37 protein-coding genes, 1 tRNA gene and 1 pseudogene (1 of these 39 running past the window's edge) are annotated in these 46,466 nt (G+C 51.5%); 12 read left to right on the top strand and 27 right to left on the bottom strand.

Annotated features, from left to right (window positions below; translation table 11 throughout):
• Positions 1-37: 37 nt before the first annotated feature.
• Positions 38-1,239 (bottom strand): IS3 family transposase gene (locus ACG98I_RS04785; protein WP_394718078.1). Its coding sequence is split into 2 segments (ribosomal slippage): positions 38-945 and positions 945-1,239, totalling 1,203 coding nucleotides; the frame shifts between segments, so codons are not numbered across the junction.
• 67 nt (positions 1,240-1,306) lie between these two features.
• Here ACG98I_RS04785 and ACG98I_RS04780 point away from each other — a divergent pair.
• Positions 1,307-1,780: pseudogene (locus ACG98I_RS04780) on the top strand (transposase); the annotation flags it as partial.
• Between the two features lie 396 nt (positions 1,781-2,176).
• Here the strand turns inward: ACG98I_RS04780 and ACG98I_RS04775 are convergent.
• From ACG98I_RS04775 to ACG98I_RS04760, 4 genes are all read right to left on the bottom strand, one after another.
• Positions 2,177-2,806 (bottom strand): hypothetical protein, encoded by a 630-nt coding sequence (locus ACG98I_RS04775; RefSeq protein WP_394718813.1) that lies wholly within the window; start codon positions 2,804-2,806, stop codon positions 2,177-2,179.
• Positions 2,796-4,856 carry a glycosyltransferase gene (locus ACG98I_RS04770; RefSeq protein ID WP_394718812.1) on the bottom strand — a complete coding sequence of 687 codons (2,061 nt, stop codon included), beginning with the start codon at positions 4,854-4,856 and terminating at the stop codon, positions 2,796-2,798. The genes ACG98I_RS04775 and ACG98I_RS04770 overlap by 11 nt, the downstream gene beginning before the upstream one ends.
• Positions 4,849-5,235 carry a hypothetical protein gene (locus ACG98I_RS04765; protein ID WP_394718810.1) on the bottom strand — a complete coding sequence of 129 codons (387 nt, stop codon included), beginning with the start codon at positions 5,233-5,235 and terminating at the stop codon, positions 4,849-4,851. The genes ACG98I_RS04770 and ACG98I_RS04765 overlap by 8 nt, the downstream gene beginning before the upstream one ends.
• Before the next feature lie 115 nt (positions 5,236-5,350).
• Positions 5,351-9,763, bottom strand: a complete 4,413-nt coding sequence (locus tag ACG98I_RS04760; RefSeq protein WP_394718809.1) for a glycosyltransferase — start codon at positions 9,761-9,763, stop codon at positions 5,351-5,353.
• 1,599 nt (positions 9,764-11,362) lie between these two features.
• On the opposite strand from ACG98I_RS04760, the gene ACG98I_RS04755 reads away from it, so the two are divergent.
• The 5 genes from ACG98I_RS04755 to ACG98I_RS04735 all read left to right on the top strand — a co-directional run bounded on the left by ACG98I_RS04755 (position 11,363) and on the right by ACG98I_RS04735 (position 18,535).
• The gene (locus ACG98I_RS04755; RefSeq protein ID WP_394718807.1) at positions 11,363-12,262 is read left to right on the top strand and encodes a hypothetical protein; all 900 of its coding nucleotides are present in this window, start codon (positions 11,363-11,365) and stop codon (positions 12,260-12,262) included.
• Between the two features lie 26 nt (positions 12,263-12,288).
• A complete protein-coding gene (locus ACG98I_RS04750; RefSeq protein WP_394718805.1) occupies positions 12,289-14,445 on the top strand; it encodes a hypothetical protein in 2,157 nt (718 codons plus the stop codon).
• A gap of 81 nt (positions 14,446-14,526) precedes the next feature.
• Positions 14,527-15,468, top strand: coding sequence for an ABC transporter permease (locus ACG98I_RS04745; RefSeq protein ID WP_394718803.1), 942 nt, complete (start codon positions 14,527-14,529; stop codon positions 15,466-15,468).
• On the top strand, positions 15,455-16,327 hold the full coding sequence (locus tag ACG98I_RS04740) for an ABC transporter ATP-binding protein (protein ID WP_394718802.1): 873 nt from the start codon (positions 15,455-15,457) through the stop codon (positions 16,325-16,327). Before ACG98I_RS04745 ends, ACG98I_RS04740 begins: the two co-directional genes overlap by 14 nt.
• A 39-nt stretch (positions 16,328-16,366) precedes the next feature.
• On the top strand, positions 16,367-18,535 hold the full coding sequence (locus ACG98I_RS04735) for a hypothetical protein (RefSeq protein ID WP_394718800.1): 2,169 nt from the start codon (positions 16,367-16,369) through the stop codon (positions 18,533-18,535).
• Between the two features lie 11 nt (positions 18,536-18,546).
• Here the strand turns inward: ACG98I_RS04735 and ACG98I_RS04730 are convergent, their stop codons facing one another.
• Both ACG98I_RS04730 and ACG98I_RS04725 read right to left on the bottom strand, forming a co-directional pair.
• Positions 18,547-20,094, bottom strand: a complete 1,548-nt coding sequence (locus tag ACG98I_RS04730; RefSeq protein WP_394732533.1) for a glycosyltransferase family 4 protein — start codon at positions 20,092-20,094, stop codon at positions 18,547-18,549.
• A complete protein-coding gene (locus tag ACG98I_RS04725; protein ID WP_394718843.1) occupies positions 20,094-21,350 on the bottom strand; it encodes a glycosyltransferase family 4 protein in 1,257 nt (418 codons plus the stop codon). The genes ACG98I_RS04730 and ACG98I_RS04725 overlap by 1 nt, the downstream gene beginning before the upstream one ends.
• Before the next feature lie 308 nt (positions 21,351-21,658).
• Between ACG98I_RS04725 and ACG98I_RS04720 the strand changes: the two genes are divergently transcribed.
• Positions 21,659-21,731: transfer RNA gene (locus ACG98I_RS04720), tRNA-Asn, on the top strand.
• Positions 21,732-22,339: 608 nt separating this feature from the next.
• On the opposite strand, the gene wecB is transcribed toward ACG98I_RS04720, so the two are convergent.
• On the bottom strand, positions 22,340-23,545 hold the full coding sequence (gene wecB, locus ACG98I_RS04715; protein ID WP_394718796.1) for a non-hydrolyzing UDP-N-acetylglucosamine 2-epimerase: 1,206 nt from the start codon (positions 23,543-23,545) through the stop codon (positions 22,340-22,342).
• A gap of 591 nt (positions 23,546-24,136) precedes the next feature.
• Here wecB and ACG98I_RS04710 point away from each other — a divergent pair.
• Positions 24,137-24,406 carry a hypothetical protein gene (locus ACG98I_RS04710; RefSeq protein ID WP_394718794.1) on the top strand — a complete coding sequence of 90 codons (270 nt, stop codon included), beginning with the start codon at positions 24,137-24,139 and terminating at the stop codon, positions 24,404-24,406.
• On the opposite strand, the gene dnaG is transcribed toward ACG98I_RS04710, so the two are convergent.
• On the bottom strand, positions 24,403-26,322 hold the full coding sequence (gene dnaG, locus ACG98I_RS04705) for a DNA primase (RefSeq protein WP_394718792.1): 1,920 nt from the start codon (positions 26,320-26,322) through the stop codon (positions 24,403-24,405). The two genes, ACG98I_RS04710 and dnaG, sit on opposite strands and share 4 nt — an antisense overlap.
• An 89-nt stretch (positions 26,323-26,411) precedes the next feature.
• Here dnaG and ACG98I_RS04700 point away from each other — a divergent pair, with 89 nt between their 5' ends.
• Both ACG98I_RS04700 and ACG98I_RS04695 read left to right on the top strand, forming a co-directional pair.
• Positions 26,412-26,888, top strand: a complete 477-nt coding sequence (locus tag ACG98I_RS04700) for a ribonuclease domain-containing protein (protein ID WP_394718790.1) — start codon at positions 26,412-26,414, stop codon at positions 26,886-26,888.
• On the top strand, positions 26,878-27,123 hold the full coding sequence (locus tag ACG98I_RS04695) for a hypothetical protein (RefSeq protein WP_394718788.1): 246 nt from the start codon (positions 26,878-26,880) through the stop codon (positions 27,121-27,123). The genes ACG98I_RS04700 and ACG98I_RS04695 overlap by 11 nt, the downstream gene beginning before the upstream one ends.
• 63 nt (positions 27,124-27,186) lie before the next feature.
• Here ACG98I_RS04695 and ACG98I_RS04690 read toward each other — a convergent pair whose 3' ends face one another.
• The 4 genes from ACG98I_RS04690 to ACG98I_RS04675 form a co-directional block, all read right to left on the bottom strand.
• Positions 27,187-28,452: a deoxyguanosinetriphosphate triphosphohydrolase gene (locus ACG98I_RS04690; protein WP_394718786.1), complete on the bottom strand. Its 1,266-nt coding sequence runs from the start codon at positions 28,450-28,452 to the stop codon at positions 27,187-27,189.
• A 113-nt stretch (positions 28,453-28,565) separates the two neighbouring features.
• A complete protein-coding gene (locus ACG98I_RS04685) occupies positions 28,566-29,168 on the bottom strand; it encodes a YdcF family protein (RefSeq protein ID WP_394718784.1) in 603 nt (200 codons plus the stop codon).
• Between the two features lie 39 nt (positions 29,169-29,207).
• Complete coding sequence (locus ACG98I_RS04680; protein WP_394718782.1) at positions 29,208-29,375, bottom strand: hypothetical protein; 168 nt, start codon at positions 29,373-29,375, stop codon at positions 29,208-29,210.
• A 38-nt stretch (positions 29,376-29,413) separates the two neighbouring features.
• Positions 29,414-30,814 carry an SIR2 family protein gene (locus ACG98I_RS04675; protein ID WP_394718780.1) on the bottom strand — a complete coding sequence of 467 codons (1,401 nt, stop codon included), beginning with the start codon at positions 30,812-30,814 and terminating at the stop codon, positions 29,414-29,416.
• 111 nt (positions 30,815-30,925) lie between these two features.
• Between ACG98I_RS04675 and ACG98I_RS04670 the strand changes: the two genes are divergently transcribed.
• On the top strand, positions 30,926-32,905 hold the full coding sequence (locus ACG98I_RS04670) for a TPM domain-containing protein (RefSeq protein ID WP_394718778.1): 1,980 nt from the start codon (positions 30,926-30,928) through the stop codon (positions 32,903-32,905).
• Positions 32,906-33,340: 435 nt separating this feature from the next.
• Here ACG98I_RS04670 and ACG98I_RS04665 read toward each other — a convergent pair whose 3' ends face one another.
• From ACG98I_RS04665 to ACG98I_RS04650, 4 genes are all read right to left on the bottom strand, one after another.
• Positions 33,341-34,570, bottom strand: a complete 1,230-nt coding sequence (locus ACG98I_RS04665) for a hypothetical protein (RefSeq protein WP_394718776.1) — start codon at positions 34,568-34,570, stop codon at positions 33,341-33,343.
• A 463-nt stretch (positions 34,571-35,033) separates the two neighbouring features.
• Positions 35,034-35,525, bottom strand: a complete 492-nt coding sequence (locus ACG98I_RS04660; protein WP_394718774.1) for a hypothetical protein — start codon at positions 35,523-35,525, stop codon at positions 35,034-35,036.
• An 11-nt stretch (positions 35,526-35,536) separates the two neighbouring features.
• Complete coding sequence (locus ACG98I_RS04655) at positions 35,537-36,049, bottom strand: hypothetical protein (RefSeq protein WP_394718772.1); 513 nt, start codon at positions 36,047-36,049, stop codon at positions 35,537-35,539.
• 72 nt (positions 36,050-36,121) lie between these two features.
• Complete coding sequence (locus ACG98I_RS04650; protein ID WP_394718770.1) at positions 36,122-37,501, bottom strand: glycine--tRNA ligase; 1,380 nt, start codon at positions 37,499-37,501, stop codon at positions 36,122-36,124.
• 137 nt (positions 37,502-37,638) lie between these two features.
• On the opposite strand from ACG98I_RS04650, the gene ACG98I_RS04645 reads away from it, so the two are divergent.
• Positions 37,639-38,067: a Fur family transcriptional regulator gene (locus tag ACG98I_RS04645; protein WP_394718768.1), complete on the top strand. Its 429-nt coding sequence runs from the start codon at positions 37,639-37,641 to the stop codon at positions 38,065-38,067.
• Here the strand turns inward: ACG98I_RS04645 and ACG98I_RS04640 are convergent.
• From ACG98I_RS04640 to ybeY, 10 genes are all read right to left on the bottom strand, one after another.
• Positions 38,064-39,152 (bottom strand): VIT1/CCC1 transporter family protein, encoded by a 1,089-nt coding sequence (locus ACG98I_RS04640; protein ID WP_394718766.1) that lies wholly within the window; start codon positions 39,150-39,152, stop codon positions 38,064-38,066. The two genes, ACG98I_RS04645 and ACG98I_RS04640, sit on opposite strands and share 4 nt — an antisense overlap.
• A 75-nt stretch (positions 39,153-39,227) precedes the next feature.
• On the bottom strand, positions 39,228-39,980 hold the full coding sequence (locus ACG98I_RS04635) for an isoprenyl transferase (protein WP_394718765.1): 753 nt from the start codon (positions 39,978-39,980) through the stop codon (positions 39,228-39,230).
• A gap of 11 nt (positions 39,981-39,991) precedes the next feature.
• Positions 39,992-40,717: a DNA repair protein RecO gene (gene recO / locus ACG98I_RS04630; protein WP_394718764.1), complete on the bottom strand. Its 726-nt coding sequence runs from the start codon at positions 40,715-40,717 to the stop codon at positions 39,992-39,994.
• Entirely contained in the window at positions 40,707-41,705 is a 999-nt protein-coding gene (gene era / locus ACG98I_RS04625) for a GTPase Era (RefSeq protein WP_394718762.1), read from the bottom strand. Before era ends, recO begins: the two co-directional genes overlap by 11 nt.
• 43 nt (positions 41,706-41,748) lie before the next feature.
• On the bottom strand, positions 41,749-42,171 hold the full coding sequence (locus ACG98I_RS04620) for a hypothetical protein (RefSeq protein WP_394718760.1): 423 nt from the start codon (positions 42,169-42,171) through the stop codon (positions 41,749-41,751).
• 253 nt (positions 42,172-42,424) lie between these two features.
• On the bottom strand, positions 42,425-42,739 hold the full coding sequence (locus ACG98I_RS04615; protein ID WP_394718759.1) for a DUF2283 domain-containing protein: 315 nt from the start codon (positions 42,737-42,739) through the stop codon (positions 42,425-42,427).
• Positions 42,740-42,920: 181 nt separating this feature from the next.
• Entirely contained in the window at positions 42,921-44,363 is a 1,443-nt protein-coding gene (locus ACG98I_RS04610; protein ID WP_394718757.1) for an MFS transporter, read from the bottom strand.
• 314 nt (positions 44,364-44,677) lie between these two features.
• Positions 44,678-44,857: a hypothetical protein gene (locus tag ACG98I_RS04605; RefSeq protein ID WP_394732532.1), complete on the bottom strand. Its 180-nt coding sequence runs from the start codon at positions 44,855-44,857 to the stop codon at positions 44,678-44,680.
• 131 nt (positions 44,858-44,988) lie between these two features.
• On the bottom strand, positions 44,989-45,837 hold the full coding sequence (gene pdxY / locus ACG98I_RS04600) for a pyridoxal kinase PdxY (RefSeq protein WP_394718753.1): 849 nt from the start codon (positions 45,835-45,837) through the stop codon (positions 44,989-44,991).
• Positions 45,838-45,909: 72 nt separating this feature from the next.
• Positions 45,910-46,466 carry the 3' portion of an rRNA maturation RNase YbeY gene (gene ybeY / locus ACG98I_RS04595; RefSeq protein ID WP_394718751.1) on the bottom strand. It continues 22 nt past the right edge of the window, so the window shows 557 of its 579 coding nt (coding positions 23-579); the start codon falls outside the window, past its right edge; the stop codon is at positions 45,910-45,912.

Genomic DNA, 46,466 nt, shown 5'->3' with positions numbered 1-46,466 from the left:
GGGCCCGACCCCCGGGAAGTGGACACGGAGGATTTAATCAAGAAGCAGATCTTAGGATAGCAGGACAGCGCTCCTCAAACACCACAGGAGCCAGATATTTACACCAGGAATGTCGGCGCACCGTGTTGTAACGGGTACACCAGCGGAAAACATCCCGCCGGCAGATCAACTGGTTGGCAAAGGTCTTGGAATCTTGAAGGACTTCCCTCTTCAGGGCCGCGTTGAACGACTCCGCCAAAGCGTTGTCCGCACTGGTCCCAATTGATCCCATCGACTGCCTGATCCCCAACTGGGTGCAGGTGTCCTGGAACGCATTCGATGTGTACACACTGCCGTGGTCCGAGTGGAAAATTGCTTCCTTCATGCTCCCTCGCTGGCCTTTGGCCATCACCAGCGCATCCTGCACCAGTGATGTGCGCATGTGATCGGCGATCGCGAAGCCAACCAGCCGGCGGGAATAGCAATCAATGACCGTAGCCAAGTACATATTCGACCCATCTGCAATCGGCAGATAGGTAATGTCACCGACGTAGACCTGGTTCGGCTTGTCGGCAGTGAATTTACGGCCGACAAGGTCAGGGAACACTGGTTTCTTCTGATCTGACACGGTGGTGGTGACCTTGCGTTTCTTGGTGTAGCCAAACAGTTTGAGTTCACGCATGATCCGCGCAACCCGCTTGTGATTCACGGGCTCATGACCCGGCTGGTCTTTAAGTTCAGCCGTAATCCGCTTGGCCCCGTAGCAACCATTTTCGGCAGTGAATACAGTCTTGACCCGTGCACCGAGGATGGCGTCGGATATGAGTCGTTTCCTCCGGGCTGAGCTGCTGTTTTTCCATTTGTAATAGGAGGACCTGCTGAGTTTCAACACGTCACATAACCGCTTAACCGAATGGTTCTTCTGGGCGTCGTCAACGAACTGGAAGCGGATCACCAGTTCGTCTCTTCCGCGAAATATTTAGCAGCCTTTCGCAGGATATCGCGCTCTTCGCGTAAGCGGCTGACTTCCCGTTCCAGCTGGCGGATCCGCTCAGCCTCGGTCACCGACATCGACGAGGGCGACTCTGCGGTGCGGGTTTTGGTACGCGCACCTGTCCCGTACTTTTTCAACCAGTTATGCAGGGTGGCACGGTTGATTCCGAGGTCCACGGCGATGGTCTTGAGCGAGGCACCTGGGGAGTTCTCGTAGAGCGCAACAGCGTCGCGCTTGAACTCCTCTGTGTAGGTCTTGCGTGGCATGGTGGCAGATTACCTTTCCCAGCATCATGCTGGTTTCAAGGTGTCCACCAAACGGGGGTCAGGTCCCCTTCCGATTGCTGATGGGTCAAATATGTACTTAGCCACGGTCATTGATTACTATTCGCGCAGGCTGGTGGGATTTGCAATTGCGGACCATATGCGCACCTCATTGGTTCAGGATGCGTTGCTGATGGCTAAAGGCCAACGAGGCAGCCTAAAGGGCACGGTGTTCCATTCGGACCACGGCAGTGTGTACACCTCGCAGGCGTTCCAGGACACCTGCACACAGTCGGGGGTTCGTCAATCGATGGGTGCTGTTGGTACCAGTGCGGATAATTCGCTGGCGGAGTCGTTTAACGCCACACTCAAACGGGAAGTGATGCAAGATTCCAAAACGTTTTCCAATCAGTTGGTGTGCCGCCGGGAGGTATTTCGGTGGTGCACCAAGTACAACACCAAACGCAGGCATTCCTGGTGTGGCAATCTCGCACCTGCGGTATTTGAAACTCAGGGTCCTGCTATCCTAAAACGTGCTTCCTAATAAATCCCCTGTGTCCACTTTCCAGGGGCCGGCCCCCTTTCGCAACGTTTTCGAAATCCGCTTGCCGCTCATCTGCTCACCGCTCCAAGAGGATCTACAACAGCTTGGCACATCTGACCGAATTAAATCCTGGTTAATCCTGCACCAGAGCGTAATCACTCATCAGAACAGCGATACTGTCTCGAGCCCAATTGACCCCAGAGGGCTTCGTATCCGTGATAGTTTAAGTGTCCACAACCACTCAGCAACGTCAGCTGAAAATTGTACATACAAGTAAAAGCAACTAGCGTCGCCGTGCAACAGCCTTGATTGTGCAAGTTTCTTGCTTTGAAAACAAGACTGCTACCGTTCCAACACAGCGCCCGGTCACCCTCAGACTAATGCAACTTCGGTACGTCACCCCGACTTCGAACCTGTGATCTGGATTTGTGTTTCGGTGACTAAGTTGATTCGGACGGCGGATAGAAGCCTTCGAACTTCCTCAAAATTGATAATTGCATTCTGCGAAACGACGAACGTTTCTACTTCCAAGTCTTCCGCGAAAAGCATTGCTGAGGCGAGCGCTGGACGAATATCATCAGCATCCTGTTTAAGCACAAAGGAATTATTGGCTACAGCCATAGCTCTTTGGCTTTTGACAGCCCCATTGAATTGATCAGACCTCAATGAGATGAAAGCGCTTCCATCGGACTGAAAAGCATCCTCCTCTTTTACTAAGGTCTCCATGCCTCCCAGTGGGAGTGCTTTGGGGTAATACTCGATCGGAGAAATGAATCCGATCGTGGGTTCCAGATACCGCTGGATTGCCTTAGCGGTATTCGGGCCAACCTTATGTGCAAATTCCATCTCACCTCCCGAGAAACGACCAAACAGCAGTGTTAAAGCCGCAGCTTCAACCTCAGGATTAAGTTTTAATGGGGTTGCCTCGTACGCGACATTTAGTACGGGAGGTACTGCATCATATTCACTCAGTTCGGCATGAATACCCCAGCGCCCGTAAAGATTTGATTTGATGCTAAACCGCATGCTGGCCTCCAAATACCTTAGTTCCGCGTACAAACGCGCCTGCATAAGCATTTACAAAGTTTTGAATTGCATCAGTGCTATCTGACCCAAGTACAAACCATGATTCAACTTTGCCATCGTTATTCACACGCACGGAGTGAGTGCCGTCCAGTGCGTCACTGCCTGACTGGTTAGGTGCGTATGCAAACCAGCTTTGACTCCCAGCCTCGGTATGGTCGATGAGCCAATCTTCAATTGATGCCATCCAATTAGTGGCTTCTAAAGCAAGCTCCTTAGAACCATCAGATACCACAGCTTCAAAGGACACCCCCTGACTTCGCAGGTTCGCCATGTCAGAATAGCTAGCGCCTAATACTACGGCTCGCGAAGCAATAGTTACACCATCGATAGAAATCATCGAGCCATCCATCAGGCCGTCGGCGTCAAATTCCGCAACAAAAGACTTCGATTCTTGCAAGAGCAAATCCCTCACAATTAGTGAATCAGGAAGATATGGTGTTAATTCTGTCTTAAATGCTTCACGATCCATCCCTTTAGGGAAAGCACCAATACGATCCAGTTCCTCTTTCAATTTCTTCAAGCTATAGCCAGTAGTACCAGATTGAAGGAACCGGGTAGAGAACGATGCCGCACCACGTTGATTGCCTCTGTCAACAACAGAAACTTGGCGTGGGTGCATTCTTCTCAAAGTGACAGGTTTCCCGGTATGAGCCAAGCTGATGCCAGACCGCAGCATCCTGATATAAATGTTGTGATCTACGCCGCTCGTAATACTTTCATCGTATCGGAAGGATCGCAAGACATCTGTTTTGATAAACCAAGTCCCGTGTCCAGGAGACGTTCCATTCTCTATGGCAGTCTCGATTATCGGCTTCTTAGACATCATGAGCGCAAGCTCACCGGTTTCGTTATCGAAATTAGCAAAAGATCCGACATTTCCGGACAAACCTGGTTCCATGGAATCTAAATGCCATTCCAATCGCTTAGGGTGCATTAGGTCGTCGTCATCAATGACAGCCGTAAAATATCCCAAGCTCTTTTCGAGAGCAAAGTTGCGAGCTGCTGAAATCCCCTGCGCCTCTTGCCAGAAATAGCGGATGCGCGGATCATTAAAACCATCCAAAACGTCGCGTAGATTATCTTCTCCGCCATCATCTATTACGACAATTTCAAAGTCTTGCACTGTTTGCGCAAGAATTGAATAAATGGTATCGGAAATCATGTCTGCACGATTCTGAGTCGCGATTGCCACTGTAACCAACACTGGCGCATCAGAGGGACGATGAGCCCAGTGAAGATAGTTCCGTACGTAAGTCTTATCTTTATAAACAATTTCACGATTTGCTTCAACAGCCGCAGACTGCTCAGGATCCTTCGCAACAGCTGCGGATGTTGGAGGATGCCAAACATGGAACATCCTAATATCGTCATCATCGAGCCACTGGGTCTTATAACCCGCCCGGCGCGCCCTCTGAGCAAAGTCGAGATCTTCGCCACCATAGGTGTGGAGCCGTTCGTCAAACCCCCGGATAATCATAAAACCTTCACGAGGGATTGCCATCATGCCACCCATTCCCCAGCGAGGACGTAGCTGCGACTTGGACTCAAATAAGTCCCATGCCTCAGGGTGTTCTGCGACGAAGTTCTCGTCCATTTCACTTGGCAAGTCACGGCACTGCAAAAACAGCGCTGAATTGCGATTGATCAATGAAAAATCGATGATGCGCTCAAACGACTGCGGACTGAAAATCATGTCTGCGTCAGTTGAGACCAACAGCTTTCCCGTTGAGATCGCAAAGCCCGCATTTAGCGCTCGAGACCGCGACCATGGCCCCGTGCGGGGAGTGAATACGTATCCGATTCCAAGCTCATCAGCGAGTTCCCGATTGCTCTTTGGATCAGCTGAGCCATAGTCGGAAATGATGATTTCGACATCATACCTTCCGACCGAGTTCTTGATACTCTCTACAGCCAATTTTAGGCGCAGTAGACCCCAGTCCCTGAAGCCAATGACAATCGATGCATCCTTTAATTTAACATTCTCAGTCATTTAACCCGCCCATAAAAGTCGTGTATTTATCGTCATTGGAACTCGGCTTTGAAATCAAAGTAAAGTCCGCGACTTTGGAGTCAACTTCTTGTCCACCCCATGAAACAATCTCAATTTCCACGCTAGAAGTTGGGAAATCAATATCAAAGTTCTTGGAGATCAAAGACTTTGCCGTGGGAACTGCGGGACTGTAAGCAAAAAATCCCTTTGCAGCTTTCGACCACGATAGAGAGCATTTCGGCTCCCGATCATAATCACTTCCGTCATCAATTGGACGGATTACAAAAATAGCGCCTTTGGCAGGAAGTGCACTATTAAATTCAATTAAGAAGCAGAAATTCCCTTTCGCTTGGGGAAGCTTAAATTGTTTCTTCAGCATGTTCTTATCCTTCTGTTTGCGCATGCCCATGGCGATAACGGGCTGCTGGCAGCTTTGATATTATCTCATGAAAATGGCTCTTGCTCAGTGTTGATGATGCATTATAAATTCAGCGTCAGACAATGTCCGATATTGTTTCACCAAGTATCGAGATAAGTTCGTCCTTAACTTTCTTCTTATCGAAGTTGTCCGAAATAAAATTCTTGGCGTCAGCCTTTTCCACCTGGTTGTTCAGGATTGATTTCACCATTCCGCCGACTGCCCCAGACAACCAATTTCGGGGGTAGATAAGGTCTGCTCCTGGCCAGTTGAGGCTGACTGGAAGCGCTCCTGATGCAGCACCGTCTGCAAGTGTTAGGTGAAAAGACTCAAAGTCACTCGTAGACAGGACCACGCCCACCTGTCGGTACCATTCCTCCATATCGGGCCCGAAACCATCGAATGCAACAGCACCCGGATACTTCTCGTTGATGGAATCAATCCTTCTATTCTGCTCAGAATAGAATTCCATCTCCTCAGGACGATTCTTCATCCATGGGTAATCCTCGGGTGCCTTACCTTTGATCCGGAGCTTGTACTCAGAATCATGTTCCAAGAGACCTTCAAGAATATCGAGTGCTCGGTCCAAACGCTTGGACTTTGGAACGATACCAACGATACCAAGGGTTTTCTCTGCGCCCTCCGCCTTTGGCCTGTCTAGGCTTGCGGAGTCGACAAAGTTTGGAATGACGACAGTTTTATTGGCAGGAACTCCATGTGAAGTAATCGCAGCCTTACGGATCAATTCACCTACGAAGATGAACTTTCCAACTTTGGCTTTGTTTATCTGGCGTAGGAATGGAAGGAACAACTCCTGTGAGTGAACTCGTACGACCATCGACTGCCGGGGCAGCAGATTGTTGGAGTACCACACAGCATTTCCCAGACCCCACTCGCAAATTACGATGTCCGCTTGGTTCAAAAGCTCCTTTGATTTTTCAGGATCGTGCTTGTTGTGGCCATCCCACTTATCAATAAGCACCTCGCAGCCGATTGCCTGGAGCTCATCGAGAATTGCTCCCGCAAACTTCAAGTCATGCCCAGCAACCAAGACAGTCTTGCCTGAGAAATCGTAAGCGTCATCATCAATCATTTCCTGCTCGGACTCGATAGCGCGGGAAATTGGAAGGGTGACAGCAATTCGGTTGTTCTCGTCGTTGACTCGAGATTTCATCGCGAGAGAGAGTCCGTCTGTCTCACCAGACTCGAGAGGTTCGGTGACGTAATCGCTCAAGGCGAAGGAACGCGAATCTTTAATGAAGACCTTGCCATAGTCACCGAATCGCAGTGGCAAGAGTACGTCTTCAGCAAAGGTTCGGGAGAATTCCTGAGGGAAATAGATTTCGATGTCATTGTCGGTGGCCGAATCAAAGTCGGAGAAAGAAGTGATGCCTTGCGCATCAAGGTAGTCTGCTTCGCTCTGGGTGAGTTCCGGAACAACTACGGCGCTTGGGCGCACAGACTGGGCTACTACACGCTCAATGAATGTAAGACGCTCGGATTCGGAGCGATTCCCCAAATCGGTCAGAATTGCCGTGTACTTCGACGGCTTCAAGCCTTGAACCGAAATACCTGCTGTACGAGCCAAGATAGACAGGGCGGATTCCGTGGTGTGAGCTCGGTAGACCGTACGCATCTGGCGCCAGATTTCATCAAGCCGGCCTGTAGGATTCGTCGACCAATCATAAAGCCATGCTCGATGATCCTTCGTATTATTGGAATGCGCAATATTGGAACCCAGAGTTTCAGCAATGCCGCGACCATAGGCACTCATTACAATGCCGCCACAAGCTGGAATCTCCACCACACGCCGGGAGAACATAGTTGGAGAATTCAATACCGAGTTCACATTCAGGTGTGCAGTATGCGATTTATACGACTCGACTACTTCCTTGTATGGGAGCCCTCCCCTGACTGCTCCACGGTAAGCCTCTGGGAACTTGTACGGTGAGTCTGGATTCTTAGCCTGACGGTCGTATATATCCATGTCATACTTTGCGGACGCTTCAAGCAAACGCTCCAAACCTTTTGAGCGTTCCTTATAGCGGTCACCATAATATGAGCCTGCATAGGCAATTGACTTCTTAAACTCTCGGGTGCTTGGAAGTGGATTATGCAACTTGGGCTGCGCGTAGAAAGGTAGCGCGCTGACAGTCTGGTTCAAGCAACCAGTGGCATTCAGGTATCGTGGAATCATTTTCGCATCAGTCGTAAACACGTGGTCGAACAACGCTGCATTCGGCGCGAAACGAGAAATATGGATTGGGTCTTCTTTATTCCAAAAAACTGTTGGAATGCCGCGTTCACGAGCTAAGGAAAGGATTCCGCGAAGATCGGCGCTCTCTTCATCCGAGTAGTGCCCGACTCCACGGTGCCAGTCTGCTTCATTACCTTCCCAGGCAGACTCGACAAAGATCAGATCCAGCTTAGGTTCTGCGGACAATTGCTCACGCCAGGAAGTACGGTTTAGGAGTTGGACGTCAAATGCGTCTTCAAGAGTCGAGCGAGTGAATTCATCACCAATAACTCCGACGCGAAGGGAGCTAAGCGGCTTAGACTCCGGAGTTTGCTGCTCGCACTGCTTAGCAGCCTCAGTATAGGAACTGAGAATTTTTTCCCCAAGGCTCGTCCATGATCTCTCCGAGACTGCCCACAGACGTGCAGTCCGACCTAGATCGGCACGAAGGTCTGCATCCAAAATCAGCTTTTCCAGTTGGGCTGCGAGGGACTCCACGTTATCGGCATCGGAAAGCAGTGCTCTTTCCTGCTTGTCCCCAGCCAGATCCCTATTCGGTGCAACATTTGAAATCAAAGTCGCCTTGCCTGCGGCGAAAGACTCAAGCGGTTTAAGAGGAGAGACTAGCTCTGTTACTAGATTGGACTTCCTTGGACACGCAACGATGTCAAAGGTGCTTTGCAACCTAGGCATCTCATTCTGTGGCAAACGACCTAAGAATGTCACTTGCTCTTCCAGCCCTAAGCTAGATACTTGCTCTTTGAGTCCGTTCTCCGCAGCACCTGATCCGGCAATAACAATTTGATGGTCGACTCCCTTGTCCTTCAATACAGCCGATGCATCAACCAGATTATCGAGTCCCTCATATCCCACAATGCTGCCAGCAAATCCAACTACGGGGACATCAACACGAATCTTCTTAGCCTTGGCATAATTCGTGTCCTTTGGCAGCGGGACAAAGAGCTCTGAATCGACGGAATTAGGTGCGACCGTGATGTTCTCTGGGTTAGCGCCCCTAGCAACTAGTTCGCCTTTCACCTGCGTAGTAATTGCGAGCACACGGTCAGCATTCTGAGCCACTAAATTCTCCAGGTGACGCATGGCTGCGAAGCGCTCGGAGTTCTCGAATCCTGGCTTGGAGGAAGCCTCAGTAAACTCCCAAAGGCCACGAACCTCATATACGAATGGGATTCCTAATCGGCGTGCAGCGATCAAAGCTGGCAATGCCGTTCGGTGGTTCGATGCTGCTTGAATAATGCTTGGACGAACCATCCGTGCCTCACGTACGAAAGCATCTGCGCATTGAAGAACGTAATGGTCGATTGGTTCCCGGTTTAGATTGCCTCCAGGAATATGCACATACTGAATGCCATCAAGCTTTGATTCTGAGCGAATTGGCTTAGGCTTTTCAACGTCAGCCTTCGAATCCCAGGGGTAGCCGGACCGACCTACGACAACAACGTCACCACCAGAGTTCTTAATTCCGTTCGCCACGCCACGAGTGCGCGTGGAGTATCCATTGGAGTTATACACCGGCGTTTGATGGACGCAGTACATAACGCGACCTGGCTCAGCAATATAAGCAGGATACTGGCTCCGCTCGGGGACGAGGTCTAGATTCTGAATTCTCACTTCGCCCAACGCTCTGGCGCTCAAAGACTTCGGTACGTCCCCGAGCTTCTCGACCAGTTTAGGGTTCGCCTCAATAAGTGCTTTTGCTTTGTGAATCTCTCCCAACTCAAACCAGAGGTAGTTGAGGGCCTTTTCGAGGTTGCGAACAGTAGACTTCTTCTCAAACTGCTCTAAGGGATTGGTTTGAGTCCCCGATGCCTGCGCCGGCACAGACTTATTGCCATCGGCTGCAGCTTTGGTCGCTGCAGTAGCAGAACTGGTGTCCGGGACCGTGGCATCTTGGTTGAACTGTCCGTTAGCTGCGGGATCTGCTGCTTGAGTCGCCTTAGCCGCCACCGCCTTTGAAGGTTCAGATGCTTGTCGCTTTTTCTGCTCATCGATAAGCCTATTGCGCGTCTTTTGGAGGTTTGATTTCAGCTTCCCAGCCATGCTGACGAAACTCGATTTCGGATTGCTAATCGCTGACTTGGCATTCTGCGCAGGTCCGACGATCGACTTTCCTACCCGAAATGTGGTCGATTCACGAACAGACGAGAGCCTGCGTTCTGCGAGTTCCCGCTCATTGACCAGCACCGCATTTTCAGCCTTGAGATCATCCAGTGATGCCTGTGCTGCACGCACCCGACGCCTCAAATCCTCTCTCTCAGCTTCTAAACGCTTGACGTACGAGTCCCTGCCCGAGTCCGATAGAGACTCGAGACGATTATAGACGTGCTCTGGGTCGCTCAAAGTTTCAGCGATCCTTAGCTCCCGAATTGATTGGTAGTCTCTGAACTCGTCAGCATGCATGCTCTACGTCCTTGAATCGCTCGAGGTATTGGGGTGGGTTCGACCGATAATAGTACCTAAGTTCGCAAAATATGCAGCCGGTAGCCGCAGATTTTCCACAATTGGCATAGATCTTTTCCCAATTCAGGAACTCCAAGAATACGAGTGTCCAAACTTTGAATCTAACCTACGGTTGATGCCCTCTTCTTACTAGTGATGCCTTCAAGCTGCGAAGACCGCCCCGCAATGCTGTAACCTTTCGGCTCTAATCTGCGCGTGATTCTATAAACTTTTCAATCTCGGATCCCCACCAGCGATATGCATCATCAACAAAGTGGTTAATGCCCATACCCCATGCGTGGTCTGGAGTTGATACTGCCATCTCCTCTGGTAGATCTGGCAGAAAATGAAATCCATGTCTATCAAATACCTCATAGTATGGAACGTAAGATTCTCGAATCTCACCTGGACTCTACTCACCTCCGAGATTAATTTTCTCGCTATTTACAGCCTTCTCGTAAAAGGAATCCTCAGAACAGTAGCTTTTTGAAAACCCACTTCTTCGTGTTTTACGTACGAGTGAGACCCCTGCCAAGAGGCAATGACTTGAAGCATAAGCAACTCGCATCTCGACCGCGTTACTCGCGCTCTTCTCGGAAGTGACCTTCATTGCCAGTATCCAAGTTTGATGCCGATGTTGTACACAACAGTAGTAGAGTCACTAGACCAGCGCACAATAACCATCGGGGCAACGCCAGCCTTCTACGGCGCCACCATCTCAGCCTTCATCGACTCTGGCTTTCGCTTGTTATGCTTAACGGTAGTTGGGATGTCCGCAAAAAAGATTTCTTTGCTGGTTCCAGAGGCCACAGCTAAACCCAGCAATCCATTCGATTCAATCTCCGCTGACAATCTCTTAAGCAGAAATCCAGTGAGATTAATTCTCTCAAATGACCTCTATTCGAGGCTGAGGGCACTGACCTAGCTCTCGCGCGCCAAACATTACTTGCTCTAAGACTGATCCATAGTGACACGAATAATGTCACGAGAAACGCACAAGTCAAAGATTAAATTGGGAATGATGGGGTTGCCCGCAAATCGTGGACACGTAGTTAAGCCGCTTAGAGATTAAGCAGCGATTTTCTCCTTATCCTTTTGATCAGCAATCCGAGATTCGAAATCGACGGGACTGATCATCCCGATGGCTGAATGTCGGCGGCGCCGGTTGTAGACAATCTCAATCAAGCGAGCCACCGCCTTCCGAGCCTCATCACGGGTTGGTCAAGTCTGGTACAGAACCATCACCACACCGCTACGATCCGCTCGTTCCAAACACATACGGCGAGAGTACAGGTCTTTCAGAACACTTTAATTCCCACACCAATCAACGAAAGCGATTTCTTCACGCGAAGAAAAGCGAAAGGACACCGCTCACTGATAAGCTTTCCCTTTATGACATTCGATCGCGACTTCTCCCGCTACGATTTTGAACGGTTTACACACTCGTCAATCGAAGACTTCAAAGTAGCTGCCGAACAGTCTGGTATCCATAGCATTAAGTATGGAAAAGGAAATCTCGACCTCTACGTCGAGAACAAGGAAAAAAAGACAACCCTAGTCGTTTTCCATGCTGCGGTTCCGCCGAGAGTAAAAACCTACCCCGTTTTCCAGGGACTATCAATTACTCGGACGCTTGATTGCAATCTTATCTTCGTGTCGGATCCCGTACTAGAACTAGACACTAATCTTGGTTGGTATGGAGGAGACGCAACACGGAAGCTTCAAGATGATTTGCCCAATGTTCTTCGAAGCACTCTCAAAGCGTTTGATGCCCACGAGCACTTAGCTTTCTTTGGGCCATCTGGCGGCGGCTACGCATCAATGTTCTATTCTCTGCAATTCCCAGGCTCATGGGCTATTCCAATGAATCCACAAACAGATATATCTAAATATAGCGAGCAGGCCGTGAACGCGTATTTGGATGCTGCATGGGATAGCATGCCAATCGAAAAAGCCGACTTCGAGCATAATTTAATTAACCTCTACCAGAAGAACTTTCCCAATAAGATTCTCTATATACAGAATCTCGGCGACCGCACTCATGTACCCAAGTACCTTGTACCGTTCCTAAACGCCACGCTTGAAAACAGAACTGATACTGCCGTTTTCGCCGGGGAGTGGGGCCTCGGGCATAAACCAGCTCCTGGCAAGGTTCTCACGAAAATTTTCCGCGACGTAGTTTCAAGTGGCGGAGACTGGGACTACATTCTTAAACTTCAAGATGCCGATAGTACGAGTAGCGCCACAGAAATTTCTACCCGTTCCCTCGAGTACATCCAGTCCTTTCAATAACTAGCTACACCAAGGAAGTTTCAATAATGCAGGAGCTATTTAGGTCAGCGGATTTCGTTAGCATCCAGGTACACGGGAAATCCCCCGCCATGTCGCAAGCATCAGACCTACACGATCTGCAAAATTTTCGTGTCTCGAGAGTCTCTGGGCTCGCGGTCGGAGAAGGATTTGCGATCGAGTCCACAATTGCACTCCCCATTTCCTACCCCCTAACACTAGGTGAGTTTCAGGATGCGCTTGGCGAGTGGATGGCGATCGGTGAAGCGAATGCAGCCGATGAAAAGACATTTGTGGTCTTTGGCGATTCTTCTGGGTACTGCCCTATCTTCTACGCTGAGTCGGGAGACAACGTTATCGTTGCAGATACGTTCTTAGGGGTAGTGCATGGACTCAGGCAATTCGGCGCAACCCCCGAACTAGACGTGGCCCACTACACCGCAACTCTCTTTCCTGCGCATCCGCATTTCGACAATCCAAGTGTCCGCCGCACTATGTCCGCAAGCATTCGCATCCTAGGTATTGAAGAAGCGCTATTGATTCGGGACAGTGGACTACAAATTATTAGTCGGTCTGTCCTCTCACCTACGGTCAACTATTCTTATGAGAGTCTACTGGAGCGCGGGTCTCAACTTGTTCACAGCTCCATAAAGCAGCTGTCCGGGGTTGAAGGACTACAAAAGGTACTTTCTCTCTCAGGCGGCGTGGATTCGCGGCTCGTCCTATCTCTAATTTCGTCCTCAGGACAGACTGACGAGTTTCAACTTTCATCGGTAGATCCCCGAACTTGGAAGAACAAGAACACGCGCAAAGTCGTCGAACGAGATATTGCAATTGCTGACACCATCCGTACCAACCTTGGCCTGGATTGGGCTACTGTTGGCGACAGAGAATTCCTGCAGTTCGATTTTCAGGATTCGCTCAACTTTCACCAATCGTACAAGTCAAACTTTGCGCATTCATTCTCAGCTCCTCCGGGCCACACTATACAGTCTGATCTCAAGATTACTTTTAGAGGCGGTGGTGGAGAATTACTCCGGACCACGCTCACCGGCGAGAGAATCGCTGAACAGATACGAAACAGAGCTTGGAAGCCAAATGAACATTTGGGCTTCATAGACTGGTATATGTCTCGATTCCCCATGCTAAATCAAGAACGCCCTCTGGTTCAGGAATACATGGCTGAAACTTTCAGCAGAGTTTCTGGGGCATCCTTAACAGAAAAGCTTAACGAACTCTACCGGAACATCAGAAACCGTACGCATTTTGGGCATGTAAGGCAATCAGGAAGTTCAAATAATTACGCATTCCATCCACTTTCGAACCAACACTTTATCCGAGCTAGTCAAATGCTGGGATTCGAGGAAAGAGCGAATGGCAAAATCGTACGAGATCTGTACCACCTTAATGACCCTTCCCTCTTGGACCTCCCTTTTGAAAACTCTGACTCCACACAAGCAATAGCAAATCCTAAAGCACATGATGTTCAAATTTCGGACACCGCTTGGCAGAAACAAGTGGATCGTATAAAAGCGAATCGCAGTTCCTCAATTGCTCGCACTGGCTGGGCAAAGGATGAACGACTGATATGCGCTCCTTACGATAAAATCCTGTCCAGTCGTTCCTATACAGCACAAAGCATGAAGTTAATTGAAGATTTCGTGGAGCCCGATCTGAAACAAACTATACGGCGAATCAATACGCGGGCATTTGAACAGACGCAAATAGTTGCTTCACGTTTCCTGCCGTTAAGCACTAAGATTGCTTCAGCACTGGATGTTTTCCTTCCGTCACAAGCTAAAGGAAACCATGTACGGTTATTCACTTCTGAGCAAACCATTGATCAGAGTACTTCTATCTCCAAGGTCCGCGTTGACTTCCCAGTGAAAATACAAGACGGCTGGCATAATCATCCAACGCCTGAGTTCTCCCCAAACCTGGCAATTGACTCGGAAACCGTGACTGTATCTTTCGGAGGTTCCGACAAAAACGACATCGCTCCTGAGTTCGCTGTGTACCTTTACAAAAACAACCGACGGATTAATAAGGCTTGGTATAAAAAGGATACTGAAGTTTCGTTCCCTCTTGATGGTCCAGGAAACTACCACGCTCAGGTGTTCTATCGGATAAATTCTGCGCATCGTACGAGTCTTGGCATTAAGACAAATGAAGTCTTGATTGACTAATATGAGGCAAGAATCGCTAGACTTAACTGTCCCTATATCCTTAAAGTATAAGAGTCTGGCTATTAGCTAAGGATGCCGTATATGTGTAAAACAAACGAACTACCGCGGTCCCCAAAAGAAAGTTCTGCTGTTCAGCGACCAAGATCAGCAGCTCACAGTTCAGTCACCACGGTAAATGTCGTTCTGGTTGATGATCAACCCCTTAAGCAATTGCATGCCAGGGAAAATCTCGTCAACTACATAAACTCACTGTGGCAGCGACGCCATTTCATTTGGGCAGAAACCAAATCGAAATCTCTCTCCTCAGGAAACGGCACCTATCTCGGCTTAGCTTGGGTCCTGCTGGAGCCAATATTCCAAGTCGCTGTATATGCGATCGTGTTCGGACTGATTTTAAAAGTAAGCCGGGGCATGGACAACTTCATCGGGTTTTTGATGATTGGTGTCATCTTTTTCGGGTTCTTCACCGCAGGGATTACTTCTGGAGGAAATCTCATTCAAAGATCCAGAAACCTCATAAGTTCGTTCAATTTCCCAAAAGTATCGCTAGCCGTATCCTTGATACTTAGGCAGTTCATTGACCACATTATTCCGGCAATCGTAGCGATCATCGGAGCTCTCGCTTTTCAGTGGGAAAAGGGAATCAGCATATCGATTTTAGGAATCGTCCCAATCTACATCCTTGCTCACGTATTTGCGTTCGGTTGCATCTGTTTCGCTGCCCGTGCCAGTGCCTTCTTCCCCGATATCACGAAGATTCTTAGCCTCTTAAACCGTGCTCTGTTCTTTACTTCCGGGGTCTTCTTTACGATTGATCGATTCGAGACTCACCCCCTGCTCTCTACTTTTGTTGAGATAAACCCCATTTACCAGTTCCTTATGGCTGCGAGGACCTGCGTCATGGAAGGAGTATTCCCCAGTCTTGACGTGTGGGTCTATATTTCGGCCTGGTCTTTCGGCCTAGCGCTAGTAGGCTTCAGCTATTTCTGGCAAGCAGAGGAGCGATACATTGCCATCCGATAAGGTTGTAGTAGTAGCTCGAAACATCTCAAAAACCTACAAGGTCTATGGTAAAAATAAATCAATTTTTTCTGGGCGACGCAAACCAGTAAAGGCCCTTAAGGATGTTTCATTCGTCGCATATTCCGGGGAATGCATCGGAATCCTCGGTAAAAATGGTTCTGGGAAGAGTACCTTGCTAAGCATTATCGCGGGAAATGAAACTGCGACTAGTGGCTTAGTTCGCGTGTCAGCGGAGCCAACATTACTCGGAGTTTCTGCTGCCCTTCAGCCCAAATTGACTGGCCGAGAAAACGCCAAAATTGGCTTGCTTGCAATGGGATTAGAAGCAAAAGAAGTTGAAGGATTGATCGGCCCGGTGATTGAATGGGCTGAGCTTTCAGACGCCGCTGACAGACCTATGGAGACCTACTCCGCAGGTATGAAATCGCGATTAAAATTTGCGATCGCCACCGCAGTTAAACGGGAGATCCTAATGGTCGATGAAGCCCTCTCAACAGGCGACGCCACATTCGCTGAGAAAGCCCGTAAGCGAATGAATAGTTTCCTAGATGATGCCGGAACTGTATTTATTGTTTCGCACTCCGCCAGTACGATTCAAAAGCACTGCACCCGCGTGATCTGGTTATATGAAGGCACAGTGATTGCCGATGGACCTCCTAAAAAGATTCTTCGCAGTTATAAGCTTTGGACAAAAAGGCTTGCGTTGGGAAACACTGCGGACGCTCAACATGTCATCGATTATACGTCGCGTCGATATTCTAAGCCGCAGATTTACTTTGAGTCAGAATATCAAGATTTCAAGTATTCGATGAACCAGGGAAAAGGCGAAAACGCAAATCACGCGGAAAACATCGCATAAGCTAGACAAGAACAAAAGCACCTAAAAGGAGTCAGTTAGATGTCTCAAGTTGGACTTTCTGCGCATTCAATCGCAATCGAATCGTGCGCTTCAACCATTGATTTCGATCGGGATAAATCCATTGAGCCGGCTAGGTATACCGTCAAGAATATTTCTGGCATCGCTGCTTCCCCGGGTTTTAACCTCGATACCGATTTTACTCGTCGAGTCCCCCGGACAATTACCATCTCAGAATTTGCCGCAGCGTTAGGAGAATGGACTGCGGTAGCAGAACGCTCTGATGCGGATCACTCGGAGACTTCTGAGTTCCTTGTATTCAACGATGAGTTCGGATATTCTCCGCTCTTTTACGCACTTATTCCAGGTCAAAAGTTTATCGTTTCAGACTCATTTCAGGGTATTACCTACGAACTAATGAGAAACGGCGTCAATCCGACATTAGACCTTAATGCGTACATCACCACAATAATTACGAAGGATTCCAGATTCTCAAATCCTCTTGCTTGGCAGACTTCTGCCGTCGAGATTCGTCTACTTCCTCCGCACCTTGCAGTCCATGTGGCAGAACATTCAGTTACTATTATTGACAGGAAATCCCTGCTGAATAGCGACTCTTCTGACTCGACCGCACTGATTGACCAGGGAATTGAGTTTGTAACAGGAACGCTCAACCGTCTCGCTTTGAATGAAGACCACTCTCACTCACTTCTCCTTTCCGGGGGAGTTGATTCACGCGTCGTTCTCGCGCTCGTATTGGCGGCTGGGGTCGATGACACGTTCGCGATTCGTTCGAATGACCCACGACTCTATAAAAACAAATACAGCTATAAGGTATTCGAAGATGACTTTTTCATCAGCTACGCCATAGGAAAGCATTTTGGCCTCAACTGGCTTCCCCCTCGTTCTACTTCCAATTTGAAGACTAGCTTAGAAGAGGGTCTCTGGATTTCGAATACTACATCGTCAAACTTTTCTAATGCGTATCCAGCTACTGCGCACCACACCATTTATGCAACTCCAGAGATCTCATTGCGAGGCGGCGGTGGAGAACCAATAAAGGGTGCTGGTTTCTTAAGCTTGGCACAACAAGTTCAATCCTATAGCTCCAAAACCGGAGTTAGCAGTGAAGCTCCTTTCGCGCAGTTCCGAAAGTGGTTTGTCGATAATGCAATCATTGATTCCTCATTTGGCAGCACAGCGAATGAGTCTCTGAGTTCGGTTCAGCAATGGCTCCGCTCAGAAAGCTTCGATGACCTAATGCCTAGTTACTATCAGCATTGTAGGAATCGCACTCATTTTGGACATGCAAAATTCTCGGCGAGTACGAATCTATTCTCATTTCAGCCGCTATCAAATTCCTATTTTTATGCAGCTTCGGAAAAGTATCCGAATCCAGAACTCCGTAGCTATCAGATTGCCCGCCAAATTTTCGCCGCCACAGAGCCATCATTATTGGATTTCCCATTCGAAGATCCCGAGGCAACAGAGCTTTTAACAAATGGTGCGGGTAAGAATATCCCTAAAGATACCGATATCCTAGAATCCCATTTCAGCTCTGTTTCTAAACAAAAGCCAACTATCGAAGAAATTAATTTCTCCGGAACGACCCAGGAAACGATTCCTGCCGACAAAACTGCGGCATTAATTAGTATGTCTCGAACAATTGCGTATGAGATTGAAGAAGCATTTCCCGAGCACCGATCAAGCCTTAAATCCGTCCACAAGTCCGTATTTGAAGCGCTCGAGAAAGGGACTCTCAGCCCAAGTCTCACCGTTGCACGCATGATGTCCGCTCGTGACGTTTTCAACCCGTCATCTGAGCCTGGCGCTTCAATCAGCTATGAGTGCACGAAGAATCCCAGCTCTGGCTTAACTATCAGGGGAATTCGTGCATCGGATGCACTACCTAACCTGAAGGTGCCGGCTCTCCTGGCCAAACCTCCAGTTAATCTGAACCCCAAGGTCCAAATTAAGGATAACAAGCTCACTGTTGAAGCTAATCCCGCTACCTCACGTCCCGCTTCTCTCGAGTTTGCGTTCTATCTGCTAGAAGGAGGCAAGGCAGTGCAACGCACCTCGTATATGAATGAGCAATCCATGATTTTCGAAATTCCATCGGGTGGAACGCATTCCGCCTTCTCAGTTAAATGCTTCGCAAGACACCGTGGGGCGGTAGCACCATGTGCCATCACAACTGCGACAACGTAGAGACGGCTTGTTTATCCCCCATTCAAACTGCTTTGCGTATACAGAGTTTTAAGGCGCTGCGCATTCGCACGCCATGTCCTTGTGCTTACCCAATTCCTAGCTTTTTCACGCAAGTTATCTAGTTGTTGGTTCTCCGCCAAGAAGAGTTGAGCTATCGCATTTGCAAGCTCTTTTGGATTCTCAGCTGGAGCATACGCTGCATGGTCTCCAGTTACTTCCCTCAGTGCGGGGAGGTCTGAAGCAACGACTGGAACTCCATTCGCCTGCGCTAGCAATGTCTTAATTGGAGTAACTGTCCGGCAAACCTCTTGATCCTTACGAGGAACGGCAAAGACGTCGAGCGCGGCATACCACTTCCAAATCGTATCCGAAGGCTTTTTTCCTACGAAGTGCACTCTGTCGGTCAGCTCTAGGTGCTTGGTTAGAGCCTCCAGCTCAGGTCGCGCTTCTCCGTCGCCCACCATCAGGCAATGAACTTCGGGAAGCAACGCAACTGCTCTAATTAAGTCATCCAGACCTTCATACTGAACTAGAGAAGTTACTGAACCGACAATTTTCCAGTGTTTATCTAGTCCTAATTCATCCCTAATATCGAACTTTGAATATTCTCGACCGAGTTCCCTCGTAGACACAGCATTCGGGACAACTGCTATCTTGTTCTCATCTATCCCTTGCGCAATAGATTGTTTCTTCGACACTTGGCTCAGCTGGACAACTGCCGCTGCGTTCTCCATCGCTTCAAGCTCTTTTCGTTCGGCCGCGCGGTAAAATTCAGAGTGCTTGGCTTGGCTCTGTAAATTGTCTGGTCGCTTCGATAACCACGTCTTATGCAGCTCTCCTCGAGTTTCATAAATCCATGGAATTCCGAGAATCTCGGCGGCTCTAGATACCACAATCGCGTTTTTGAAGTCAGTTGTTGTATGCAAAATCGTCGCACTAAAATCGCGAGCTTCGCGAACCAACATTTCTACTGCCAGATCAGTCTGTTCCGACTTAAGTTTTGGATACTTGGTAGGAAGCAGTCGACTGTATTCGATACCATCAACTACGGTCTTTTCTTCAAGCGGGAAGGCGCCAATGACAACCGGATACCCTAAACGGGTCACCCCGCGAACATTTATGCCCTCGTTCTTTAATGAAGTCAAGAGTTGATGAGTTCGCTCTGTATAGCCTGATTGAGTGAAAGGCTTTGAGTTCGTTAGATAGAAAAGAACGTTTACGTCGCTCAGTTCCATCCTTCTTTCGAGCTGAGTGCTCTTCCTGATAGGCATTGCGAGCTCTTCAATTTGACGCCTTATTTTGCGTGCGCGAGATCTTCCGTGAATCCCACTCCTAGCGAAAAGGGCGGCGCTTTCTAATAGTTCACCGACTTCAAAAAGCTGTTCCGCTTTTCGGTTCGGCGTTGGAGATTTTATGGCGGGTACTGGTAGACCCTTACTCCTCATTTTCTGGCTAATCTTGATAAAGAGGTCATTGGGATCTTCCAAAAGGTGAACACCGAAAAGGCTTGTTGCCAAAGAGATTCGGCGGTACCCGCTTTTTAGTCGCGATCTGGTCATTAATTGCTTTCGAAGGTCTGAATAATTCGTTGCAATTCTTGAGGCGCGACTTCAGTACGCTCGACTTCAACCCAATTCGCTGCTTCAGCAGAAATATCCAAAAGCATTGGATCGTCAACCAATCTCATCCAGAGCTCTGCAAGCTCTCGTGGAGATTCAGGCGGAACCACATGTCCTGCCCGAAGCTCCTCCACAAGTTCCTTGGTCTCCCCTGCTGCAACTGTGCTGATATGAATCCCACAGGTCATCAGCTCATAAGTTTTCGATGGAACTGCTTGCTCCAATGGTGGCCAATCGGTCAAATGTACCAGCGCAGTATCCGCCCAAGCATAATGCTCAGTCAGATCCTCAGCTGCAATTCGGGAACTGAATTCTACTTTGATATCCAGCTTCTTTGCTACCCGGACGAGCTCCTGGCGTGCCGCTCCAGCACCCACAAAACGAAGGTTAACCACATAGCCTTCCTTCTCGGCGATAGCAGCAGCATGAATAGCATTAGTAAGATTCTGCGCGCGACCTAAAGTGCCCGCGTAAAGCACATTGAGCTCTTTTAACGAACTCTTACCACCCTTAGGGATATTCCGTTCCACCTCTTCGGGAAACACATTCCGAACAACTGAAATCGGCTTTGACTCACGCGACCCCTTCTCGGCAAACTGCTTACTGAGCGATTCCCCTAACTTGGAAGAAGTTACCATTAACGCGTCGGATTCTCGAAGGCTGAAGTTGATTGCACGCTTCGTTATGATCCCCAAAATTTGGACAGGTCCTCTCGACAGCAACTTTTCCCGTAACGAGGGCTCGCCCAACCCAGAATTCCACCGATCATGTTCACTGATCAAATCTGGCCAGGCGTCCCGAAGATCGATCACATAGGGGGCCTTGAAGCGCCTTGAAGCAACATACGTAACGACAGCTGTCGGCAAGGCAGGGACTGATCCAATAATAAGATCTGGCTTATATCCCTGTAAGATGCCAGGCTTTTTGAGAATGACCCATAGCGCAGCCGATGCGACAGCTGCTTGATTGAGAATCCGCTGAGTCAACGAACGTCCGGCCGGGAAAAAACCCGTCCGAACCACGGTCTGAGCATGATTAATCTCTTGATGTTCGGTACGGGCTCTAAAGGAGCCGGATTTCCACCACTCCGACAAACTAGGACTGCGGTTGTAGTGAGGAGGAGGCGCGATTACAGTCACGGAATGCCCTTCAGCCTCAAGAATGCTTGTCAGCCAAGACCAACGCCTCTGAGGCACTCCATTCTCTGGGGCCCAATACTGAGAAATAATCAAAATTTTCAACTCACGAGCCCCCTTCCTCTCTCATCCGCGCACTCCAATATCCATTAACGATATCATCATGAAAGTTTAAAGGATTCTTCAACCCCTGACTGCAACTACCAAAACTTGGCACAATTAGTACCGTACGTTCGACGCCAGTAACCGCCTTCGCAAGATTCGAAGGAAACAGCCCCTCAACTGGCGATTTGCCTTAATCCGACTAGATCTTATATAGTTATGTCTCGTTGCACAGAGAGGCCGCAAGGCTCCGGCGCAACCAATATTCCTCCATAGCTCAGTTGGCAGAGCATTCGACTGTTAATCGAAGGGTCACTGGTTCGAGCCCAGTTGGAGGAGCAAATTAACACCCCATTACCAGCATTAATAGTAATGGGGTGTTTCGTTTATGGTCCACGCCCATACACGGGTAAGGAGTATGTAAACAGATGTGTTTACTTAGGGCTATGGGGCTATGGGGCTATGTGACAATAGTGGTGTCTGGCGGCGTGTCGGGGCCTGGTCTTGGCGAAGGCGGGGAAGTTTCGGTTTAACTGCTAATTTGAAGAATTCCGAGCGAATCGCACACAAATCCACTTGGTACATATTGGTGAGAGAGCGGCCTCCGAATTGGCAGTGAGATGCTGCCGTCAATATGCGCAATGCCTGGATTCTTGCGGTTATACAGGGGCTACAGCGTCCAGGAGGAGTATTTTCGCTTACTTCAACGGTCGTAGCATCAGGAACGAAATTCAGCGGCATTAAACGCAACTAGACGATTTATAACCCGGCGAACACTATAAATCGCGAGTTTATACACTCCTACCAGGGAGAAGGGCAGAAACCATCCACAGATCTGTTTACTCACCCCTGATATAAGCCTTCTCTTGGTTTCAATTCCTATTTAAGGCTTTAAAACAAATAGCAGCGGCCCGAACCCGGCCACTGCTATCTAGTGCCTCTAGAAATTAGTCTGTGCTGCTTACAACCTCTTCGAACCGAGGAATCCGCTCTTCATTCTCCTCAGTTCTAGGCGAAAAATTTTCCGCGCGCTCCCCCAGTCCCAGAAGGGCGCCAATGGCTGCGACAGAGCGCTCAGCGCCTTTGCCATCACCGTATGGGTTTACAGCATTCGCCATAGCCTCAAATGCAGCCTTATCATCGAGAAGCAGTTTCGCTTCCGCCACGATCAGGGAGCGGTTCGTTCCGACAAGCTTGACGGTGCCGGCAACAACAGCCTCAGGACGCTCGGTGTTCTGTCGCATAACCAATACTGGCTTGCCCAGTGAAGGAGCTTCTTCCTGGACTCCGCCCGAGTCTGTAAGGATGATGGTTGCACGGCCTTGCAGCTTAGTAAACTGATCATATGGGAGTGGATCCGTGATGATGACGTTTTCTAAGCTCTCTACCTCTGGAAGGACCGCCTGACGTACGGCGGGATTCAGATGCAGTGGAAGCGCAAAGTAAATGTCAGGGTATGCAGTCGCAAGGTCTTGAACTGCACCGCCAATCTCCTTCATTGCATCCAGATTCTCACGTCGGTGGGTAGTAACAACCACCATGCGCTTATCGGATGCAGCGGCTTCCTGAAGCTTTGGATCCGCAAAAGTGGTATCCCAGCTGGCGGCTTCAAGCAAAGCATCGATCACCGTATTGCCCGTGACCACGATGTCTTTGGAACGGAAGTTCTCAATCCGAAGATTCTCCAGCGATCCCTCAGTTGGCGCGAGATGCAAGGAAGCTACCTGACCGATGATCTTGCGGTTTGCTTCCTCAGGGAATGGGGAGAAGATGTCACCAGTGCGCAAACCAGCTTCAAGGTGGACAACCTTGACACCGCGATGGAAGCCAGCCATCGCTGCAGCCATCGCAGTCGAAGTATCACCCTGAGAGATGATGGCATCTGGTTCCACCTCAGTAATGATTTCATCGAGGCCGGCAAGTGCACGGGAGACAATCTCATTAAGGCCCTGACCTGGCTTCATGAGTCCAAGATTATATGCTGGCTTAATACCGAACATCGTATTAACCTGCTCAAGCATTTCCTTATGCTGACCAGTAGACACCGCGATTGATTCGAAACGATCATCAGCTTCAAGCGCCTTGATGACTGGAGCCACCTTAATCGCTTCTGGGCGGGTGCCGTAGACCGTCATAACCTTTGGCTTGCTCATAATTCTCCTAACTAATCAGTTTAAAACTCATTACCATTCAACCATGCGATTCTGGCAGCGAATCAACAGTGACGTTTAAGCTTCAACAAATATGGCAGGTATGATGGCAATCCTACAATGTCGAGCGCCATTACACATGACCAGGAGTTACCAGTCGGGAGAATCGTGAGGTTATCGACTCACTGGATATTGCACTAATTGCGTTCGAGATTATTCTTGTCCCGGTTTGGATATGACGCCCGCAAAATCTGTCTGCGCGGTTGTCCTTTGAGTTTGATCCATGGCATGACTAGCCACAAAAAGTGCGGCTGAAGCTATTGCGGCTGAAGTTGCCTGAGGCAACAGAGATTCAAACTCCACGAAATTAAAACTATCGGAACAAACACCATCCTGGGAAGAATCTGGAATCAAATCGTTATAATTTACCCCTGTTCGGGAGAAGAACTGTCCGATCAGTTAAGTATTGAGCCTGGTACATTTCCGTGTGAGCGGGTATTCCTTTTGTTGCGTACCAATGTTCCGTGAAGGAACTTTTCGGTAGGCTTGGACAGTATCGTTTCGCATTAAATAAAAGGGAGTAAACGGAATACTATGTTTCAATTCGTAGTCGGTGCCGCTGCAGGTTACGTGCTAGGCACGAAGGCGGGCCGCAAGCGTTTTCACCAAATCAAGAATGCTTACGAAAAGACCATCAACTCCCCCGTCACCAAGAATGCACTCAATGCGACGCGCAAGACTATCGCGAATCGGCTGGATCCGGATCCCCGTATGAAGGAAATCAAGGATCTAAATCGAGGCAAGAAAAACAAGAACGACCAGACTAATGAGCCTGATCGTATCTATGAAGTCGACGAAGACTAGTAATCCGAACCCCCGCGGAAAGCGCGATTATTCAGCTCGCGGCGGGCTTGTTCCAGTGCGATGAGGTCTGCAAACAGGGAGTTATAAGTCGCTTCATCCTCTGATGGACGCATGCGACCTAGGCGAGCTTTCAGCTCCGCGATATGGTTGCCTACCTGAGTCTCCTGCAGGCGCGAGAGGACCATATCTGCGTAGTCCTCCATCGAGGTACCGGTTGGGAGAATCTCCTCCACTGCTAATTCAGAGACAAAGTTGCGGCCGGTTAGGTCGAGCATCTCACCGGCAACATTGGCAATCCATTCCACCGTTGGCTGCTGCGCGCCCTGGGCGGCGCCGCCGGCGGAGCTGATGGCTTTACGGACAATGCGGTAGGCATCATTAGAAAAAGCGTCCTCATCCACACCATCGAAGTAGGTGCCGGCAACATTGGGGTATTGCAAAGCCAACTTGAGAGCCTCACGCTGCGGCCACAGGTGTGTCTCTCGCGGTGATGGAGGATGAATCATCGGAGCAGGAGTTGCTGCTGCCTGCTCCTTATTGGACTCCGACAGAATGGTGCGGCGCGGTTCTTCCTTCTTCGGCTTCTTGGCCTCCGCTTTGACTTGTTGAAGGACTTCATCAGGGTCGGGCCAGCCGACCCAGCCCGCCAGGCGGCGGGCGTATTCGCGTTGCAGGGGTTCATCACGAATCTGAGCTACTACTGGGACCGCACGGCGTAGTGCTTGCAGGCGACCCTCCACGGTGTCCACGCGGTGCTCGGAGAGCACTGATTGGATGACGAACTCAAACATCGGAATGCGGTCAGCAATGAGGTCACGGACAGCGGCATCACCATTTTGTAGGCGAAGATCGCAGGGGTCCATGCCCTCAGGCGCAACGGCCACAAAGGACTGGCCGGTGAACTTCTGCTCACCTTCAAAGGCGCGCATGGCAGCCTTCTGTCCTGCTTCATCACCATCGAAGGTATAGATGAGCTCACCATGAAAGTAGGAGTCATCCAACATAAGGCGACGCAGCACCTGAAGGTGCTGACCGCCAAAGGCTGTGCCACAGGATGCGACGGCAGTGGTGACGCCGGCGGCATACATGGCCATGACATCGGTGTACCCCTCCACCACCACTGCTTGGTGCTGGGCGGCGATTTCACGCTTGGCCAAGTCAAGCCCGAAAAGGACCTTCGACTTGTTGTAGAGCATGGTCTCAGGGGTGTTCATGTACTTGCCCAGCTTGTCGTCATCGAAAAGCTTGCGGGCGCCGAAACCAATGACGTTGCCACTGAGGTCCTTGATAGGCCACAGTAGACGGCGGTGGAAACGGTCGATGGGACCACGCTTGCCCATCTTGGAAATACCGGCTGCTTCTAGCTCCTCAAAGCTAAAACCCTTGCGCAGCAGATGCTTCGTGGCAGTATCCCAACCTGCGGGCGCGTAGCCGCATTCGAATTTATAAATAATTTCCTGGCTAAATCCGCGGTCCAGTAGGAAGTTGCGCGCGGTAGCCGCCTCGGGGGTCTCTAACTGCTGACGATAGAACTCATGTGCAGCCTTGTTTGCTGCGACGAGGCGCTGCCGGGTGCCGGGCTTTTCATCGCGAGCGCCAGTGCTACCGCCCTGATAATTGATGTGGTAGCCAATTTTCTGCGCCACAGATTCCACTGCCTCAGGAAAAGAAACCTGTTCCATTTCCATGAGGAACTTAAAAACATCGCCGCCATTGCCCGTGGAGAAACAGTGATAATAGCCACGTTGCGGGCGCACGTGGAAAGACGGGGTCTTTTCTTCCTTGAAAGGCGACAGGCCCTTCAGGCTGTCGTAGCCAGCGGGCTTGAGCTGGACGTATTCACCAACGATTTCCTCGATGGGCGCGCGTTCACGGATCGCTTGGATATCGCTCTCCGGAATTCTGCCTCTTGCCATACCTAGAACCTTACCGTGTGGCACCAAATCGAGACTTTTAAGCGCTGACCGATTTCATTCTTAGTGCCCATGACTGCAACAATAAGGCCATGGCACAATCATCTGAGGATTCCACATCAGGTAATTCGGCATCACGCAAGAAGTCCCTTCCTGCAATTATTGGTGGCGCTGTTGTTGTTTTGGTCGCCGGTTACTTCGGCATTGACCTCTCCTCTTCTGACTCAGGAAATTCTAGTTCCGCGGAGACTTCTGCCGTCTCTGCTGATTCTGAAACCTGCGCGATGGACTCTTTGCCCCAGCAGGCAATTGAGACCCGCGATGACATTGTTGCCGGTGGTCCATATGACTATCCCGAAAATGACAACCGCCGTTTTGGAAATTACGAAGGCGTTCTGCCCGATGAGTCTTCTGATTTCTATCGCGAATACACCGTGGAAACCCCTGGCTTAGACCACCGTGGTGCGCGTCGTATCGTGACCGGCGGTGGCTCCGAAACTGACCCTGAAGTGTGGTACTACACCGATGACCATTATGAATCCTTCTGCGAGATCCCTGATGCCGAATAGACGCCGCATGCTCATTACGGACTGCATCACTACCCGCGAGGATTTCTACACAGCCCTTGATGGAGTTCGCTGCGACAATAATGTCCCGAGTCCACGCAACTTGGATGCGCTGGCAGACTTCCTCGTTGATGCGAAGATTGACCGCATCACGTGCGCTAACTGGGCAATGAATGATGCGGATGCCGCTGCTATTAGGCGCGTGCTCGATGACTTAGGCGTCAAGCTGTACCGCTAGCCCAGTCACCCTATTTTTCGTCTTCTTGTTTTACGTCTGCGGAGTTTTCTGGCGGATTGGGTGTTAACCCAAGTAACCAGAAAACGCTGCGGACGCTCGGGCAACGCGCTCGAGCCGCGACTCGGTCATGGACGCGATTTGGTCGATGATGACGCGTTGGCGTTGGGCGGGGGTCTCGGCTTGCTCCCACCACATGCGGAACATCGCGTCTAAGGTGCCCGGCGCGCCGGCGGTGAGGTAGTCGAATACTCGGTAGACGCGTTCGCGTTGGCGGTCTTGGCGGCGCAGATGCGCCGGGGTGTCCATGACGTAAAGCACCGCGATGGTTTTTAGCAGTCGGACTTCGGCTTCGGCGGCGTGTGGGACAATGAGCTGGCCGTGTTGGCGGCCGAGGGTCTCCCCCGATGCTTTAGTGGCGGCGACGGTGGCGCCGACATAACGGCCGACTAGTTCGGAGGTCATCTTCTTAAGCCCCACGTAGCTGGTCAGTGTGTAGTCAAAGCGCTGATTGGAGACAATCGGGAGCTGGCGCAGCGAATCGGCTGCGTCGAGGAGCTCTTCGGCGGTGCCGCCGAAGGCTTTCGCGCCTTTATCGGCCAGGTTGGCTAGTTCAACCAGATCCCACAGAACGTTGAGTGAGATACGCCCGGAGACGATTCCGTCTTCCACGTCGTGGACGGAATAGGCGATGTCATCGGACCAGTCCATCGCTTGGGCTTCCATGGAGGGGCGCTCATCATCGTGGCCCTCACGCAGCCAAGTGAGGATGTGGGAGTCCTCGTCGTAGGCGCCGTATTTGCGGTTTATGGAGCCATCTGGGTTGGTCTTTGCACGCGGGTATTTGCAGGCTGCGTCCAACGCGGCGCGGGTGAGATTGAGCCCCACCGAATCGCCGTTGTCATCGATGATTTTAGGTTCCAGGCGGGTAAGAATGCGAAGGGTCTGCGCGTTGCCTTCAAAGCCGCCGCAGTCAGCAGCCACGTCGTTGAGGGCGTTCTCCCCATTGTGACCGTAGGGCGGGTGGCCAATATCGTGGGTCAGCCCAGCCATCTCACACAGGTCGGGGTCGAGGCCTAAGCCGGCACCAATGCCGCGGGCAATTTGGGCGACTTCCAAGGAGTGCGTCAGGCGAGTACGTGGGGTATCTCCATCTTGAGGGCCAACTACTTGGGTTTTATCCGCCAGGCGGCGCAAGGCAGCTGAGTGCAGCACGCGGGCACGGTCGCGGGAGAAGGCACCGCGGTCATCGGAATCAGACGAGACAAAGGTGGAGCCTTTGGGCGTCTCATCAAAGATCCGGGTGGTATCACTTGAGGTATAGGAATACATTGGCTTCTATTCTAAGCCGTTCTCGCTGCTATGTGCGGGTTTACTCACTGCGTTTGTTGTCTCATGTTCTAATGCCTTCTGGCTTTTACTCATGATTTGCTGCGTATCTTCTCCTACTCATGGTTTGCTGAGTTTTGACGAAGCAAACCATGACGGGTCTTGAAGCGCGGCCGAATAAGCGCTTCGACGTTGTAGAGCAGTCCCCGGATCTTTAAGCCCACTTGTTTGCCAAAGATGGCACTTAGTGCCACGACCACTAGGCCGCCTGCTTCATGGGCCAGTCCTCCCCACCATTCTTTCTGGGGAAAGTAGTAGGGACATGTGCGTGCGCCTTTGACCTTTGGTGACCAGCCAAGCTGGTTCGCTATGGCTTTCGCGCGCAGCGTGTGGAGGGGATCGGTGATGAGGTATGAGGGGGCTTCGGAAAGCAATGGATGCTCTTTGAGCACTGCCTCGAGTGAGCCGACGGTGTCATTGCCTTTGGCAACCGCGTGGACTTTTTCTTCATCCACCTGGTGGTCAATGAGATAGGACTTGGCTACGCCAGCTTCAGTAAACCTATCCCCTGGCATATTCGCGCCCAGGGTAAAGAAGTGGATATCTTTGTCTGGGTGCTCGACTGCAATAGCTAATGCTTCATCTAGGCGCGCGGCAAGAACCTTTGATGCCCGGCCATCATATTGGGAGGCGCCTAAGACCACGATTGCTATATCCATGGAAGACAAGCTTATCTGAGCTGACCGGGCACGGTTTAATTACTGAACCGTGTTCTTCTTAGCATTATTGGCAAATTTACGATTGGAGTTTCGGACGGTTTTGGTGACGTAGCGGCCAGTCACTGGGCTGCGTCGAACATTTCCAGCTACGCGGTAAACGCCATTTCCAAGATCTTTAACTACTCGCGCTGAACCCTTCATAGTCATCGTTCCTCCTTCATAAATTACTTTAAGTCTACCCCCCATTAGCCGAGTCTGACGCTATCCTCCAACCTTTGTCCCCATTCATCGACCATTTCAAGAACTTTTTCTTCCCAAGTGAGCATTGTTTCCAGATAAACTTCTCTTTTGTCGGGCAGACCAATCGTCAATACGGCGCTTGAAACAAGATGGTGTCTGGGCACGGCCACCCGGACAGGAACAGCAAGTACAGAACGCCAGCGTCGCGTTGGACTTTCAGGAAGTTCTTCAAATAGCTGGGAGTCCTCCCCTAACGCCATTCCCGCTATCCAATCGCTGTCATGTCCCGTCGAAATTCTGCGAAGTGTTGCCAGATCCCGATAGATCCTGTCTTGAGAGGCCCATCTGACAAGTTCACCTTGTCCATTTGACATCCACAGCGTCAGATCGATGTTTTCCACTCCAATTTCGCGCTTGAGCATAGCTGCGTCGCTAGATAATAAGTTCACATAATTCGCCTGCAATTCATGGAACTGCATTTGATGCTCGTCCCAAATCATTTGGCACCTCTCCTGAGGAGCGAGATAACCATCATTATTGATATGGCGAAGCTCGCGAATGATTTGAGCTGCATCGGAATGGTCCTGCAATAGTACCGGTTGTAATCCAATTGCTTTCCACTGATCACTAAGCGGGCGCTTCAACTGGTCAAAGTCCTCTTTGGAAACTTCAAAGCCTTCTCTAGCCAATAGCACGAAGGCCTTGTGCCCCTCCGGCTTCTCCAGTAACGCCTTGTGAAGCCACTGGCGAAGATCAGGATCTCTATAGGACGTTCCCGCAATGATCAGTGCTCCACGCTTGACAGCTTTCTCTAGGTAACTCACCTGCCACGAGTTGCGCCGTTCTATTAGCGTTGTGAAATCCCTAATGGTTAGTACTACGTCTTGAATCTCTTTAGGCGTAATTATCCCATGTAAATGATGCACAGATGGGCTTGAATTATTCTCCCATCTGTCGGTGATAGAGGATACCGTTTCGCCCGTAGCATCTTGGAGCACTTGCTCAATGAGCGTGTCGAAATTCAGTGTAATCAGGCTAGTCTTTTCTGGTTGCTCCAAATAGTGCCCGACAGTCTCCTCATGCAATGGAGAGGGAACTAGTGATTCGCCCACAGAAATCCCCGAGTATAGAGCTCGGCGCAAAAGTCGTTCCCATTCAGAATCACATTCAGCCGCATCCCGTGCAGCCTCGACGACAATCATTGGGTCTTGGCGGGATAGAAGCGTTCTTGCAGTTTGTTCGTCCGCAGAGCCGCTTGAAGTTAAAAGGCGAATTGCAAAGTCATCCCAGCTAGGTAGTCCGGAGAGCACCGATGCTCCCGCTCCCAGCAAGATGGTCGAATGATTTTCGACTCCAGAATTGCGAAATTGATTCATCGTCGAAGCATCTAAGTCAGAGGCACTCATAGTTGTAATTTTGCCATGGAATCCAAAGCCATAGGAGTCAGTTCCACGTCAGCAGGCTTTCCGCCGCCAGGACCCCACCGGTCTACTAGAACACCGGTAGGATTGGCGATTATGAACAAGCGAGCGCGTATTGGCCATATCTTGTGCACGGGACTTTTTGCTACGGCGATTGGCGGTGTCAGTGCGGCACCGGCACTAGCGGTGAGCACCGATATTGTGGCGCAGGCGGTGACGGAGATTTCTGACCGCGTCACGGATACCGCGGACGTGTTGAGCTCTTCTGAGGAAGCGGAGTTAAGCGATAAGATTACGCAGCTGCAGCAAGAAGAGCAGCTCATGCTGCACGTGGTGCTCACCAATGACATGGATGGCATGAGCGCTGAGGAGTACGCGGGCGCGCTGGTATCTGAGAAGGGCCCGAATTCCGCGGCGTATGTCGTGGATGTGGAAGGCCGCCAGATGGGCGTACAGACTGGTGAGCAGTGGCCGCAGGGTCGTTTGGATTCGATGTATGACGCCGCCTATCCGCACCTAGCGTCTGATGATTGGGGCGCATCAGCGCTAGCGCTTACCGATGCCGCCTTGGGTTCCAGTGGCAACAGCGGCGCATGGTTGGCGGGCGCCGGCGGTGTCGCGGTGGTAGCTGGTGGCGGTATCTGGGCGTATACGCGTAAGCGCTCGAAGAAGGAATCCGCGGAAGTACTGTCTTCTGCTCGTGAGATTGAGCCGACCGATATACGCCGTCTTAACTCCTTGGACTTGGAAACGTTGGATGCGCTGGCGCATGAGGAACTGGTCAGCACCGATGAGTCCATCCGCCGCGGCAAGGAAGAACTGGACATCGCCATGGCTGAGTTCGGTCCGGAGCGCACCCGTTCCTTTACCCGCGCGATGAACCACTCCACCACTACCCTGCAGAAGGCATTCAACATCCGCCAGCGTCTGGATGATTCCATTCCAGAGTCTCCAGAGCAACGCCGCGCGATGCTGGTGGAGATTATCTCCACCTGTGGACAGGCCGATGATGCGTTGGACGCACAGGCCGCTGAGTTCGCTGAAATGCGCAACCTTCTGGTCAACGCAGACTCTAAGTTAGATGAGCTGACTCAGCGTACGGTGGATGTGCGTGCACGTCTGCCACATGCTGAGGAGACCCTGCGTGAGCTACAAGCAGAATTCAGTGAAGAGATGCTGCAGTCAATCGAAGATAATGCTGAGCTCGCGTCCGCATCTTTAGACGAGGCAGAGAAGGACTTGTCTGCAGCACGTGAGATTCAGGCTCGTCCAGCCGGCGAGCAAGGTGGCTTGGTTACGTACATCCGCGATGCTGAGCATGCCTTGGAGGTCTCCGATCGTAATCTGACGGGTGTGGAGCATGCCCGCGGCAATATTGCTGATGCAAAAGCCAGCCTGCCGGCACTCATTGACGAAGTCGAGGGTGAAATCCAAGAAGCAGGCCAAATTAAGCAACAGGGTCGCTCCCAGGGCACGGATGCTGATTGGCAGGCACTTGATGACGTAGTTGCGCGTGCGCAGGCTGCTGTTGGCGTGGCACGCGAGCAGGGTGCTTCTGACCCACTGGGGCAGCATACTGCACTAGTGACCATTGATACTGAGCTGGATGACCAGCTGGATACCGTGCGTGAGCAAACCTCCACCCATGCGCGTCAGCTGGAGCAATTTGCTAAGCAAATTCAGTCCGCGTCCACGCAGATTCAGGCGGCGGAGGACATTGTGTCTTCCCGAGGTCGAATCGTGGGCTCTGGTGCACGTACTGCCCTGGCGGATGCCAAGCACCTGCACGCGCAGGCACTCAACTCCCGCGACCGTGATATCCGCGCGGCGATTGATTATGCGCGCCAGGCCACCAACGCGGCGAAGACGGCAGCGGATCGTGCCCGCGATGACTACAACAATTACCGTCGTCAACAGCAGCGCCAGCACGCCTCTAACTCAGCCGGCAACATCATCACCGGCATGGTCATCGGACAAATCCTCGGCGGCGGTGGCGGATTCGGTGGCGGTTTCGGCGGAGGCGGAGGCTTCTCCGGTGGTGGCGGAGGCGGTGGCTTCCGCGGCGGCTCTTTCTAAAGCTGCTGCAACTTGGATTTACTGGGCAACTCCGACCTTTAGCCTTGAGTAGCCCAGTTTTCTATTCAGAATCACTTTCGCTTTCCACCGCCTGTCCCCCTTTCAATTTGGATGTTGAAATTGAACTAAGGTTGTTCACGGTCGTAGCAGAATAGGAATCACTCTTTACAGCGGACGGCAGACCCGTTGTACGAAGCAAACTACTTATCAGATTTCTTGTTCCAGAAACTATCAACATGCACCACTTGGGAGATGAGCCCGTCGCATGCACTCCGTACGTTTAGCATGTCAGTTCGCGTTGCATCATTCCTCGCCGGCCATCAGCGGACGATACAGTAAGACTTTCTTCAGATACGGAATCTGAATATCCAAGGATATCTACCGGGTGAGTCAGAAAATACGCCTGTAGACCGCTTTAAACTAAGATTCTTTCAATCATCGTGCTTCTTTCTCCGCTTCAAGTTCTTGAACGTGCATCTTAAGATTTTCACGATAGAACTGGTAGCGCTGGTGATGCTTGAGAGCGTCAGAGATCTCCTCATCTCTAAACCCTGCATGCGACAATAGGCACAATCTCAGCACCCAATTCGCAGACGATTCGACTATCAACCAATTGTAGAACTGCTCATTGAACGACCGAACCGTATTGTGATGGGAAAGATCATTACGAACATTTTTGACCATCTTCTTCCATTCCACAACAGGATCGGTAATATCTGGCGAAATTCGCGTCGCAATACTGTGTAGGTGATCGGCTCGGTCGGCGTAGTGTATTTCTTCTGGGTCAACGATTCGCTTATGCATCCCCTCAATCAGTGAACATGTCACAAGGCACTTGACCTGTATAGCCGCGTCTTTAACTGGCCATGCGACAGCGGCAGCAAGACCATCCATATATTTCTCAATCTCAAGCCACCTTACAATCCTCTCCAACGTAACTGCTGACGGAGGAAGTAGGTTGTGAGGATCCGGACTGGAGCTCTTGGTAGCATTCAGCTTTCGCGTCTTAACTTCGAGCCAGGTTTCCTTGTTCCGTTCGCGAACCTGGACACGGTGCGGTGCAACTTCGACATCAACCGCGAGCTTCATAAGCGTCAACATCGATTGAACTACACGAGCAGCCGATCTTATATCCAGGTCAGTTGAAGAATTGAATTCCAACCACACCGAACCATCTTCATTGCGTTTACATCTAACCTCGCCTATTTCGCTTTTCACACTACCGAAATCCGGCAGATGCCTCCACCATGCAGGGCTGTCGAGAATCAGCCGAACGGCATTAAGTTTCTCAGCATTGCCTTCTGGAAGATGCGCCCCCACGACTAGGGTGAAAGGATCCCAGACCTGACTGAAAATTGCCGCCATGTTCATAAAGTTCCCCGGTGGATGCTGCAAGTAGGAGTCAATACACGTGACACTACCTACCTCAGTTTCACCAAACAACATACGTGGAACACTATCTTGAACTATCAACGCAGGGTCGCCACTGGTAGTCATTGAAACCTCGTTGTTAGCAACCTGAATAGGATTTGCCAACTCCTCGATGACACGATTTCTTAGAGTAACTCTTGCCTTGGCGCCTGGCTCCCAAAACAGTGTTCCCTGAACTCGCCTATCGGACTGGTTCGGTATCCAGAATTCTCCAGTTGTCTGTATTGAATCCATGTAGCCAACTTATCAATATGGACTTACTCCCGAGCACAGAATCGTCGAGAGAAAAAGGATAGTGCCTGGAAATCCTTCCCTTTTCAGCGACATTTGCTTTTACCAATTTTGTTGGCGCATCAGTCGAGCCCAACACCATGAGAAGTGCTGAGACCCTTGCGAGGTGGACTACGAAGTTAGCAATTCGTCTTGAATTTGCACCGAGCCGGAACATCCTAAAACGAGTCGTCCGACGCTGCCGTCGCCCATTGTTTGCTGTTAAATTCTGTAGGACGTTTAGCCGCATTGGCTCATTTACTGCAGCTTCTGCTGCCTTGCTAATTATGAAAGTTTCACTCTGATTCATGAGTGATCAATGGCGTTATTGGCCTAATGCGCAGAATTATATTCTTAATCGCATTATCGGCGTTGAACTACGTGCTTGTCGCTGTTTTAGTTGGAGAAACGGCCGCGACGTCAATTTCTAAATCCGGGTGTTGTCGCGTACGCCCTGGCCGTCTATCAGCACGCAGCCATAGGACAGGAATACTGCATCGAAGAAGGGTACTTCCTCGGCTTGCGCGGATGCCGAGGTGACCGTTAGCGTGCCATCGCCGCGCGGGCGGGTGCGCAGCACCTGGCCCATGTCATTAGAAATGACCCTTTCCTTGCGGAAAGGGTTGGTGCGCTGCAGCTTGTAGCGCTTGTGATCGCAATCTGCGGACAAGATATTGACTGTGAATGAAGCCTGCCCCATCGTGTACAGGTTGCCCTTGGATGAGGTGGCGCGCAGGCGAAAGCGTGGGGCGCCGATGTTGTGTTCAATCAGCAGGTTTTGGCGAGCCACAGAAATAACATCAGCGCGAACGCTGGCTAATACTTGATCACTGGAGTCACGAAGCACGCCGTCTTTCCAGCGCCACACTTCCCCACTCAGATCAATACTGGTATTAAAAATTCCTGCTTTATCGGCCACACTTCATTACTTTAAGTTAGGAACGCAACTACTGCGACCGCAGAGGCCAAAATCAGGGTAACAATCATCGCAATTGAAGACTTCTTCAAGCGATTTTCCAGAATAAGACGTGCAAACCACGACAATGCGGCGATTTCTTCCACGGTGAGCTCGACTTTTCCTTCATGCATAAATTCCAGGTTTGCGGTGCGCACGCCATTGCCCTTGCCGCTGAATTGTGCGACGAATTCACCGTTGACGTCATCGATGATCCAGTCATTGGACTGCTCATTGATGATGGTGAAGGTGCGGCCGTCCAGGGAGACATCGAGCTTCTTATCCTTATTCAGGTCCCCGGAGATGCGGAATACGCGGTCATCTGGCGTGGTGGCAGAAGCCCCCAGCTTCATGTCCACGCTCAAGCGCCAGAAGTCACCATCGATATCAGCTGAGGTGGATGAGAACTTACCAATCTCTTCTGGACCATCTTCGATCTTCAAGATTGGATTGTCTCGGTCACTGCGATCCCAGCTGGTGTATTTCATGACTACATAGTCTAATGCGCTGACCACCTAAGGAGGTAGTCAGCGCATTAAAATGTGGTAATTCTCTAAGGCTTAGCAGCCAGCGAGACGAGCAGCCAGGTAGGTTTCGAGTTCATCAATCTTGACGCGCTCCTGCTCCATGGTGTCGCGCTCACGCACGGTGACCGCGTTGTCCTCGAGGGAATCGAAGTCATAGGTCACGCAGAATGGTGTACCAATCTCATCCTGGCGACGGTAGCGGCGACCAATTGCACCGGATACGTCATAGTCGATGTTCCAGAAGCCACGCAGCTTATCCGCCAGTGCCTTTGCAGGGGTGGACAGCTCTTCCTTCTTAGACAGTGGAAGAACAGCAACCTTGACTGGGGATAGACGGCGGTCCAGCTTCAGCACGGTACGGGTATCAGTTCCGCCCTTAGCGTTAGGAACCTCTTCCTCAGTGTATGCATCAACCAGGAATGCCATCATGGAACGGCCCAGGCCAGCAGCTGGCTCAATGGTGTAAGGGATCCAGCGCTCTTCAGTGGTCTGGTCGAAGTAGGACAGGTCCTCACCAGAGCCCTCCGCATGCACGCGCAGGTCATAATCGGTACGGTTTGCCACGCCCTCGAGCTCGCCCCACTTGGAGCCAGCAAAGCCGAATGCGTACTCCACGTCAACGGTGCGCTTGGAGTAGTGAGACAGCTTTTCCTTCGGGTGCTCGTACAGACGCAGGTTATCTGGGTTCACACCGAGATCGATGTACCACTGCAAGCGGTTATCAATCCAGTACTGGTGCCAGTCTTCATCTTCACCTGGCTTGACGAAGAATTCCATCTCCATCTGCTCAAACTCACGGGTACGGAAAATGAAGTTACCCGGGGTGATCTCATTACGGAAAGACTTACCAATATTCGCGATACCGAATGGTGGCTTCATGCGCGCAGAGGTCATCACGTTCTTGAAGTTAACGAAGATGCCCTGTGCGGTCTCTGGACGCAAGTAGTGCAAGCCCTCTTCATCATCTACTGGCCCCAGGAAGGTCTTCAGCAGGCCAGAGAATGCCTTTGGCTCAGTCCAGTTACCTGGCTGGCCGGTCTCTGGGTCATTGATATCTGCCAAGCCATTTGCTGGTGGGTGGCCGTGCTTTTCCTCATATGCTTCCAGCAGGTGGTCTGCACGGTAGCGCTTGTGGGTGTGCAAAGACTCCACCAGCGGGTCGGTGAAGACCTCAACGTGACCGGAAGAAATCCAGGTCTGAGTTGGCTGGATGATGGAGGTGTCAATACCGACGACGTCGTCGCGGGATTGCACCATGTGGCGCCACCACTGGCGCTTGATGTTTTCCTTGAGTTCCACGCCCAGCGGACCGTAGTCCCATGCAGAGCGGGATCCGCCGTAGATTTCGCCGGCCTGGTAGACAAGGCCACGACGCTTACAAAGATTTACGACGGATTCGATCACTGACGCCATAGTAAAAAAGACTCCTCTGGTAGGGGACAGCCAATGGTTATAGTGCGGCCTATTCTATATGGTGAAAGAAATTCATGTTTGGCCGGGGTGAAAGTTTAAAAAATATGGCACGACAACAAAATTGATAGACTCGCAATATGACTCTTCATTCCGCAAGCTCTTCTACCCCCAAGCTTGGCATGCGCACTACTAAGCAGCGCATTGCGGTTGTCGAAGTACTGCAAGATATCGACCGCTTTTTGTCGGCGAAAGAAATCCATTCTGCGCTTCAAGAACGTGAGGCTAAAGTTGGTCTCACCACTGTCTACCGCACATTGCAATCCTTAGTGGATATCCAGGCCGTTGATGCCCTGCACTCCCCCACGGGCGAAACGTTGTACCGCCACTGCGAAACGGACTCGCACCACCACCACTTGGTGTGCACCAAGTGCGGGCGCACCGAGGAAATCGATGGTGGCCCAATCGAGCAGTGGGCGCGCGATGTTTCCGAAAAATATGGCTTCACGCTGACCGGCCATGACGCAGAAGTGTTTGGCATCTGCGGCAAGTGCCAGGCGCAAATTTAGCCGCCCAGCAACATGCCCAGCAAATAGGTAATGAGTGCTGCGCCCAAGCCAATGGCCAGCTGGCGCAGTGCTCTGGTCAGTGGTGGTTTTCCGGAAATTAGACCGGTAATTCCGCCGGTAACCATCAATGCGATAGACACCAGGATGATTGCCAAAATCGCCCCCGGGTTGACCTCCATGCCAAAGATGAATGGGATGATCGGAATCAGCGCGCCGGTGGCAAAGAAGCAGAAGCTCGATAGTGCTGCCGACCAAGCTTCACCAATAACGCCGTGGCTTTGGGCTTGTTTGCTGGTCTCCTCCGTCTTCTGAGACGTCGAAGAGTCCTGTGACTTGCTGCGATCCTGCAGGGTCTTGAATACGGTCCGAGCTTTCTTCTCGGCATCCTCGTGGTTCATGCCGCGTGCTCGGTAAATCAGCGCTAGCTCATTGGCGTTAACGTCCAATTCGCCGGCTAGCTGGGTAGCCTCGGCTGCTGGTCGAGATGCTTCCAGCAGCTCATTTTGTGATTTCACGGAGATGTACTCACCCGCTGCCATCGACAGCGCACCCGCGAGCAGACCGGAAACACCGGTCAACAGCAGCATCGATGATGGCGCGCCCGAGCCCATCACGCCGATGACCAGCGCCAGGTTAGACACCAGGCCATCATTGGCGCCAAAGACCGCGGCGCGGAAATTGCCCGAGATCTTCTCCCGGCCCTGAATGGCTAGGCCGCGAACAACCTCAGCGTGGACGCGTTCATCGGCAGCCAACTGCTCTGATGCGTCATCATCATCCATATACGGGTTGCGGGACTCCGCCGACTGCATCAGCGCGAGCGTGAACACAGAACCAAAATTCTTAGCCATCCAGCCCATGAACTGCGTATTGAGGTCAGGCTTTTGCGGCATGCCGATGTATTCGCCCAGCATTTCTTGCCAGTACTGCTCGTGGCGCGACTCGGCATCGGCGAGCTTGAGGAGAATCTCGCGCTCCTCACCCTTCTTCTTGCGCGCCAGCTCACGGTAGACCGCCGCCTCAGCGCGTTCATTAGCCAAATACTTGCGCCACTTATTAATCTGCTGGCGCGTTGGCTGCTCCATGGTTTCCATCCTTGCGGCACAGTCCTTTAAGACCCCAGAGCAATGCACCCTGGGGTCAGTAAGTTTTAAGCATTGCTATTTTGTTCCCCCGAAACGACGATCCCGACGCGCGTATTCTTCAACCGCAGCGAAAAGATCTTCAGGAGTGAAATCAGGAAATAGCTTATCCTGATAAACCAGTTCTGCATAGGCCGACTGCCACAGCAGGAAGTTCGAGGTGCGCTTTTCACCAGATGGGCGTAAGAAAAGATCCACGTCCGGCATCAGCGGGTCATAGAGGTACTTCGCGATAGTCTTCTCATTGACCGCGGATGGGCTCAGCTCGCCCTTTTTGACGTCTTCGGCCATGGTGCGGAAGGCATCGGAAAGCTCTGCTCTACCACCGTAATTAACGCACATGACGAGTGTCATCTTGGTGTTGTCTTTGGTCAGCTGCTCTGCTGCCTCCAACTCCTTGATGACGGAGCGCCACAGCCGTGGGCGGCGACCTGCCCACACCACGCGGACGCCGCGCTCATTGAGCCACTCACGCTGGCGGCGCAATACGTCGCGGTTAAAGCCCATGAGGAAGCGAACCTCATCTGGGGAACGGCGCCAATTCTCCGTGGAAAAGGCGTAGGCCGAAAGATAAGGAATCCCCAGCGCCAAGCACGCGTCAACCACTTCGAGCAGCACAGCTTCGCCGCGCTTGTGGCCTTCGGTGCGCTTCATTCCACGCTCTTGTGCCCACCGGCCATTGCCGTCCATCACAAGTGCAATGTGATTTGGTAGAAACTCCGCCGGAATCTGGGGCGGATGAAGAACTCTATTGGGGTCTGGGGTAATCACGTTTTAATACCTTACTTCAGTTCCTGATCCATCACAGAGAGTGCATTCACTTTTCTTTCCAGATGCCACTGCAAGTGTGCTCGGATGAGCTGATGTGCCTCCCCTGCTTGGGCAACCGTGGCATCTGCCTGGTGCCCATGGGCAATCAACCACATGATGTGCAGTGTTTCCGGGTCTATGTCCGCGGCACCCGGTGGGCGGCAATTACCGCACGTGGCTCCACCCACGGCTGGGTGGAACGCATGGTGTGGGCCGGCTTTGCCGCATTGTGCGCAATTGAAAAGGCTCGGTGCCCAGCCGGCGTACTCCATGGCTTTGAGCAGGAATGAGTCCAGCTCCCGCATGGGTCTATCGGTATCTTGCAGCTGTTTGAGCGTGTGCACGACCGAGTTATAGAGGTATGGATCCTCATCCATGCTCAAGCGCTCGGCGGCTTCCAGCATCACGCAAGCAGCAGTGTACTTGTCATAGTCATCAATGATCTGTGCACCGAAATAGTCCACGGTATCTGCTTGCGTGATGGTCGCCAGGTTACGGCCAGAATATAGCTGCACGTCCAAGTTAACGAAGAGCTGCAGGCGCGAGCCGAACCTGGATTTGGCGCGACGCACGCCTTTTGCCACCGCGCGCACTAAACCATGGTTTTTAGTCAGCAGGACGATGACGCGGTCTGCTTCGCCGAAGTCATAGCTGCGGATAACCACCGCGCGGTCGCGAAAAGAGGGTCTAGAAGCCAAGGCGCCCCAAGGACTTCGGATCAGACTGCCAGTTCTTTAGCACCTTGATACGCAGGTCCAGGAAGACATTTTGTCCCAGTAACTGGATGATTTCCTTGCGTGAGTTGCCCACAATGCGGCGCAGACGGCGGCCGTCCTTGCCTTCCAAGATCTTCTTCTGCCCTGGGCGCTCCACGTAGATAATCGCGTGGACATCAAGCACATCTTCACGATCTTCGGATGGCAGAATCTCATCCACCTCAACAGCGACTGAGTGCGGCAGCTCATCCTTCAGACCGGATAGTGCGGCTTCACGAATCAACTCAGAGATGCGCTTATTGGTGTCATCATCCGTGATGTGGTCATCCGGGTAGAACTTCGGTCCTTCCGGCAGATGCTCGATAAGCACCTTGATGAGGTCCTCAATCTGCACGTTCTCCACCGCGGAGACCGGAATGACGACTGCGTCTGGATTATTTTCCGACAGCAGCTCATATAGTGCCAGCAGCTGTGCGCCGACCTGATCCTTGGTGGCGCTATCCAGCTTGGTCACGATGCCGATGATTGGCGTCTTCGGCGCAATCTCACGCACGTTCTCCAGAATCCAGCGGTCGCCGGGGCCGATCTTTTCATCAGCCGGGATGGTCAGACCAATGACATCGACGTCCTGGTAGGTGTCTTTGACGATCTCATTCAAACGCTCACCCAACAGCGTGCGTGGGCGGTGCAGCCCCGGTGTATCCACCACGATGACCTGGGCGTTATCGCGGTGCACCAAACCACGGATAGGGTGACGCGTGGTCTCTGGCTGGTCAGCAGTAATAGCAATCTTCTGCCCCACCAACGCATTAGTCAGCGTGGACTTGCCAGTGTTCGGGCGTCCGACAAAGCTCACGAAACCTGAGCGAAAGCCCTCAGGGGTGTTGGTGTACTGGCTGTAATCCGCCATGGGACTTGCATCCGCGCCGGACATGGCCGCCTCAAATGGATCTTCTGGTGTGTTATTCATTGACCTGCATCTTAGTCCGATTTCGCCCAATCCCCTAGTCTGGCTACACCAAATCCACCAAGCTTTGGATTTCTTGGGCTTTCTGCACCCTAACTTCTTGTTCTTTCGCAAACGCCCAATCTGATGTCAGCGCCAGCGCTTCACACACCTCATCCATGCACATCTCCGGCTCAAATACATCAAATAGGTCTGTGACCAGGATGCACGCGAGCCGAATCGGCTCGCGCAATAACACTGGAACGACCACGTACTGGTCTTCGTCTGTGCACATACACTCAATCTGTTCGCAGACCTCTTCCACCGTCGATGACCACAGCGCCGGTATCACCGGTGTACTCGCCGCCCATTCATAGTCGCCGAGAAAGTCCTTCCGGAAAGCCTCATCATGAATATGCGCGTGAAACTCACTGGCAGTAATCAGCCTCAGCCGCGCCTCAATCCGATGAGTCGTTGTGTGCTTTGCCATGAGTCGACCTTCCCTGTGGACACGTTTTGTGTGCTTCGGTGCAGGGCCCTTATGTAGCTTGCCTATGAGTTAGCGGACCCTAAATTGCTTAGTTCTTAATGCTACGATCCGAAAGGAGCTTTTGCCACCAGTTTTTCACACGCTTCTACACTTCCACTAATCAGCCAGAGTTTAAGAAGACTTCATGACCTGTAGTTTTAAACTACTTCGCACGAGGCGTCCCCAGTCAAACGTAGGTACCCACCTAGGTTCTTTAGATTGCTCCCAAATCCGAGGTTCCGAAATATCGCTGAATGCGGTTATAACTGTCCAGCTCATATAACACTTCCTCCAGATCAATGTCATTCCAGTCATCGATATAGACTTCTGAATCAATGTCCTCGAATGACGGTATGTGCTTCAAAGACAACAGCTCAAGGCCAACTAACCAGGCATCTTCATCCATATCTGCAATCACATGCTCGCCAATGCTTAGTGAGTACGCCACCTCATTATCATTGAGCTCGATATAAGCTCCCTCCCCGCCTAAGAAGCTAACGCCCAATGGAACCGATTGATACTTGTTCATTTCTCTCCCCGAATATCTTGTGATTCTGCTGCGGTTTCTTATTTAGACTGCCGCGAACATCGATCGGTTCCGGTTAGTGGCAATTCAAGCTTCGCCAAGAAAAGAGAAACTCCGGATAGCTACCCTTCTACAGGCAACTGTCCGGAGACTGCATTTCCAATTCGAACCACCCAACGGGATACTAGGGAGCGACGCGCTCCATCTCGTCTGGTTCAGCATTTACTTCATTGCTCTTTGCTAATGTAACTTCAGATTCTTGTCCTCGCACAGATGCTGCGCCATTTCCGATGCGCAGTCGCGCATATTTCTCCTGCTCTTCCTGGTAGTCAATACCGAGCGGACGGCGCGGGACATCGTGAAGCAACAGTGCTGCGATGATGGAGAGCAAGGACATCACGATGATGTAGCCGGCAATCGCGTTAGTTGAACCGGTAGCCTCCAACAGTCCCTGGCCAATAGTCGGTGCGAAAGCGCCGCCGATAACTGTGCCCACGCCATAGGAGATGGACACACCAGAGAAGCGGATATCCGCTGGGAAAAGCTCGGTGTACCAAGCAGCCTGTGGACCGAAGCTGAAACCAAGGCCGACCGCGAAGAGTGCCAAGCCGATAGAAAACTTAATTGGGTCAGCGGTATTGACCAACGCGAACATCGGGAAAGCGAACACGATCAGCCAGACATAGCCAAAGAGGTAGGTATTACGGCGACCAAAGTAATCGGATGCGATGCCGCTAAGCAGCGTGGTGATGAACCAGACCAGAGCAGCGCAGCTGATGCAGAGCATTGCCGTGGTGCGGTCGAAGCCAATTGGACCCTCTGGATTAGTCGAGTACGCGGTGATGAAACCACCAGTTGCGATGTAACCGGATGCATTGGAGCCCGCGAAGAGAACTGCTGCCGCAAGGATCAGTGCCCAGTGCTTCTTGAAAAGCTCTGCAACTGGTGCCTTTGGCTGCTCCTTGCGGACAGCGATTTCCTTGTAGATAGGGGTCTCATCCACGGAGCGACGGATGAAATGGCCCAGCAGAACCAGAACGAAGCTCAGGATGAATGGAACGCGCCAGCCCCACTCAAGGAAAGCATCACCAGGTGAAATAACACCTGACATCAGTGCGAAGACACCGGTAGCCAGCAGCATGCCAAGCGAAACGCCCATCTGTGGGTAAGTACCGGCCAGACCCCGCTTGCGTGGGGAGGAGTGTTCCACTGCCATCAGGGCAGCACCGCCCCACTCCCCACCAGCGCAGAGTCCCTGGAAGAGACGGAGAAGCAGCAGCAGGATTGGCGCAGCTACGCCAATCTGAGCATAGGTCGGCAGAAAGCCAATCGCCGTAGTCGCAACACCCATGCCGATAAGAGTTGCAACGAGTACTGACCGACGGCCGAAGCGATCGCCCAGGTGTCCCGCCAAGAACGCCCCGAGTGGACGGAAGAGGAAGCTGATACCAATGGTAGCTAAGGACAGCATGAGACCGAACTCAGAGCCCAGCGGCTCAAACATCAACGGCGCGAATACCAGCCCAGCTGCCTGAGCGTAGATAAAGAAGTCATAGTACTCGATTGTCGTGCCGGCAATCGTCGCAAAAGCAACGCGGCGATCTTTCGCCTTGGTATTTGCAGCCATGTCCATCCCCAGTCATAAACTCGAATCAGAATAAAAACAACACTGCTGAGCGGCTATTTCCTACTCAGAGTGTCCATCGATATTCAAGCACAGAAACACTGAAATCCCGGTGTCGAGGAACGGGCTTCAGGAGCTGCAAACTTTTCCTTCACTTAACGAGTTTTCCTGTGGGATAGCTGCTATGGCCTTCTTCAAGCGGAAACGCGGATTAGGGCGCCGAAGGTTTTAGGGACAGATATTTAATGGTATTACCATTGGGTGTGAATATTAATGCCCAATTCTAGACAGCTTAGTCCGGAATAGTGAGCCGTGAGCTACCAAAATTCCGGGTTATCAGCGAAGAATAGCAACGCGCCCAACGCGAGAATGAAGCTAATCAGCGCGATAAACACCGTGACTTCTGCCCAGCGTGGCTTCTCCGAATTCGTGGCGAGGACGATGCCCGCGCCAATCCCTGCGAAGATGGCCATGAAGATGACACTAAGCATGAGCATAATGAACATCATCGCGAGGCCTCCTGGACCACATTGGGGTTTGTGGCTCCGAGGATATCGCAATTCGGGAAATAGGGATCAAAAAATCGACGTGGCTTTGATGCGCACGCCGATTAATTTCCTGAAGTCGATTAGATCTTGGTGACCTCGAATTGCAGGCGAGGGTTAGCGAAGAATTCCTGGGATTCGATGAGCTGGAGTTCTTCGGTGCCGGCTTCGTAGGTCTGCTGAAGCAGGTCGAAGACAGAGGATGCCGTCCGGGCAAGAGCCACGGAAGCATCACGGGTGGCGGTGTAGTGACCAGCAAAGAGCGCGGTGGTGACATCGCCGGAGCCATTGCGCTTGAATGGCAAGAATGGGGTCTTCACAATATAAGCGTCATCGCCGTCCGCTGCGATCATCTCAATGAAGCCTTCAGCGGTTTCTGGGCGCTGAACAGAGGTCACCAGGACAACGCGTGGCCCCATGGCTTGTGCGGTCTTGATCGCGTCTAGGGTCTCCTCTAGTGTGCCGACCTTCTTGCCGGTGAGGAAGCCGAGCTCAAATTGGTTCGGGGAGATAATGTCCGCAACTGGAACGACCTTATCGCGCAGCAGTGGTGGAATCTCATCAGAGACAAAGCAGCCAGACTTCTCATTACCCATTACTGGGTCGCAGGCATAAAGCGCATCAGGGTTCACGGCTTTGATGCGAGTAACAGCATCAACAATCGCGCCGGCAATATCCGGTCCGCCCTGGTAGCCGGAGACAATCGCGTCAATCTTTTCAAAAGTGCCGCGGCGCTCAATCCCATCGATAATGTCAGTAACCTCGGTCGCAGGCAGCAGCGGGCCACCCCAATCGCCATAGCCAGTATGGTTGGAGAAATTAACGGTGTGGATTGGCCACACTTCATGACCTGTGCGCTGCAGCGGGAATACAGCAGCGGAATTTCCAACGTGGCCGAAGGTGACGTGCGATTGAATCGACAGGATATTCATGTAAGGATATGTTACTCCGGCCACCAAACAATAATTTAACCGGCGTCGGATTAGATTCTTGTAAACCGTGGCTTAAGAATCGAAGTCGGTATCAATCTGCTCATCTAAGGTTTCCCGGTCCGCAGCAGAAGGAAAAGCCTTCGGGCCCGAGGGCTTGGGCTGGAACTTGAGGCCGCGCTTGGCCAAAGAGTCATACCAATCCGCGAGCAACTCATTTTGCAGCGCGAACATCTCTTGTTCTTCTGACGGGGTGCGGTGGTCATAGCCCAGCAGGTGCAGGCAGCCATGGGTGGTCAATAGCGCCAGCTCATGCGAAAGCGAGTGGCCGGCGGCTTGAGCTTGTCGCTCGGCGAAAGCTGGGCAGAGCACGATGTCGCCCAGCATGGCAGGAGAAGCATCCGGCGAATCCGGGCGTGGGGTCATCGCACCTGGGGTGAGCTCGTCCATGGGAAAGCTCATCACATCAGTTGGGCCTTCCAGATCCATCCAGCGGACATGGAGATCCTCAATCGTCTCCAAGTCCACGCACGTCATGGTCAGCTCCACATCAGGGCTAATGTCCATCGCCCCCAGGGCAAAGGACGCGACGTCAATGAGCATTTCCTCATTGACACCATCGAAACCGGACT

Source organism: Corynebacterium sp. L4757 (assembly GCF_043673995.1).
Lineage (GTDB): Bacteria > Actinomycetota > Actinomycetes > Mycobacteriales > Mycobacteriaceae > Corynebacterium.
The sequence above is the reverse complement of the archived record's forward strand: the minus strand, read 5'-3'. Positions and strand labels throughout refer to the sequence as shown.

Excerpts from the sequence above, each read along its gene's own strand:
- ACG98I_RS04670 (WP_394718778.1), top strand. The coding sequence starts at position 30,926 with ATGAACAAGCGAGCGCGTATTGGCCATATCTTGTGCACGGGACTTTTT.
- ACG98I_RS04730 (WP_394732533.1), bottom strand. The coding sequence starts at position 20,094 with ATGACCAGATCGCGACTAAAAAGCGGGTACCGCCGAATCTCTTTGGCA.
- ACG98I_RS04615 (WP_394718759.1), bottom strand. The coding sequence starts at position 42,739 with ATGAACAAGTATCAATCGGTTCCATTGGGCGTTAGCTTCTTAGGCGGG.
- wecB (WP_394718796.1), bottom strand. The coding sequence starts at position 23,545 with ATGAGCAAGCCAAAGGTTATGACGGTCTACGGCACCCGCCCAGAAGCG.
- ACG98I_RS04745 (WP_394718803.1), top strand. The coding sequence starts at position 14,527 with ATGTGTAAAACAAACGAACTACCGCGGTCCCCAAAAGAAAGTTCTGCT.
- ACG98I_RS04755 (WP_394718807.1), top strand. The coding sequence starts at position 11,363 with ATGACATTCGATCGCGACTTCTCCCGCTACGATTTTGAACGGTTTACA.
- ACG98I_RS04690 (WP_394718786.1), bottom strand. The coding sequence starts at position 28,452 with ATGTATTCCTATACCTCAAGTGATACCACCCGGATCTTTGATGAGACG.
- ACG98I_RS04620 (WP_394718760.1), bottom strand. The coding sequence starts at position 42,171 with ATGGCAAAGCACACAACGACTCATCGGATTGAGGCGCGGCTGAGGCTG.
- ACG98I_RS04750 (WP_394718805.1), top strand. The coding sequence starts at position 12,289 with ATGCAGGAGCTATTTAGGTCAGCGGATTTCGTTAGCATCCAGGTACAC.
- ACG98I_RS04735 (WP_394718800.1), top strand. The coding sequence starts at position 16,367 with ATGTCTCAAGTTGGACTTTCTGCGCATTCAATCGCAATCGAATCGTGC.
- ACG98I_RS04680 (WP_394718782.1), bottom strand. The coding sequence starts at position 29,375 with ATGACTATGAAGGGTTCAGCGCGAGTAGTTAAAGATCTTGGAAATGGC.
- ACG98I_RS04710 (WP_394718794.1), top strand. The coding sequence starts at position 24,137 with ATGTTTCAATTCGTAGTCGGTGCCGCTGCAGGTTACGTGCTAGGCACG.
- era (WP_394718762.1), bottom strand. The coding sequence starts at position 41,705 with ATGAATAACACACCAGAAGATCCATTTGAGGCGGCCATGTCCGGCGCG.
- ACG98I_RS04605 (WP_394732532.1), bottom strand. The coding sequence starts at position 44,857 with ATGCTCATGCTTAGTGTCATCTTCATGGCCATCTTCGCAGGGATTGGC.
- ACG98I_RS04665 (WP_394718776.1), bottom strand. The coding sequence starts at position 34,570 with ATGGATTCAATACAGACAACTGGAGAATTCTGGATACCGAACCAGTCC.
- ACG98I_RS04645 (WP_394718768.1), top strand. The coding sequence starts at position 37,639 with ATGACTCTTCATTCCGCAAGCTCTTCTACCCCCAAGCTTGGCATGCGC.
- ACG98I_RS04695 (WP_394718788.1), top strand. The coding sequence starts at position 26,878 with ATGCCGAATAGACGCCGCATGCTCATTACGGACTGCATCACTACCCGC.
- ACG98I_RS04675 (WP_394718780.1), bottom strand. The coding sequence starts at position 30,814 with ATGAGTGCCTCTGACTTAGATGCTTCGACGATGAATCAATTTCGCAAT.
- ACG98I_RS04655 (WP_394718772.1), bottom strand. The coding sequence starts at position 36,049 with ATGAAATACACCAGCTGGGATCGCAGTGACCGAGACAATCCAATCTTG.
- ACG98I_RS04640 (WP_394718766.1), bottom strand. The coding sequence starts at position 39,152 with ATGGAGCAGCCAACGCGCCAGCAGATTAATAAGTGGCGCAAGTATTTG.
- ACG98I_RS04685 (WP_394718784.1), bottom strand. The coding sequence starts at position 29,168 with ATGGATATAGCAATCGTGGTCTTAGGCGCCTCCCAATATGATGGCCGG.
- ACG98I_RS04650 (WP_394718770.1), bottom strand. The coding sequence starts at position 37,501 with ATGGCGTCAGTGATCGAATCCGTCGTAAATCTTTGTAAGCGTCGTGGC.
- ACG98I_RS04700 (WP_394718790.1), top strand. The coding sequence starts at position 26,412 with ATGGCACAATCATCTGAGGATTCCACATCAGGTAATTCGGCATCACGC.
- ACG98I_RS04775 (WP_394718813.1), bottom strand. The coding sequence starts at position 2,806 with ATGCGGTTTAGCATCAAATCAAATCTTTACGGGCGCTGGGGTATTCAT.
- dnaG (WP_394718792.1), bottom strand. The coding sequence starts at position 26,322 with ATGGCAAGAGGCAGAATTCCGGAGAGCGATATCCAAGCGATCCGTGAA.
- ACG98I_RS04610 (WP_394718757.1), bottom strand. The coding sequence starts at position 44,363 with ATGGCTGCAAATACCAAGGCGAAAGATCGCCGCGTTGCTTTTGCGACG.
- ACG98I_RS04765 (WP_394718810.1), bottom strand. The coding sequence starts at position 5,235 with ATGCTGAAGAAACAATTTAAGCTTCCCCAAGCGAAAGGGAATTTCTGC.
- ACG98I_RS04770 (WP_394718812.1), bottom strand. The coding sequence starts at position 4,856 with ATGACTGAGAATGTTAAATTAAAGGATGCATCGATTGTCATTGGCTTC.
- pdxY (WP_394718753.1), bottom strand. The coding sequence starts at position 45,837 with ATGAATATCCTGTCGATTCAATCGCACGTCACCTTCGGCCACGTTGGA.